The 56,871-nt window shown below is 48.2% G+C and carries 58 protein-coding genes, 1 tRNA gene, 2 rRNA genes, 1 riboswitch and 1 other annotated feature (2 of these 63 cut by a window edge); of the genes, 39 read left to right on the top strand and 22 right to left on the bottom strand.

Features of this window, described 5'->3' with window-relative positions; translation table 11 throughout:
* The 7 genes from trpB to ACXADP_RS16345 form a co-directional block, all read left to right on the top strand.
* Window positions 1-1,018, top strand: partial view of a tryptophan synthase subunit beta gene (gene trpB, locus ACXADP_RS16375; RefSeq protein WP_474971939.1) — the 3' portion only. 176 nt of this gene lie to the left of the window's left edge; only the last 1,018 of its 1,194 coding nucleotides appear in the window; its start codon lies off the left edge, out of view; the stop codon is at window positions 1,016-1,018.
* A gap of 1 nt (window position 1,019) precedes the next feature.
* Window positions 1,020-1,823 (top strand): tryptophan synthase subunit alpha, encoded by an 804-nt coding sequence (gene trpA / locus ACXADP_RS16370; protein ID WP_474967643.1) that lies wholly within the window; start codon window positions 1,020-1,022, stop codon window positions 1,821-1,823.
* A gap of 30 nt (window positions 1,824-1,853) precedes the next feature.
* Window positions 1,854-2,435, top strand: coding sequence for an anthranilate synthase component II (locus ACXADP_RS16365; protein ID WP_474971938.1), 582 nt, complete (start codon window positions 1,854-1,856; stop codon window positions 2,433-2,435).
* Window positions 2,436-2,795: 360 nt separating this feature from the next.
* On the top strand, window positions 2,796-4,208 hold the full coding sequence (locus tag ACXADP_RS16360; protein WP_474971937.1) for a sodium:solute symporter family protein: 1,413 nt from the start codon (window positions 2,796-2,798) through the stop codon (window positions 4,206-4,208).
* A 340-nt stretch (window positions 4,209-4,548) separates the two neighbouring features.
* Window positions 4,549-4,621: transfer RNA gene (locus ACXADP_RS16355), tRNA-Ala, on the top strand.
* A gap of 125 nt (window positions 4,622-4,746) precedes the next feature.
* Window positions 4,747-5,991 (top strand): L-lactate MFS transporter, encoded by a 1,245-nt coding sequence (locus ACXADP_RS16350; protein WP_474967646.1) that lies wholly within the window; start codon window positions 4,747-4,749, stop codon window positions 5,989-5,991.
* 98 nt (window positions 5,992-6,089) lie between these two features.
* Entirely contained in the window at window positions 6,090-7,043 is a 954-nt protein-coding gene (locus tag ACXADP_RS16345; RefSeq protein ID WP_474971936.1) for a bile acid:sodium symporter family protein, read from the top strand.
* Window positions 7,044-7,556: 513 nt separating this feature from the next.
* Here the strand turns inward: ACXADP_RS16345 and queE are convergent.
* The 3 genes from queE to queC are packed head-to-tail and all read right to left on the bottom strand — an operon-like array spanning window position 7,557 to window position 9,410.
* Complete coding sequence (queE, locus tag ACXADP_RS16340) at window positions 7,557-8,285, bottom strand: 7-carboxy-7-deazaguanine synthase QueE (protein ID WP_474971935.1); 729 nt, start codon at window positions 8,283-8,285, stop codon at window positions 7,557-7,559.
* The gene (queD, locus tag ACXADP_RS16335) at window positions 8,278-8,745 is read right to left on the bottom strand and encodes a 6-carboxytetrahydropterin synthase QueD (protein ID WP_474967649.1); all 468 of its coding nucleotides are present in this window, start codon (window positions 8,743-8,745) and stop codon (window positions 8,278-8,280) included. Before queD ends, queE begins: the two co-directional genes overlap by 8 nt.
* Window positions 8,746-8,747: 2 nt before the next feature.
* Window positions 8,748-9,410 (bottom strand): 7-cyano-7-deazaguanine synthase QueC, encoded by a 663-nt coding sequence (gene queC / locus ACXADP_RS16330; protein ID WP_474967650.1) that lies wholly within the window; start codon window positions 9,408-9,410, stop codon window positions 8,748-8,750.
* A gap of 85 nt (window positions 9,411-9,495) precedes the next feature.
* A riboswitch (PreQ1 riboswitch) is annotated at window positions 9,496-9,540 on the bottom strand.
* A 174-nt stretch (window positions 9,541-9,714) separates the two neighbouring features.
* Between queC and ACXADP_RS16325 the strand changes: the two genes are divergently transcribed.
* The 4 genes from ACXADP_RS16325 to ACXADP_RS16310 all read left to right on the top strand — a co-directional run bounded on the left by ACXADP_RS16325 (window position 9,715) and on the right by ACXADP_RS16310 (window position 15,164).
* Window positions 9,715-11,367 (top strand): L-lactate permease, encoded by a 1,653-nt coding sequence (locus ACXADP_RS16325; protein WP_474972322.1) that lies wholly within the window; start codon window positions 9,715-9,717, stop codon window positions 11,365-11,367.
* Window positions 11,368-11,497: 130 nt separating this feature from the next.
* Window positions 11,498-11,718 (top strand) — a binding site (T-box leader).
* A 54-nt stretch (window positions 11,719-11,772) separates the two neighbouring features.
* Window positions 11,773-13,005, top strand: coding sequence for an argininosuccinate synthase (locus ACXADP_RS16320; RefSeq protein ID WP_474971934.1), 1,233 nt, complete (start codon window positions 11,773-11,775; stop codon window positions 13,003-13,005).
* On the top strand, window positions 12,998-14,374 hold the full coding sequence (gene argH, locus ACXADP_RS16315) for an argininosuccinate lyase (RefSeq protein ID WP_474971933.1): 1,377 nt from the start codon (window positions 12,998-13,000) through the stop codon (window positions 14,372-14,374). Before ACXADP_RS16320 ends, argH begins: the two co-directional genes overlap by 8 nt.
* A 442-nt stretch (window positions 14,375-14,816) precedes the next feature.
* Complete coding sequence (locus tag ACXADP_RS16310) at window positions 14,817-15,164, top strand: hypothetical protein (protein WP_474971932.1); 348 nt, start codon at window positions 14,817-14,819, stop codon at window positions 15,162-15,164.
* Window positions 15,165-15,196: 32 nt separating this feature from the next.
* Here the strand turns inward: ACXADP_RS16310 and ACXADP_RS16305 are convergent, their stop codons facing one another.
* Both ACXADP_RS16305 and ACXADP_RS16300 read right to left on the bottom strand, forming a co-directional pair.
* Entirely contained in the window at window positions 15,197-16,384 is a 1,188-nt protein-coding gene (locus ACXADP_RS16305) for a M14 family metallopeptidase (protein WP_474971931.1), read from the bottom strand.
* 113 nt (window positions 16,385-16,497) lie between these two features.
* Complete coding sequence (locus ACXADP_RS16300; RefSeq protein ID WP_474971930.1) at window positions 16,498-17,160, bottom strand: peroxiredoxin; 663 nt, start codon at window positions 17,158-17,160, stop codon at window positions 16,498-16,500.
* 223 nt (window positions 17,161-17,383) lie between these two features.
* Between ACXADP_RS16300 and ACXADP_RS16295 the strand changes: the two genes are divergently transcribed.
* The 6 genes from ACXADP_RS16295 (at window position 17,384) to ACXADP_RS16270 (ending at window position 23,012) form a co-directional block, all read left to right on the top strand.
* Window positions 17,384-18,523: a DEAD/DEAH box helicase gene (locus ACXADP_RS16295; RefSeq protein WP_474971929.1), complete on the top strand. Its 1,140-nt coding sequence runs from the start codon at window positions 17,384-17,386 to the stop codon at window positions 18,521-18,523.
* A 211-nt stretch (window positions 18,524-18,734) separates the two neighbouring features.
* The gene (locus ACXADP_RS16290) at window positions 18,735-19,394 is read left to right on the top strand and encodes a class I SAM-dependent DNA methyltransferase (protein WP_474971928.1); all 660 of its coding nucleotides are present in this window, start codon (window positions 18,735-18,737) and stop codon (window positions 19,392-19,394) included.
* Window positions 19,395-19,398: 4 nt separating this feature from the next.
* Entirely contained in the window at window positions 19,399-19,854 is a 456-nt protein-coding gene (locus ACXADP_RS16285) for an S-ribosylhomocysteine lyase (protein ID WP_474967657.1), read from the top strand.
* 21 nt (window positions 19,855-19,875) lie between these two features.
* Window positions 19,876-20,793, top strand: a complete 918-nt coding sequence (locus tag ACXADP_RS16280; RefSeq protein WP_474971927.1) for a PLP-dependent cysteine synthase family protein — start codon at window positions 19,876-19,878, stop codon at window positions 20,791-20,793.
* A gap of 4 nt (window positions 20,794-20,797) precedes the next feature.
* Window positions 20,798-21,934, top strand: a complete 1,137-nt coding sequence (locus ACXADP_RS16275) for a bifunctional cystathionine gamma-lyase/homocysteine desulfhydrase (protein ID WP_474971926.1) — start codon at window positions 20,798-20,800, stop codon at window positions 21,932-21,934.
* 403 nt (window positions 21,935-22,337) lie between these two features.
* Entirely contained in the window at window positions 22,338-23,012 is a 675-nt protein-coding gene (locus ACXADP_RS16270; RefSeq protein WP_474971925.1) for a TraR/DksA C4-type zinc finger protein, read from the top strand.
* Between the two features lie 433 nt (window positions 23,013-23,445).
* On the opposite strand, the gene ACXADP_RS16265 is transcribed toward ACXADP_RS16270, so the two are convergent.
* Window positions 23,446-23,805: a Lin0512 family protein gene (locus tag ACXADP_RS16265; RefSeq protein WP_474967661.1), complete on the bottom strand. Its 360-nt coding sequence runs from the start codon at window positions 23,803-23,805 to the stop codon at window positions 23,446-23,448.
* Window positions 23,806-23,953: 148 nt separating this feature from the next.
* On the opposite strand from ACXADP_RS16265, the gene ACXADP_RS16260 reads away from it, so the two are divergent.
* A complete protein-coding gene (locus tag ACXADP_RS16260) occupies window positions 23,954-24,619 on the top strand; it encodes an RsiV family protein (RefSeq protein ID WP_474967662.1) in 666 nt (221 codons plus the stop codon).
* Window positions 24,620-24,772: 153 nt separating this feature from the next.
* Here the strand turns inward: ACXADP_RS16260 and ACXADP_RS16255 are convergent, their stop codons facing one another.
* From ACXADP_RS16255 to ACXADP_RS16240, 4 genes are all read right to left on the bottom strand, one after another.
* Complete coding sequence (locus ACXADP_RS16255) at window positions 24,773-25,321, bottom strand: GNAT family N-acetyltransferase (RefSeq protein WP_206934279.1); 549 nt, start codon at window positions 25,319-25,321, stop codon at window positions 24,773-24,775.
* A 338-nt stretch (window positions 25,322-25,659) separates the two neighbouring features.
* Complete coding sequence (locus ACXADP_RS16250; protein ID WP_474971924.1) at window positions 25,660-26,223, bottom strand: class F sortase; 564 nt, start codon at window positions 26,221-26,223, stop codon at window positions 25,660-25,662.
* 130 nt (window positions 26,224-26,353) lie between these two features.
* Window positions 26,354-27,148, bottom strand: coding sequence for a DUF4397 domain-containing protein (locus ACXADP_RS16245; protein ID WP_474971923.1), 795 nt, complete (start codon window positions 27,146-27,148; stop codon window positions 26,354-26,356).
* Window positions 27,149-27,364: 216 nt separating this feature from the next.
* Window positions 27,365-27,739, bottom strand: a complete 375-nt coding sequence (locus ACXADP_RS16240) for a winged helix-turn-helix transcriptional regulator (protein WP_027956076.1) — start codon at window positions 27,737-27,739, stop codon at window positions 27,365-27,367.
* 176 nt (window positions 27,740-27,915) lie between these two features.
* Here ACXADP_RS16240 and hxlA point away from each other — a divergent pair, with 176 nt between their 5' ends.
* Both hxlA and hxlB read left to right on the top strand, forming a co-directional pair.
* A complete protein-coding gene (hxlA, locus tag ACXADP_RS16235; protein ID WP_474971922.1) occupies window positions 27,916-28,548 on the top strand; it encodes a 3-hexulose-6-phosphate synthase in 633 nt (210 codons plus the stop codon).
* Window positions 28,549-28,556: 8 nt separating this feature from the next.
* A complete protein-coding gene (gene hxlB, locus ACXADP_RS16230) occupies window positions 28,557-29,114 on the top strand; it encodes a 6-phospho-3-hexuloisomerase (protein WP_474967666.1) in 558 nt (185 codons plus the stop codon).
* Window positions 29,115-29,157: 43 nt separating this feature from the next.
* Here hxlB and ACXADP_RS16225 read toward each other — a convergent pair whose 3' ends face one another.
* On the bottom strand, window positions 29,158-30,279 hold the full coding sequence (locus ACXADP_RS16225) for an amidohydrolase (RefSeq protein ID WP_474967667.1): 1,122 nt from the start codon (window positions 30,277-30,279) through the stop codon (window positions 29,158-29,160).
* A 102-nt stretch (window positions 30,280-30,381) separates the two neighbouring features.
* Window positions 30,382-31,287 (bottom strand): TIGR01777 family oxidoreductase, encoded by a 906-nt coding sequence (locus tag ACXADP_RS16220; protein WP_474971921.1) that lies wholly within the window; start codon window positions 31,285-31,287, stop codon window positions 30,382-30,384.
* Window positions 31,288-31,383: 96 nt separating this feature from the next.
* Between ACXADP_RS16220 and recX the strand changes: the two genes are divergently transcribed.
* Window positions 31,384-32,199: a recombination regulator RecX gene (gene recX, locus ACXADP_RS16215; protein ID WP_474971920.1), complete on the top strand. Its 816-nt coding sequence runs from the start codon at window positions 31,384-31,386 to the stop codon at window positions 32,197-32,199.
* A gap of 25 nt (window positions 32,200-32,224) precedes the next feature.
* On the opposite strand, the gene ACXADP_RS16210 is transcribed toward recX, so the two are convergent.
* On the bottom strand, window positions 32,225-33,043 hold the full coding sequence (locus ACXADP_RS16210; protein ID WP_474967670.1) for an HAD family hydrolase: 819 nt from the start codon (window positions 33,041-33,043) through the stop codon (window positions 32,225-32,227).
* Window positions 33,044-33,227: 184 nt separating this feature from the next.
* Between ACXADP_RS16210 and glcT the strand changes: the two genes are divergently transcribed.
* From glcT to ACXADP_RS16195, 3 genes are all read left to right on the top strand, one after another.
* Entirely contained in the window at window positions 33,228-34,070 is an 843-nt protein-coding gene (gene glcT / locus ACXADP_RS16205; protein ID WP_474967671.1) for a glucose PTS transporter transcription antiterminator GlcT, read from the top strand.
* A 234-nt stretch (window positions 34,071-34,304) separates the two neighbouring features.
* The gene (ptsG, locus tag ACXADP_RS16200) at window positions 34,305-36,341 is read left to right on the top strand and encodes a glucose-specific PTS transporter subunit IIBC (protein ID WP_474967672.1); all 2,037 of its coding nucleotides are present in this window, start codon (window positions 34,305-34,307) and stop codon (window positions 36,339-36,341) included.
* 15 nt (window positions 36,342-36,356) lie between these two features.
* Complete coding sequence (locus ACXADP_RS16195; RefSeq protein WP_474967673.1) at window positions 36,357-36,623, top strand: phosphocarrier protein HPr; 267 nt, start codon at window positions 36,357-36,359, stop codon at window positions 36,621-36,623.
* Between the two features lie 305 nt (window positions 36,624-36,928).
* On the opposite strand, the gene ACXADP_RS16190 is transcribed toward ACXADP_RS16195, so the two are convergent.
* The gene (locus ACXADP_RS16190; RefSeq protein WP_474967674.1) at window positions 36,929-37,588 is read right to left on the bottom strand and encodes an SDR family NAD(P)-dependent oxidoreductase; all 660 of its coding nucleotides are present in this window, start codon (window positions 37,586-37,588) and stop codon (window positions 36,929-36,931) included.
* An 86-nt stretch (window positions 37,589-37,674) separates the two neighbouring features.
* On the opposite strand from ACXADP_RS16190, the gene ACXADP_RS16185 reads away from it, so the two are divergent.
* Complete coding sequence (locus ACXADP_RS16185; protein WP_474967675.1) at window positions 37,675-38,010, top strand: YfhH family protein; 336 nt, start codon at window positions 37,675-37,677, stop codon at window positions 38,008-38,010.
* A gap of 326 nt (window positions 38,011-38,336) precedes the next feature.
* On the opposite strand, the gene ACXADP_RS16180 is transcribed toward ACXADP_RS16185, so the two are convergent.
* The gene (locus ACXADP_RS16180; protein WP_160838703.1) at window positions 38,337-38,477 is read right to left on the bottom strand and encodes a YpzG family protein; all 141 of its coding nucleotides are present in this window, start codon (window positions 38,475-38,477) and stop codon (window positions 38,337-38,339) included.
* Window positions 38,470-38,643, bottom strand: coding sequence for a small acid-soluble spore protein K (sspK, locus tag ACXADP_RS16175; protein WP_084163184.1), 174 nt, complete (start codon window positions 38,641-38,643; stop codon window positions 38,470-38,472). The genes ACXADP_RS16180 and sspK overlap by 8 nt, the downstream gene beginning before the upstream one ends.
* Before the next feature lie 107 nt (window positions 38,644-38,750).
* Between sspK and ACXADP_RS16170 the strand changes: the two genes are divergently transcribed.
* The gene (locus ACXADP_RS16170) at window positions 38,751-39,017 is read left to right on the top strand and encodes a YfhJ family protein (protein WP_474967676.1); all 267 of its coding nucleotides are present in this window, start codon (window positions 38,751-38,753) and stop codon (window positions 39,015-39,017) included.
* A gap of 412 nt (window positions 39,018-39,429) precedes the next feature.
* Here the strand turns inward: ACXADP_RS16170 and ACXADP_RS16165 are convergent, their stop codons facing one another.
* Entirely contained in the window at window positions 39,430-40,431 is a 1,002-nt protein-coding gene (locus ACXADP_RS16165; RefSeq protein WP_474971919.1) for a metal-dependent hydrolase, read from the bottom strand.
* 54 nt (window positions 40,432-40,485) lie between these two features.
* On the opposite strand from ACXADP_RS16165, the gene mutY reads away from it, so the two are divergent.
* Window positions 40,486-41,574 (top strand): A/G-specific adenine glycosylase, encoded by a 1,089-nt coding sequence (gene mutY / locus ACXADP_RS16160; protein WP_474967678.1) that lies wholly within the window; start codon window positions 40,486-40,488, stop codon window positions 41,572-41,574.
* Here the strand turns inward: mutY and ACXADP_RS16155 are convergent.
* A complete protein-coding gene (locus ACXADP_RS16155; RefSeq protein ID WP_224872917.1) occupies window positions 41,564-41,788 on the bottom strand; it encodes a cytosolic protein in 225 nt (74 codons plus the stop codon). The two genes, mutY and ACXADP_RS16155, sit on opposite strands and share 11 nt — an antisense overlap.
* Before the next feature lie 266 nt (window positions 41,789-42,054).
* Here ACXADP_RS16155 and ACXADP_RS16150 point away from each other — a divergent pair, with 266 nt between their 5' ends.
* The 4 genes from ACXADP_RS16150 to ACXADP_RS16135 all read left to right on the top strand — a co-directional run bounded on the left by ACXADP_RS16150 (window position 42,055) and on the right by ACXADP_RS16135 (window position 46,040).
* A complete protein-coding gene (locus tag ACXADP_RS16150; protein ID WP_474971918.1) occupies window positions 42,055-43,119 on the top strand; it encodes a C40 family peptidase in 1,065 nt (354 codons plus the stop codon).
* A 120-nt stretch (window positions 43,120-43,239) separates the two neighbouring features.
* The gene (locus tag ACXADP_RS16145; protein WP_474967680.1) at window positions 43,240-43,416 is read left to right on the top strand and encodes a gamma-type small acid-soluble spore protein; all 177 of its coding nucleotides are present in this window, start codon (window positions 43,240-43,242) and stop codon (window positions 43,414-43,416) included.
* A 258-nt stretch (window positions 43,417-43,674) separates the two neighbouring features.
* Window positions 43,675-44,202 (top strand): nucleoside tri-diphosphate phosphatase, encoded by a 528-nt coding sequence (ntdP, locus tag ACXADP_RS16140; protein ID WP_027956058.1) that lies wholly within the window; start codon window positions 43,675-43,677, stop codon window positions 44,200-44,202.
* 68 nt (window positions 44,203-44,270) lie between these two features.
* Entirely contained in the window at window positions 44,271-46,040 is a 1,770-nt protein-coding gene (locus tag ACXADP_RS16135; protein ID WP_474971917.1) for an ABC transporter ATP-binding protein, read from the top strand.
* Between the two features lie 220 nt (window positions 46,041-46,260).
* Here ACXADP_RS16135 and ACXADP_RS16130 read toward each other — a convergent pair whose 3' ends face one another.
* The 3 genes from ACXADP_RS16130 to ACXADP_RS16120 all read right to left on the bottom strand — a co-directional run bounded on the left by ACXADP_RS16130 (window position 46,261) and on the right by ACXADP_RS16120 (window position 49,196).
* The gene (locus ACXADP_RS16130; RefSeq protein WP_474967682.1) at window positions 46,261-47,328 is read right to left on the bottom strand and encodes an FUSC family protein; all 1,068 of its coding nucleotides are present in this window, start codon (window positions 47,326-47,328) and stop codon (window positions 46,261-46,263) included.
* A gap of 294 nt (window positions 47,329-47,622) precedes the next feature.
* On the bottom strand, window positions 47,623-48,918 hold the full coding sequence (locus tag ACXADP_RS16125) for a glutamate-1-semialdehyde 2,1-aminomutase (RefSeq protein ID WP_474971916.1): 1,296 nt from the start codon (window positions 48,916-48,918) through the stop codon (window positions 47,623-47,625).
* Between the two features lie 191 nt (window positions 48,919-49,109).
* Entirely contained in the window at window positions 49,110-49,196 is an 87-nt protein-coding gene (locus ACXADP_RS16120) for a YjcZ family sporulation protein (protein WP_079478425.1), read from the bottom strand.
* Between the two features lie 181 nt (window positions 49,197-49,377).
* Between ACXADP_RS16120 and ACXADP_RS16115 the strand changes: the two genes are divergently transcribed.
* The 5 genes from ACXADP_RS16115 to perR all read left to right on the top strand — a co-directional run bounded on the left by ACXADP_RS16115 (window position 49,378) and on the right by perR (window position 52,481).
* Complete coding sequence (locus ACXADP_RS16115) at window positions 49,378-49,788, top strand: potassium channel family protein (RefSeq protein WP_474967684.1); 411 nt, start codon at window positions 49,378-49,380, stop codon at window positions 49,786-49,788.
* Window positions 49,789-49,852: 64 nt separating this feature from the next.
* On the top strand, window positions 49,853-50,323 hold the full coding sequence (gene bcp, locus ACXADP_RS16110; RefSeq protein WP_027956053.1) for a thioredoxin-dependent thiol peroxidase: 471 nt from the start codon (window positions 49,853-49,855) through the stop codon (window positions 50,321-50,323).
* Between the two features lie 82 nt (window positions 50,324-50,405).
* Entirely contained in the window at window positions 50,406-51,359 is a 954-nt protein-coding gene (locus tag ACXADP_RS16105; protein ID WP_474967685.1) for a D-2-hydroxyacid dehydrogenase, read from the top strand.
* 1 nt (window position 51,360) lies between these two features.
* The gene (locus tag ACXADP_RS16100) at window positions 51,361-51,918 is read left to right on the top strand and encodes a cob(I)yrinic acid a,c-diamide adenosyltransferase (RefSeq protein WP_474971915.1); all 558 of its coding nucleotides are present in this window, start codon (window positions 51,361-51,363) and stop codon (window positions 51,916-51,918) included.
* A 119-nt stretch (window positions 51,919-52,037) separates the two neighbouring features.
* Window positions 52,038-52,481, top strand: a complete 444-nt coding sequence (perR, locus tag ACXADP_RS16095) for a peroxide-responsive transcriptional repressor PerR (RefSeq protein ID WP_035532548.1) — start codon at window positions 52,038-52,040, stop codon at window positions 52,479-52,481.
* A gap of 88 nt (window positions 52,482-52,569) precedes the next feature.
* On the opposite strand, the gene ACXADP_RS16090 is transcribed toward perR, so the two are convergent.
* Window positions 52,570-52,947: a YgzB family protein gene (locus tag ACXADP_RS16090; protein WP_027956049.1), complete on the bottom strand. Its 378-nt coding sequence runs from the start codon at window positions 52,945-52,947 to the stop codon at window positions 52,570-52,572.
* A 134-nt stretch (window positions 52,948-53,081) separates the two neighbouring features.
* On the opposite strand from ACXADP_RS16090, the gene ACXADP_RS16085 reads away from it, so the two are divergent.
* From ACXADP_RS16085 to ACXADP_RS16075, 3 genes are all read left to right on the top strand, one after another.
* Window positions 53,082-53,966, top strand: coding sequence for a nucleotidyltransferase-like protein (locus ACXADP_RS16085; protein ID WP_474971914.1), 885 nt, complete (start codon window positions 53,082-53,084; stop codon window positions 53,964-53,966).
* Between the two features lie 509 nt (window positions 53,967-54,475).
* Window positions 54,476-56,040: ribosomal RNA gene (locus ACXADP_RS16080) — 16S ribosomal RNA — on the top strand.
* Between the two features lie 170 nt (window positions 56,041-56,210).
* Window positions 56,211-56,871: ribosomal RNA gene (locus ACXADP_RS16075) — 23S ribosomal RNA — on the top strand; it runs 2,256 nt beyond the window's last position.
* The 16S and 23S rRNA genes sit together here, the layout of an rRNA operon.

Below are 56,871 nucleotides of genomic sequence, written 5' to 3'. Positions count from 1 at the left end.
GACTTCTTTGACGTATGCCGATAAAATCTCCGAGCACCTCGGCGGAGCGAAAATCTATTTGAAGCGTGAGGATTTGAACCATACCGGCGCCCACAAACTGAACAATGCGATTGGACAGGCACTTCTGGCTAAGCGGATGGGCAAGGAAAAGATCATCGCTGAAACCGGAGCCGGTCAGCACGGTGTCGCTTCTGCCACGGTCGCTGCCAAATTCGGTCTGGAATGTATCGTATTTATGGGTGAGGAGGATATCCGCAGGCAGGAGCTGAACGTTTTCCGTATGAAGCTGCTCGGTGCTGAAGTCGTATCTGTTTCCAGTGGGAACGGAACACTGAAGGATGCAACGAACGAAGCGATCCGCTACTGGGTCGCGAATTGTGAAGATCACTTCTACCTGATCGGTTCTGTCGTCGGACCGCACCCGTACCCTCGGATGGTCCGCGATTTCCAACGCATCATCGGAGACGAATCAAGACGTCAGTTCCTTGCGGTTGAAGAAACTCTTCCGGACCGCATATATGCCTGTGTCGGCGGCGGAAGTAATGCAATGGGCATGTTCTACCCATTCCTACAGGACGACAGTGCCCTTGTTGGGGTGGAGGCAGCAGGAAAAGGCATTGATACACCGGAACATGCCGCCACGCTTTCTAAAGGAACGCCAGGTGTCATTCACGGATCGCTGACATACTTGATGCAGGATGATAACGGACAGATTACCGAGCCGTATTCCATCTCGGCAGGCCTTGATTATCCGGGCATCGGCCCTGAACATGCCCATCTTTTCCAGACAAAGCAGGTCCGCTATGAAGCTGTGACGGATCAGGAGGCCCTGGACGCGCTGAAGCTTCTTACGCAGACAGAAGGCATTATCCCGGCCATTGAAAGTGCCCACGCTCTTGCTCAGGCTTTCAAGGAAGCCGGAAACATGGAAGCGGATGAGACGATTCTCATCAACCTGTCCGGACGCGGGGATAAGGATATGGCAACACTGATGGAACATTTCCAGGAGGAGGTTTAACATGCTGACGAAAACATCGTTTCAAGGGAAGCTTAACAAAACCGAGAACCTGTTCATCCCGTTCGTCGTAGCAGGAGATCCTTCTCCGGAATATACGATTGAATTTGCGCTGAGGCTGCAGGAGCAGGGAGCGGATGTTCTGGAACTCGGTGTTCCCTACTCCGACCCGCTTGCTGATGGACCGACGATCCAGCGCGCGGCCAAACGGGCGTTGAACGCCGGCATGTCTCTGAGAAAAGCGATCCAGCTTGTTCCGGAACTCCGCAGGCACGGAGTGGAGATTCCTGTTGTGATCTTCACGTACTACAACCCTGTGCTGCAGATCGGCCATCAGGACTTCTTCAACCTGCTTGAAGAAAACGGCGTGGAAGGCGTTTTGATTCCAGACCTTCCTTTTGAAGAGAGTGAAGAAGTGCGGAGCATGGCTGTTGAGAAGGATGTCGAATTCATCTCCCTCGTCGCGCCGAATTCAGATACACGTATCCAGCAGATCGCAGAACATGCCCGCGGGTTCCTGTATTGTGTATCCTCCCTTGGTGTGACCGGCGGAAGCAGCGGAATGTCCGCAGAAGCGTTAACCTTCATTAAAAAAGTGAAGGAGCACAGCCAGGTCCCTGTGGCAGTCGGATTTGGAATTTCTACGAATGAGGATGTGAAGCTTGTTCGTGAACATGCCGACGGTGTCATTATCGGCAGTAAGATCATCCGGCTTATCGAAGCGGAGCTTGAAGTTATAGAAAAAGGGCAGAAGGAAGAAGCCCTGGACAGCTTTACGAAAGGCATTCAGGAACTCGTCAGAGATTGAGATAGATCGAGCAGAGAGGAGATGAGCAGAGTGATTTATATGATTGACCACTATGATTCATTCACGTATAACCTCGTTCAGTACCTGGGCGAGCTAGGTAAAGAGGTCGTCGTCCGCAGAAACGACGAAGCATCAGTTGAAGAAATTGAACAGCTGGATCCGGAGCTGATATTCCTGTCACCCGGACCGTGCTCTCCGGATGAGACGGGGGTCACGCTTGAAGTCATCGATCATTTTAAAACGAAGACACCGATTTTCGGCGTCTGCCTGGGCCATCAGTCGATTGCCCAGGTATTTGGTGGCAACGTCATCCGGGCGGAACGCCTGATGCACGGCAAGTCCTCCCGCGTCTTTCATGATGGCCGCGGTATTTATGAGGGCTTGAATAATCCAATAGAAGCGATGCGTTATCACTCCCTGATTGTCGAACTGGATTCCCTTCCTGATTGTTTCGAAATCAGCTCCACCACCGTTGAAGGAGAAATCATGGGGATCCGCCATCTGGAATATCCGGTGGAAGGCGTGCAGTTCCACCCGGAATCCATCGGTACAAATGATGGTATGCAGCTTCTTAAAAATGTCATCGAACAACGGATGAAAGCTTTATTATAATAAAGAAGAAGACCGGTATGCCCATTCATACCGGTCTTCTTTTTTTAGGACTATAGAACTAATTTTACTACAAAATTCTGTCGCTCTTTTCCTTTTTTAACTGAACTTTCATAACAAAAAGACAACTTTTTGAGATGGTGCCCTTAACCTGCTTATCGAAGATTGTGAAAGATGAAACAAGCCCCAAAACGCCTGGAACTAACGCTTTTTTCCCAAGGTGTAATGCGTTTTCACAAATGCTGAAACTGTGTTAGGTTATAAAGTGTTGTGTTAGACGGGCAGTCACCGGCCGGTGGATAGATATTCATGTGCTCTAGGAAATCCAGCAGTAAAAAAACATCAGGAGATGATTTAGTCAGTATGGAATTGCAACAAGATCCAACTTTACTATGGTTTATTGCTATCTACGGGATTGTAATGATCGGCATCGGTGTAGTCATGTCGAAGAAAGTATCCGGAAGTGAGGACTTTGTCCTTGCCGGTAAAAGTCTCGGACCTTTTGTGCTTATGGGGACCCTCCTTGCTACGTGGACAGGAAGTGGAAGTATTTCCGGTGGGGAGACGTCGATGGCGTTCTCTTACGGTATTCTGCCTTCCTTGATGATGATGCTCCCAACGTTGGTCGGAATTATTATTCTTTATGTCGTCGCTCCTAAAATCCGGGCCTACGGGAAATTTACCGTCTCAGGAATTTTGGAAGCGAAATATGGACGAACGTCCCGAAACCTTGCGAGTGTTATTATCATCCTGGCCTATGTAGGGATTGTATCCTATCAGATGAAAGGCTTCGGCTTTATCTTGAATTTGACAACAGGGATGACCGTTCAGGCAGGAACAATCATCGGTGCAGGAATGATCATTTTCCTTGCGATGATCGGCGGACTTCGTTCGGTTTCCCAGACAGACGCCATCAGCGGCTTTTTGATGGTAGGTGGTTTAATCGTCACAGTTCCTACGATTATCATGGTCGCAGGCGGATGGAGTGAGATCGTCGCCAATGTGCCGGAAAGTCATATGACCTCTACAGGCGGACTGACAACCGTACAGATGATCGGTTATCTGCTGCCTTCCTTGTTCCTTCTGCTTGGTGACCAGAACATGTACCAGCGGCTTGCCTCATCCAAAGGGGACAAGTCAGCCAAACGAGCTCAAATCGGCTGGTTGATTGCGATGCTGATCATTTCACCATCTATTTCTATCATAGCCTTTGCCTCCCGTTCCTTATTCCCGGACATTGATCCCGGAATGGCCCTTATGGCTACAACCGTAGCTATGCCTATGGCCATCGGTGGCGTTCTTCTGGCAGCTGCCGCGTCCTTTATCATTACGACCGGAAATTCGTATCTTTTGTCGGCAGCGACCAACTTAACCTACGACTTGTACGGCAAGTATGTGAATAAAGACGCTTCCGATAAGAAGCTGCTCACGATGACGCGGATCTTTATCGTAGCCCTTGGATTGTTTGCTTTTATCATTATCAGCTATTTCCCAACCGTGCTGAGTGTGCAGATGTACGCTTATACCGTCTACGGTGCCGGATTGACGCCGGCCGTTCTCGCCGTTTTCTTCTGGAAACGCGTAAACGCAGCAGGTGGTGTATCTTCCATGGTTGCTGGTGTTGTCACAACGCTTGTATGGGAGATCGTCCTGCAGAAGCCGTTTGACGTCAATAGTGTCGTCATCGCGGTCCCTGTAGCCGTTCTCGTCCTCATTATTGTTACCCTTGTAACGTCTAATAAAGGAGAGGCTGCCGCAGACGTGCGTGCATCCTAATTCAAGAAGACCTTCTGATTGTAATCAGAAGGTCTTCTTGCTGTAGAAAAAAGTACAGCTTTTCGTAGGTCACGTGGTCACGTTCCGCTTATCGGTGGATGCCTGCCGCGGGCACGGCCTCAGCTAACTTGGGCAGGGAGATCACCTGCCCAAGTGGATCTTCGGCTCGCGCTGTTCCCGCAGGCGTCACCACCGAACGCTCCTCAAACCAACTATAGGCCATATGCGAACGGAAAGACCTTCTGATCTTAATCAGAAGGTCTTTTTTGAATTTTTTTGTCAAAAAGTATTGATAAAGAAATACGGACATGCTATTATCATACTTGTCTTCAATAAATACGGGGCATTAGCTCAGCTGGGAGAGCGCTACACTGGCAGTGTAGAGGTCAGCGGTTCGAGCCCGCTATGCTCCACTTATAAGGTACGATTAAAACCCTTCTTACTCAAAGTAAGAGGGGTTTTTTTGTTTGAAAATGTAGAATTTAGGAAAAAGACCTTTAATCTAACAAATTGGGGTGACAGCATGGGGAAAAGGAAAGTGAAAAACAGATGGCTCATCGCTTTATGTGCCGTCGGCATCCATATTTCCATCGGATCGGTGTATGCGTGGAGTAACTTTACAGGGCCGTTGAGTGAGGAATTCGGCTGGTCGGCCAGCCAGGTGCAGTTTACGTTCAGTGTCGCAATTTTATTTTTAGGTTTATCTGCTGCTTTTCTTGGCTGGTTTGTAGAAAAATACGGTCCGCGGGTGGCCGGTATAACGGCAGCGATTTTCTTCGGAATCGGTGTCGCGGGATCAGGGATTGCGGTACAGGCCGGATCGCTCTGGCTGCTGTACTTTTTTTATGGGGTTCTTGGTGGGATCGGTCTTGGAGTGGGCTATATCGCACCGGTATCCACGCTTGTTAAATGGTTCCCGGACCGTCGTGGACTGGCGACCGGCATGGCGATTATGGGCTTTGGCTTCGCCGCTGCCATTGCTAGTCCGCTGATGAACTTTTTTATCAATCAGACAGGTATTGCCGCAACTTTCTACATTCTCGGAATCTCCTACTTTGTCGTTATGATTGGTTCTTCCCTGTATCTGTCCCGACCGCCGGAGGACTGGGTTCCGGAGGGCTACGACCCGAAGGAACAGGAGTCTTCGGATAAACAGGACCTCGCTAATATGCGGGCGAAGGAAGCGGTCAAGACGAAGCGTTTTTATTACTTATGGGTAATGCTCTTCATCAATGTGACGTGCGGGATCGCCGTCATCTCCGCCGCCAAGCCGCTGCTTGAGGAAAGTGTCGGTGTAGCAGCTGGGACAGCGGCGACACTTGTGGGCGTGATGGGGATCTTTAACGGTCTCGGCCGGATTGGCTGGGCGAGTGCGTCCGACTATATCGGCCGTGGAAATACGTATTTAGCATTTTTCGTTCTGCAGATTGGTCTTTTCCTGATTGTGCCTTATACATCCATTACATGGGTGTTCGTCGTGGCGTTTTCGGTCATTTACACTTGCTACGGTGGAGGATTTGCAGCGATGCCGGCCTTTATCGGCGACTTGTTCGGAACGAAGGAGCTTGGTGCCATTCACGGGTACATTTTGACCGCATGGGCAGCTGCGGGACTTGCCGGTCCTGTGTTTGCAGCATGGATGAAAGATACGACAGGCAGTTATGAGAACAGCTTGATCTACTTTGCCGGGTTGTTTGTGATCGCCCTCGTCGTTTCCATCCTAACGAAGCGTGACGAAAAACAGAAACGCCAAGCGCTGAAGGAAGAATCGCGCACAGCGTAATAGAGAGGAAACCCGGGTCTCATTCTCTGGGTTTCCTTTTTTTAGTGGGAGGCGTAGAATGGGATTCATATATAGATAGATAAGGGGAGGAGAGCGGGATGATTCAAAGGTTGAACCGGCTGCTGCAGAAGCTGATGCCCTACCTCACACCTGCAGCTGTCGTTTTGGGTGTGATCTTCGCCAGGTGGCTTGAACCGCTTGTTTTTCTTGTACCATGGATCTTTGCTGTTATGACCTTTGCCGGCAGCCTTGGTTCCAATTTTACTGATTTGAAAAACGTGCTGCGTCATCCGTTCGGGTTAATCATCTGTCTTCTCGTTTTACATATACTCATGCCGGTCATCGCCCTTGGAACAGGAGCGTTATTTTTCAGCGGGGATGTGAACACAACCATCGGGCTTGTTTTATCCTTTGTCATTCCAACCGGGATAACGTCGCTGATCTGGGTATCGATCTATAAAGGAAACGTCGTGCTGACGCTGTCGATTATTCTGGTGGACACGATGCTTGCTCCGTTTATCGTTCCGGTCGTTATGAAGCTCCTCGTCGGAAATGCGGTGGAAATGGATGCGCTGTCGATTATGATGGGGCTGCTCTGGATGATTGTGATCCCGTCCATAGCCGGGATGTGTGTGAACCAGTGGGGAAAAAGGGAATGGACGGAGCGTTTGGAGAGGAACCTGGCTCCCACAACCAAACTTGGCATTGCTTCTGTCGTGATGATCAACAGTTCAGCGGTCGCTCCTTACTTGAAGGAAATGAACGGGAAGCTGGCAGCGACAGCGCTGACGGTGTTCCTTCTGGCTGTCCTGGCTTACACGCTCGGCTTCTGGTCAGCAAAGCTTGCGAAGCTTGAGAACGAGAGTATCCTATCGCTCACGTTCAACAGCGGTATGCGCAACATAAGTGGAGGAGCCGTTATCGCGATTACCTATTTTCCCGCAGCGGCCGCTGTGCCAGTCATCGTCGGAATGCTGTTTCAGCAGGTGCTCGCTTCGTTTGCCGGGAAATTTTTCGAAAAGCGGGCGGTACGGGTGAAAGAGGCCGGTTAATCGATATCATGCAGATTTGGCTGATATATCCGGAAAAATGTTGATATCTCACCAATATGGATCGATCTATTCAAGAAACGACCGATATATCGATCTGATTGACCTGGGAACACGAAAAAAGCTACCGCTTCGTCAGGAGACTACTGAAAAACTCCTTCCTATCAAGAGAAGGGGGTAAAGGTGGTTATTGCTTCTCACGAATCGCTTGTCGATGGATGTTTGCCGCGGGCACGGCCTCAGCTGACTTGGTCAAGAAGATCATTGGACCAAGTGGATCTTCGGCTCGCGCTGTTTCCGCAGGCGTCACCATCGAACGCTCATCGTGGAATCAACGGTGTCCCACCTAAAAAGAGTGATTTTCTTTAATTTATAAATCAAAGAAAATCACTCTTTTTTCTTATACGATGAAAAGAATACATGAAAGTGAGGGATTCCATGTTAGATCGTCAATCATCCATACCTTTCACAAATCCTCAGTTTTTCAGTGGCCTTCTTCGTTAGCGGACGCTTGTTTTATACACCACGTTTGTTTCCCCAGACGAGGGCGTGCACCTGTGGCAGCACGCGTACATGATTCAAGTTTTTCGAGGCCGTCACCTTGTCAATCAGCCATTCATACTGGTCAAGCAGGTGAGAGGCAAGGCTGCCTGGTTTCTCTTCTACAAGGTCATCATTGCCGACTTGTAAAAAGAAAGGAACGTCCGGGTAACGCTGATGCACGGTTTCCGCATACGTCAGATCCTCATCGTTAAAAATAACGACCTTCAGACTGACATGCGAGGAGCGCCCCTGCTCATGAAGCCTCTGGATGATGTCATCGAGCACGTCCCAGTTTGTCGTCATCAGCGAGCTCGGCGGTTTTGGTGAAATCGTTAAATCATCAATGTCCACAAACCAGTCCTGCCACCGGCTTCCCTGCGTTTCTAGGGCCACTTCAATGCCGCGTTCATGCAGCGGCTGAATAAGCTCATGCAGGTTTTTCAAAAGGGCGGGGTTTCCACCGGAGATGGTGACGTGATCGAATCGGTCGCCGCCTTCTTCTACCAGTCTGTCGATGATGTTATCGGCTGTCAGGCGTTCGATATCCTCTTTGGCACTGCCATCCCACGTGAAGGCGGAGTCGCACCAGGCGCAGCTGTAATCACAGCCGGCTGTCCGGACGAACATCGTTTTCCGGCCGACGACCATTCCTTCGCCTTGTATGGTCGGTCCGAATATTTCGAGTACAGGGAACTTATGCATCGTTCATCCACTCCCGTCGGGCTTCCGCGTAGCTTGTCGGTGTTTCATACAGCTTTACAAATTCAACGCGGTAATCATTGGGGTAGGAACGAAGCGACTCCTGCATTTGTTCATAAATCCAGACGACCATGTTCTCTGCCGTTGTATTCATCTGCGGAAGCGTATCGTTCAAGTACCTGTGATCGAGGTGGACTTCAATTTCGTCCTTCCAGATTTTCTTGATATCACCGAAGTCGATCACAAGGCCGATCTCATCGGTATAGCCACTGATGCCGAAGATAACTTTGTACGTATGTCCATGCAGGTTTTTGCACTTGCCTTCATAACAGTGGAGGTGGTGGGCGGCGTCAAAGGTGAATTCCTTGCTCACCATCACCCGTTTCTGGTGGTATTTCAACTCATGCCGCTTAATATCTTCATCGATTTTCTGCAGGTTTTCCACGATCGTAAATCCGTACATCGTTACGCCTCCTTCCGCTCAGATAAATAGTTTTCCAAACCCTGTCTGCGCAGGTCGCAGGCGGGACATTCTCCACAACCGTCTCCGCGTACACCGTTATAGCAGGTGAGGGTTTTTTCGCGTACGTAGGAAAAGGCGTTCAGGTCATCGGCCATTTTCCACGTCTGCGCTTTATCCAGCCACATGAGCGGGGTATGGATGACGAATTCATCGTCCATCGACAGGTTCAGGGAAACGTTCAGTGATTTAACGAACACATCGCGGCAGTCGGGATACCCGCTGAAGTCCGTTTCGCATACACCAGTAATAATGTGCTTGGCACCAATCTGACGAGCGAGAATCGTAGCGAAAGATAGGAATAGAAGGTTTCTTCCTGGGACGAATGTGGAAGGAAGCTCTCCGTCTTCTCCGTCTTTAACGTCGATATCGTCCCGGGTCAGCGCGTTTGGGGCAAGCTGATTCAACAGCGACATGTCGAGGACGTGCTGACGGACACCCAGGTCTCCGGCGATCTCCTCTGCCACTTCGATTTCCTGTTTATGACGCTGATTATAGTCAAAAGTGACCACTTCCACGTGATCAAACTGTTCTAAAGCCCAGAAAAGGCAGGTCGTGCTGTCTTGTCCGCCGCTGAACACGACGACGGCTTTCTTGTTTTTTTCCATAAAAAAATTCTCCTTTCAATCATGAAAAAGAGAATTCTACACACCCAAAACCATAAAAAAACCGCACCTAAGGCAAGGTACAGTTCCATCCTTAGTTTTTTATAGAGGGTGTCGCTAGAACCTCTCCTGCTTATTCAGCAGATTTTATGAAACTATCTGCCATTGTATCACATCTCTACGAAGGGAAACAGAAATTTCTGAGATTCCTAATGAGTATATTGTGAAATGTTTCACAAAGTGGTCACTCTCTTTTCCATCCTTTTCCGATATAATGAAAGTATCAAGAGGTAAGGGTGTGGGTAGGATGACATTTCTTCAACTAATCACGGCACTGATGCCGGTGGCTGCCGTCTTTATTCTATTGGTCTTATTCCGTTTTCCGGCGGTGCGTGCCATGCCGGTCAGTCTCCTTGTCGTTGCTTTATCCGCCGTCTTCATTTGGAAGGTGCCTTTGATCAGGGCGGCTGCGGCCTCCCTTGAAGGCATCATGATTGCCGTGTCTATATTATGGATTGTATTTGGCGCGGTGCTTCTTTTGAATACTTTGAAAAACAGTGGCGCACTCGGAGTGATTCGTACCGGTTTTTCCGGGATTACGAGTGACCGCAGGGTTCAGCTGATTATCATCGCCTGGCTGTTCGGGTCCTTCATTGAAGGGGCGGCCGGATTTGGAACGCCTGCCGCGATTGCTGCGCCTTTACTCCTGACACTCGGATTTCCGGCGCTCGCTGCCGTCTCTCTTGCTTTGATCGCGGACAGCAGTGCAGTATCCTTTGGAGCTGTGGGGACACCGTTGATTGTAGGAGTGGACCAGGGATTGAGACAGGGGGAAGCGGTGGCCGAACCCGTCCGGCAGGCCCTTGGGAGTCAGACATTAACACAATTTGTATATGAGGTCGCTCAATCTGCCGTTCTGATGGACTTGTTTATCGGCAGCTTTATCCCCCTTGTGCTCGTATTGATTCTTACGAAGCTCTTTGGTGAAAACCGCTCCTTAAGAGAAGGTCTTGAAATCTGGAAATTTGCCCTTTTTGCCGGGGTAAGCTTTACGCTTCCCGCTTTACTTGTCGTTCATCTGCTTGGACCGGAATTTCCGTCCATCATCGGCGGCCTTGTCGGCTTGGCACTCGTCGTTCCGGCAGCTAAAAAAGGGTTCCTTCTTCCGGATGAACCCTGGGATTTCGGAAAAAGGGAGGAAGATGAAGCGGTGGAGGAAATCAGCGCCAACGCTGTCACCATGCCTTTATACAAAGCATGGGTTCCTTATATCGTTGTTGCTGTCCTGCTCGTTCTGACCCGGGTGAATGTTCTTCCTCTGAAAAGCTGGCTGACCTCTGTGTCTGTTACATGGAACGATATTTTAGGAACAGGCATCACAACTTCTTTTCAGCCCTTCTATCTGCCTGGAACGATTTTTGCCGTTGCTGTCTTGTTCACTATTTTTTATCACAGGATGAGAAGGAAAGAAGTACTGGAAACATTGAAAACGTCCGCGCATACCATGGTGGGGAGTGCTGTAGCCCTGGGCACAGCGGTTCCGATGGTGCGGATCTTCATCAATTCCGGCGTGAACGACGCAGGCCTTGCCAGTATGCCGATGGAGCTTGCCGAGATTGTTTCTGCTTCTGTTGGAGAAGCGTGGCCGCTGGCCGCTCCTGTAATCGGTGCGCTCGGTTCTTTCATATCCGGCAGTGCGACATTCAGCAATATGATGTTTTCTTTATTCCAATTCAGCGTAGCGGATCAGATCCAGGTCGCTCCGCAGCAGGTAACGGCTCTGCAAGTGCTCGGTTCCAATGCGGGTAACATGGTGTGCATCCTCAATGTTGTGGCCGCTGCCTCTGTCGTAAACCTCGTCGGTGAAGAAGGAACAATCATCCGTTTGACGATGATTCCGATGCTCCTCTATGTAGTCATGGCGGGTGTAATCGGTATGGCGGCTGTCTATCTATTTTAATCCCCATGTCGATTTGAAAACGGTCCACCAGAAGGCGGGCCGTTTTCAAAGAATAAAAGTAAAGTTTTTCAGATTTGCTTGTTGACTTCCTCTGTATATTTTGTATAATTATAAACAATAAATAATAAAAATACATTCGAAGACGAAGAAAGTACGTATGGATGCTGGTCTTACAGCGAGTCGGGGTTGGTGGAAGCCTGATGGCCATTCATAGGGAAACGCACTTCCGAGAAGTTTGGTGAACGCGAGTAGCCGGAACCGGGATCCCCCGTTATCAGTATTGAGCTGGTCTATGTTTCATAGACAATGAGAGTGGCACCGCGGATGTGAACGATAAAATCCGTCTCTTACGATTAGTAGGAGACGGGTTTTTTAATGGACAAAAATATGAAGGAGGACGTTATAATGACAAAACCAAAGGTTGTATTAGCATATTCTGGTGGATTGGATACTTCGATTTCTGTGAAATGGATCCAGGAGAAGTACGGCTATGATGTGATTGCACTCGGGCTTGATGTTGGAGAAGGGAAGGACCTTGAGGCCATCCGTCAGAAAGCGCTGGATGTCGGAGCAATTAAGGCCATCATGGTCAATGCCAAAGAAATCCTTGCTGAGGAATATTTGATGCCTGCCTTGAAAGCCAACGCCTTGTATGAAGGTAAATATCCGTTATCTTCTGCCTTGTCCCGTCCACTTATTTCCAAACTTCTCGTAGAGGTTGCAGAACAGGAAGGAGCAGTGGCAGTCGCTCACGGTTGTACAGGAAAAGGGAACGACCAGGTTCGTTTTGAAGTTTCCATCCAGGCGCTGAATCCGGAGCTTGAAGTCATTGCTCCTGTCAGAGAGTGGGGAATGACTCGTGATGAGCAGATCGTTTACGCAGAGGAAAAAGGGATTCCGATTCCTGTAAATCTGGAAAATCCGTTTTCCATCGATGCCAACATTTGGGGCCGTGCCTGCGAAGCCGGCGTCCTGGAGGATCCATGGCAGGAAGCACCGGAAGCGGCTTACGCTTGGACCAATCCGCTTGAAAAAACACCGGATACACCGGAAATCCTTGATATCGATTTCAAAGAAGGTAAGCCGGTCGCTTTGAACGGGGAAGCGATGGACATTGTGCCATTGATTGAAAAGCTGAATGATGTCGGCGGTCTGCATGGGGTCGGAAGAATCGATCATACCGAAAACCGCTTAGTCGGGATCAAATCAAGAGAAGTGTATGAAAACCCGGCCGCCATGATTTTGATCAATGCCCATAAAGAACTGGAATTCCTTACCCTGACCCGTGAAGTATCCCAGTATAAAACGAATGTGGATCAGCAGCTGTCCAAAATGATTTATGATGGTCTCTGGTATTCTCCGCTTCAGCCGGCCTTGTCCGCCTTTGTGGAAACAACCCAGCAGGTGGTCACGGGAACGGTGAAAGTGAAATTGTTTAAAGGCCATGCGATTGTCATCGGCAAGAAGTCACCGGTCAGCCTTTACAATGAAGAGTTGTCCACGTATTCCAAGGAAGATGCTTTTGATCACAACGCAGCCGTCGGTTTCATCAAGCTGTGGGGACTGCCGACAAAAGTCCACGCGGATGTGCATAAAAAGAAGCTGATCGATCAGGCAGCGGTGAAGGTCAATGAGTAAACTGTGGGGCGGACGCTTTACAAAACCAACCAATCAGCTGGTCGAAGAGTATACCTCTTCGATCGGCTTTGATCAAAAGCTGGCCCTCCAGGATATCAAAGGAAGCCTCGCTCACGTGGAGATGCTCGCCCACTGTGACATCATTTCCAATGAAGAGAAAAACCAGATCATCCGCGGGCTTCACACGATCCAGGGGAAAATCGAAAACGAGGATGTGGAATATTCCGTAGCGGATGAAGACATTCATATGAACATCGAAAAGCTATTAATAGAAGAAATCGGTCCTGTCGGGGGCAAGCTCCACACCGGAAGAAGCCGGAATGATCAAGTCGCCACGGATATGCACCTGTACCTCCGTGAGAAAACGGAGGCGATCATTGAGCTTGTGGAAAATGTCCAGACAGCGCTGCTGAAGCAGGCCGAGGGAAACGTGGAAACGATTCTTCCAGGCTATACCCATCTGCAGCGGGCCCAGCCCATTTCGTTTGCCCACCATGTGCTCGCCTACTTCTGGATGTTTGAACGTGACAAAGACCGTCTGCAGGACAGCTTGAAGCGGATCAACTGGTCTCCCCTTGGAGCTGCAGCGCTTGCCGGAACGCCTTACCCGATCGACAGACAGATGAGTGCGGATCTCCTCGGGTTTGAAAAGGTATATCCAAACTCTCTGGATGCGGTGAGCGATCGTGACTTTATTCTCGAATTTCTGTCGATTTCATCAATTATGATTACGCACATTTCCCGCCTTTCTGAAGAATTGATTTTATGGAGCAGCGAAGAATTCAACTTTGTTGAGCTTGATGATGAATTCTGTACCGGTTCAAGCATTATGCCTCAGAAGAAAAACCCGGACGTACCCGAGCTTCTCCGTGGAAAAACGGGACGTATTTATGGAAACCTGATGGGGCTGCTGACCCTTTTGAAAGGGCTGCCGCTCGCCTATAACAAAGATATGCAGGAGGATAAGGAGGGCATGTTCGACACGGTCGATACTTTGGAAGGGGCACTGGCGCTGCTTGCTCCTATGCTGGATTCAATGGAAGTGAAGGCAGGGGAAATGAAAAAAGCAGTGAAAGAGGATTACTCCAATGCCACTGACATTGCCGATTATCTGGCTGTCAAAGGCATGCCGTTCCGTCAGGCTCATGAAGTGATCGGAAAGATCGTGTTGTACGCCATTCAGGAAGGACGCTATCTTCTGGATCTTTCCATAGAGGAATACCAGCAGTTTTCCGAGTTGTTCGAAGCGGATATTTATGACAAGCTCGCTCCGGAACACGTGGTCGCTGCAAGGAACAGTGAAGGCGGCACCGGCTTTGAACAGGTTCATGTTCAAATTAAAACGGCAAAAGAGCACCTCTACGAATAAGAGGTGCTCAGCCTGTAGAGCACATTTTTGTTTTCAAAGTGTTGTACTTGTGCACATTTTGAATCCTATTGAAAAAAGCTGTCGAAGACTTTTTCGGCAGCCTTTTTTGATGGACTTCAGGGCTCCAGTTTTTTCTCCTGTGATGATGCATGATGCATAGAGGGTTTTCTGTTCATCATTCGATCAGGTTACGAAGAGTGTTCGGTGGTGACGCCTGCGGGAACAGCACGGGCTGAAGATCCACTTGGTCAAGTGATCTTTTTGACCAAGTTAGCTGAAGCCGTGCCCGCGGCAAGCATCCACCGATAAACGGCTCGTGACCATTCACAACGACATAGGGCCGCTTGTCGAGATGACAGGTGCTCTTTTTGTATGGAGGTTTGAAAGGGTTTGCTTAAGGATAATATATCCATACCAACTATATTAAGAGAGGAAGAAAACGATGTCTAAAACCGTTCAAGCTTATTTCCAGACAGAAAATGATGCCGAAAGCGCTAAAGCCGATCTGCAGTCGTTGTCCGTTCAACAGGAAATGGTGGAGGCCATTCCGGAAGATGCGGACCTGACCCCGGTTGTCCCTGTAGCAGGCTCTGCCAATACAGGCGGCGGGACATTCAATTTCACAGAGGTCATCACTCCAAAGCACGATCGTGAGGAAGCCTTATCTGACAAAAGGCATTTGACCCATGTGCTCCACTTCTCCGTGAAGGAAGAAGAATATGAACGGGCCGTTGCGGTCATTAAAGATCATAATGGACATATGAATCGAAACGATTTTGATGATGAGTAAATCCCGTGCGGGGACGTTCCCCGCCGGGATTTTTACATATAAAGACTGGCAAGGAAGATGCCGATGGATTCCTGATAAATTTCATCAAACTGTTCAAGTGGAAGAGGGTTGACCCCCTGCCCGAGCTCCACGGTGAATCCCGGCTGGCGGAAATCCTGGATGAACCAGTCTTTGTAGCCGGCATAACTGTTCACGAAACGAATCGGTTCATAGCCGCTCACCCGGCTGAATTCTTTTACTATGGTCATGGCCCGGGGAGGTTCAAGCCCTTCATATCCCCAGTAAATGACCTCTCCCTGCGTATGAAAAGCGAGCATCTTCGAAAACTTTCTCTTCCTGGCAAGCTCCGCCATTGCCACAGCTTCCGGTTCACTCAAAGGTTCATAGCCGGGAAAATCCCTGAACGCAGGTTCTTCAGGTTTACGCTCTGCTTCGACTTCCCATTTGGCAGGGAATTGATTATTGAGATCCACACCGCGGATATTCGCTTTCCATCCGGAAAAGTCCCGGCTTCCTTCATTAATAGCAAGCGCGGCTTCTCCGACCTCACCTTCAGGCGGACCGTTCAGGACAAGATCTACGCCATCCGGGTCCACCATCGGTACAATCGACAAGGTAATCCGGTTGTACAATGGCTGGACATCCATGCCGCGGATCGATTCTTTGTTGGTGAGTGCAAGTAAATAATCATTCAGAAACTGCATGATGACTCCGGTTGTAATCCACTCATTGGCATGAAAGGATCCATTCCAGTGTACGTACTCGTTCCCTCGGCCGATCCGCAGTTCCTGAAGCTCTTTTCCCATGACCGACTGTCCGATGCTGGACCGCCGGATGAACGGATAAAGGTCAAACAGGGCACGAAGGTCCTCTGATAATACAGCAGACGTGTAGGGGCGGTTTCCGTTAACAATCCGGGTCGATACACGTTCCGGGAGGAGAAGGAATCCGCCGAGCGGAAGCGCGTCGGGATCGGCGTCCGGGTTTAATAGAAACAGCGCATCTAATGAGAGACGATTTTCACCGGCCAGCTTCCATAACGTGTCCCCCTGCGCAATGGTATACGCAGTAGTACGCCAGCCGGGGATTTTAATGGTCTGACCAATTTGAAGAGCTTCAGGCGTGAGCCCGGGATTGGAATCCATGAGCAGTGGGAGAGGAATATTGAAAAGTCCGGCATAGTACCAGAGCGAATCCCCTTTTCTTACTTGTACGTCCAACACAATTCCCCCTTACCGATACATCTTTATTCTATGTATATGGATTGTCCCCGTCCGGCATGAACAAGGACGCTCTCAAGAAAAAAAGCTGCCCGGCGTGGGCAGCTTATTTCTTACGTAATGTCTTTTTTGGAAATGTACCAATCGATATAATCAATATCCTCCTGTTCAGAACGTTTGGCGGCTTCCTCCTGGGATTTTGGTGGAGAAACGACGGCCTTGTCTCCTTCCTGCCAGTTCGCAGGCGTAGAAACGCCGTGTTCATCGGTCGTCTTCAGAGCTTTAACAAGGCGTAGAATTTCCTGCATATTCCGTCCTGTCGTAAGTGGATAATAGATGATCGAGCGGATCTTCTGCTGGTCATCAATAACAAAGACAGCCCGGCTCGTCTCTACCTGACTCTCCCCAGGCATAATCATGCCGTACTTCATTGAGACTTCCTTATCCAGATCGGCAATGACAGGGAACTCGATGGACGTGTTGAAATTTTCTTCGATGCTGCGGATCCAGGCGATGTGGGAGTTTACAGAATCGACGCTTAAGCCAAGCAGCTCGGTGTTAAGCTGATGCAGTTCAGGATAAATCTCCTGAAAGCCGACAAACTCTGTCGTACAGACCGGCGTAAAATCGGAAGGGTGGGAAAACAGCACGAGCCATTTTCCTTTGTAATCCTTCAAACTGATATTTCCGTGGTTGGTGGGTGCTTCAAAATAAGGAGCACGGTCCCCGATTCTCGGCATCGTGACTTGAGAAACTTCTGTATCAAACTGAGCCATTATTTTTCCTCCTTGGTAGGAATTTCTTTTCTGTATGTCTCATTCCACAAATAAGAGCGCTTAATCTTTCTGTGGAAAGATTGAATCAAAAGTCCGCCCTGTCGAAGGAGCACAGAATTTTTATAGTTTTTCTTGAGAGAAGGAGGTGGAACGGTGTTTTTTCAGGTATACTACGGGAAGGTATGTATACAGGAAGATTTTATTGAAGGAAGAAGGATAAGTAGTGAAAAAAACTTTTGAACAACTGGGTATGTCCCGGGAAATGATTGATCGATTGAAGAAACAGGGAATTACCGTACCCACTCCTATTCAGGAGCAGGCGGTCCCTGTAATCATGGACGGGCAGGATGTCATGGGACAGGCGCAGACAGGCACGGGAAAAACGTTTGCTTTTACTGTTCCGATATTAGAAAGGATTGATCCTTCCAAGCCTCACGTGCAGGCGCTGATCATATCACCGACAAGGGAATTGGCGCTGCAGATTACGGAGGAGACGAAGCGCCTTGCCCCGGAGGGGATCCATGTTCTGCCGGTTTATGGCGGGCAGGATACGATCAAACAGCTGCATAAGCTGGAAGGGACGGTTCATATAATTGTAGCGACTCCCGGCCGGCTGCTTGATCATCTGCGCCGGGAAACCGTCGATCTTACCCAGGTGGAGTACCTTGTCATTGATGAAGCGGATCAAATGCTGGAAGCCGGGTTTTATCCAGATGTGGTGGACATCCTCGATCAAACGAATCCGGATAGACAGTCCATGCTGTTTTCTGCCACCCTGCCGTCCTCGGTGAAGAAACTCGGACGGGAAATGCTCCGGGAGCCCAGAACCATTCACGTAAAGCCCGAGAAAGAGACGATCGGCCACATTAAACAGCTGCTGTATCAAACGACAGACAGAGCCAAACAGGATGCCCTGATGACAATTATGCTCGAGCACCGGCCATTTCTTGCTGTCATTTTCTGCCGGACCAAACGCCGGGCGAAGAAGTTGAATGATGCGCTGCTTGCCAAAGGATTCCTCAGCGATGAACTTCATGGTGATCTTACCCAGGCCAAACGGCAGAAAGTCATGAAAAGGTTCCGTGAAGCGGATATCCAATATTTAGTGGCTACCGATGTAGCAGCCCGGGGATTGGATGTAGAAGGAGTCACTCATGTCTTCAACTACGACATTCCCCAGGATGCTGACAGCTACATCCACCGCATCGGCCGTACAGGAAGAGCGGGCGGCAAAGGCCTCGCCATCACCTTCGCTTCGCCGAAGGATAAGCAGATGCTGAATATTATAGAAAAACAAACCAAACAAAAACTCGAACGTCGTACACTCGATACACTATCCCCGGGCAAAAGAGAGAAAGAATAAAGCGAAGGATGCTGAAAGGCATCCTTCGCTTTTTTTCATACCGTGCCACCCCATTTTTTCAGGAAGGTTGGCACGGCAGTGAATGAAGTAAACCGGTGGATGGATAAGCAGATGCTGAAAAATGGGTCATAGACCTATACCGTTGTAGAATCTTCAGAAATATGATACATTAATAATGTAATTCCGAGTAAACGCATTGGGATTATAAATTATGGGGAGAGATGAAGCGATGGGAATGGAATTCGTCGACCTATTCAACCAATGGGCGAGTTCATATGATGATACAGTAGCAGGAAAAGATCCAGAATATAGAGAAGTCTTCGACGGTTATGAGGAAATGCTGGAGCGCTTAGCCAAGCTCTCATTATCTCCCGTATTGGAGTTCGGAGTAGGAACGGCCAACCTTACAAGAAAAATGGTCGATCAGAACAAAGTGGTGCTGGGCGTTGAGCCTTCTTCGGAAATGCGGAGAATTGCCAAAGTGAAATGTCCTGAAGCAGCAATATACGAAGGGAATTTCCTTGAATACCCTATGCTTCAGTCACCAATCCGTTCCATTGTCAGCTCGTTTGCTTTTCATCACCTGACTAGTTCAGAGAAGAAAGCAGCCATTGTCGACTTTCATCAGCGTCTCGAAGAAGATGGCCAGGTGATTTTTATTGATACCCTGTTTAAGGATAAAGATCATAAGAACACGTTGATCAAGGAAGCCGAGCAGGCGGGATTCTTGAATTTAGCACAGGATTTGCAGGAAGAATACTACCCTTATCTAGAAGAGATAAAAGAGATGTTTGTAGAAGCTGGATTTGAGGTATCGTTTGAACAAATTAACAAATATGCCTGGCTTATCCAGGCGGGAAAAGGAGTATGATCTTATGCCTATGAACGTAGAGAGCTTTAACCTTGACCATACGAAAGTCAAAGCGCCTTATGTACGCCTTGTTGGTGTGACCGAAGGGGAAAAGGGAGATAAGATCTATAAATATGATCTGCGTATCAAGCAGCCGAACCAGGAACATATGAATATGCCTGCACTTCATTCTCTTGAACATCTGATGGCAGAGAACAGCCGGAACCACCATGACCGTATCGTCGATATCGGACCGATGGGATGCCAGACAGGTTTTTATATTGCAGTACTGAATGATGACAGCTACGAAAATATCCTGAATGTGATCGAAAAAACGCTTCAGGATGTATTGGAAGCGGAAGAAGTGCCGGCCTGCAACGAAGTGCAGTGCGGTTTTGCAGCCAGCCACAGCCTGGAAGGTGCACAGGAGCTTGCCCGCGAGCTTCTGAATAAGCGTGACGAATGGACGGAAGTTTTTTAAAAAACGGGAGATGAGAATGCGATGGGGTACGTGAAGAATATCCAATCTTTGATTGGGCAGACACCTATGATTGAACTCACTCATTCAGCGATCCCGAATCAAGCCCGTATATTTGCCAAGCTTGAATTCATGAACCCAGGCGGTAGTATCAAAGACCGCCTGGGTTTAAAACTGATTGAGGATGCTTTAGCACGTGACCTGCTGAAGCCTGGCGGGACAATTGTGGAACCGACCGCGGGCAATACAGGGATCGGCGTCGCTCTTGCTGCTATTGGAAAAGGGTTCCGGGTGATTTTTGTGACACCTGAGAAATTCAGTGTTGAAAAACAGACGCTGATGAGAGCCCTTGGAGCAGAAGTGATCAACACGCCGACGGACCAGGGAATGAGAGGCGCGATTGATAAAGCGGAGGAGCTGTGTAAACAGATTCCGGACGCCTTCAGCCCTCAACAGTTTAACAATCAGGCTAACCCGGATGCTTATTATGAATCCATTGGTCCGGAAATTTATGCTGATCTTGAGGGAGACATCGATGTTTTCGTAGCAGGAGCTGGTACAGGAGGGACCTTTATGGGGACAGCACGGTACTTGAAAGAACAGAATCCTGCTGTCAAGACGGTCATCGTTGAACCGGAGGGATCGATTCTGAATGGTGGAGAAGCCGGATCGCATCGTACGGAAGGCATCGGTATGGAATTTCTACCTTTTTATATGGATACAGATTATTTTGATGCCATTCACACGATTGCCGATGAAGATGCCTTTGCCCGTGTGAGAGAACTGGCACTCAAGGAGGGGCTGCTTGTGGCGAGTTCTTCCGGAGCAGTGTTTGAAGCCGCCCTCCGGGAAGCGGAGCAGGCAGAACCCGGGGCCCGGATTGTAACTATTTTTCCCGACAGCAGTGAACGGTATTTAAGCCAAGGAATATACGAGGAGTGAAAGCATGAGGAAAAAAACGCAGTTGATTCACGGTGGTATTACAGGAGATGAAAAAACAGGAGCGGTCAGTGTGCCGATTTATCAGGTCAGCACGTATGCTCAGGATGGCGTGGGTCAGCACCGCGGATATGAATATTCGCGGACAGGCAACCCGACCCGTTTTGCCCTGGAAGAACTGATTAAAGATCTGGAAGGCGGGCACCGCGGGTTTGCCTTCGGTTCTGGGATGGCCGCTATTACGGCGGTCCTGATGACTTTCAACCACGGAGATCACATCATTTTTACCGACGATGTGTACGGCGGTACGTACCGTCTCGTGTCCAAAGTGATCAACCGTTTCGGCCTGGAAGCGAGTTTTGTAGACACGAGTGATACGGCGAATATCGAAGCGGCAGTCACGGATCGTACGAAAGCGGTCTACGTCGAAACGCCGACCAATCCACTGCTGAAAATTACCAACCTTGATCAAACGGCAGAGCTGGCGAAAAAGCATGACTTAACGTTTATCGTGGATAACACCTTCAGTACACCATACTGGCAGAATCCACTGGAGCACGGTGCGGACATCGTCCTGCACAGTGCGACGAAATATTTAGGCGGACATAGTGATGTTGTCGCCGGGCTTGTCGTTGTGAATTCAGAACAGCTCGCGGAAGATGTTCATTTTGTGTTGAATTCTTCAGGTGGAATCCTCGGACCTCAAGATTCGTGGCTGTTAATGAGAGGAATCAAGACGCTCGGTATCCGCATGGAAGAAATTGAAGAGAACACCAGGCAGTTCGTCGAGTTTCTTCAGGAACTTCCGGAAGTCACGGACATTTACTACCCAGGCCTTTCTTCGCATAATGGTCATGATGTACACACGAAACAGGCAGGCGGAAACGGTGGTATGATCAGTTTTGACGTCGGCACCGCTGAAAAAGCCGACAAGGTGCTCCGCCATGTGAACTATTTTACGCTGGCGGAAAGTCTTGGAGCTGTGGAAAGTCTCATTTCTGTACCTGCCCAAATGACCCACGCGTCCATCCCTGAAGACCGCCGGGCAGAGCTTGGCATTACGGAGGGGCTTGTCCGCGTGTCCATCGGGTTGGAAGATATTGAGGATTTGAAGGAAGATTTCCTCCAAGCCTTAAGAAAATAACCAGAAAAAGGGGAGTGCTCTTATTAGAGCACTCCCTCAGTCTGTAGAAAAAGTTCGTCCTATCCAGTTAGAGTTGTCCGCATGTCGTGTTGAGAGGGTACGTTCCGCTTATCGGCGGATGCTTGCTGCGGGCACGGCCTCAGCTAACTTGGTCAAGAAAACATTGGACCAAGTGGATCTTCGGCTCGCGCTGTTCCCGCAGGCGTCCCCACCGAGCGCTCCACGAGGCGATGCCTGTGGGAAAACAGCTTTACGCTAGGATGGATGTCCGCTCCTTTAGAGTCGCTGGACAGAAGGTTTTACTCAAAGCTGAGGGAGTGCTCTTGTTAGAGCACTCCCTTTTTGTATAGGAAAAGAAGGGAGTGTCAAACTAACAGGGACTACCAATCAGGAGTGGAATGACATGGATTATATTCAATATAAAAAGCAGTTGGAAGATCGAAAGAGGGAATTGGAACAACAGACGATGGACGATGACCAGTATGGCCTGAAGCGGGGATTTGCGAGTGATATGGCCTCGGGTGAATTGTCGCAGTACGACAATCATCCCGCGGATTCAGGGACAGAGCTGTATGAAAGGGAAAAGGATATGGCCCTGCTTGCTCATGTTAAAGAAGAATTACAGGACATTGAATATTCGCTTCAGCAGATAAAAGACGGCACGTACGGCATTTGTGAAGTGACGGGCCGGCAGATTCCTGCGGAGCGGCTGGAAGCTCTCCCGACAGCACGGACGATTGCGGATGCATCACCGAATGAGGAGGTTCCCTCTGACCCTCCGGTCGAACAGGATGTGTTGACTCATCTTGAGAATGCCTATGGAAGAGACTCGGATGATCCTGAATATAATGAACAGAATGCTTATGAGCAGGTGGCTTCCTTCAATCAAAGCAGCATGACCTATGATGATTCATCCCTTATGGACAATCAGGACGGTGTCGGCTATGCAGAAGAATTCGAGTCGTTTGTTTCCACGGATATGAATGGCTATACAGGAGCGGAGGGTGTCTCCTTCCAAAGAAATGAGCATTATGATAAATATATGGATGAAATGGATGAAAGAGAAGAGGAGCAGTAAACTCTAAAGGCCCGGGAGTATCCCGGGCCTAAGGCTGTAGAAAAATCCGTGTTATCCAGTTAGAGTTGTCCTGTCGTGATGAGGGGGCACGTTCCACTTATCGGTGGATGCTTGCCGCGGGCACGGCCTCAGCTAACTTGGTCAAGAAAACCATTGGACCAAGTGGATCTTCGGCTCGCACAGTTCCCGCAGGCGTCACCACCGAACGCTCCTCGTGCCGATGCTTGTGTGGAAACAGTTTTACCCTATGATAAAAGAGAACGTTGAGCATAGCTCCTTCGCCGTTTCAAAAGAACAGTACAGGCTGCGTTACTGCTGCTTGCGTTGGAAAAATTCTACCCGTGACCAAGAATTGATGCCCGCCCTTTGCAGTTATTAGAAAAAAGGTTTCTCTACAAGCTTAGGCCCGGGATTATCCCGGGCCTTCTGTTGATTAATAACCGACTTCAACGGCTGCGTTTACGATGTACATCAAATCATTTTTGTCTTCTTTTTCTTCAAGGAAAATGCCGCTGGTTGTAAGCATTCCACCTTCCATGACGGTGATGGTCACTTCGCCGAAAGGAATGGCTTTTTTTACTTCCTCATGATCCAGCTGATCGAAATCGCAGGGAACGGCCAGTTTGACGTTGATTTTCATATTGTCCAGAGATTGTTCTGGAAGAACGGTCCGTATGCCGGGCATGGAATTGGTGTGGATGGCATTCTTGATTGCTCGGACGGCTGCCTTTGTCACGTTCTGTCCATGTACATCTGTTCCCATTCCAGTTTGTATAAACATAAGTTGATCCATTCTTATTTCCCACCTTTCTTCTTGTATGGTATCACAGGTTCCAGACGCTCTGGAAAGGATATGGATAAAGACCAGCGGATAAAAATTTCTGTCCTGTCCATTAGTTTCGCCTATTTAGGTCAAACTAATGGTACAGGAGGGATGGACAGTGAAGCGATTATGGGTAATGGCTTTGATGATGACCCTGATCACATCAGAAGCTGTTTCAGCGGAAAGTATATATAAAATCATGCACAAAGATAAAGTGGCGGAGGATTGGGAGGTACATGCCGACTATCCTTTGTTTACGAATTTGGAAAATGAAGAACTGCAGAACATCGTCAATCACAGGATTGTTCAAAAGCTGGAGCATACGGCCGGGCGGGTGCAGAAGGGGGCAGCCGATTTCAGCGGAGTTCCCTATTTGTATTATGAGGAGTCCGCCGTTTACCAGGAAAAGCATTTCTATTCTGTTGTCATGATTTCCCACATATCAAGGGGGGACCGTTACAATTCAACGGTCACATCGGTGAATTTTGAAGACAGGACAGGCGGGGAAGTGAAGAAGCTGCAGGATCTCTTTGATATGGCCAAATTGAATAAGGAAGTGAAAAAAATATTGGATGCTGATCCGGATCTTCGTGCTGAACAGCCATTTGCGGGTGTCCGCGAGAACACAGCTTTTTACATGAAGGATGATCACCTGGTGCTTGTATTCAATAAATTTGAAGTAGCGGCGGGGGTTCACGGCACACCAGAAGTGCCCGTTCCAATGAAAGGTCTTCTGAAAACAGAAATCAATGCCCCGCAGGTTCCCATCCCATCGGTTACATGATTTGTGCACATCATCCACAGCGGTGATGTGGTTTTTGTACACAGGAATTACTGTGAGAAAGTTGCGTTTTCGCTGATTATTCAGAAAGTTATTCACATTGTGCACAACACTGTGGATTGTTTTCTCCACAAAAAAGAAGCATAAGCGCTCTGCTTATGCTTCCATCATTTCCTCATTATTCTGCTCACCATAATAGTGGAATAAATACTGGTCTTTCGTAATGACGTACAGGTCATACACGTCCTCGTTACGGTTGATCCATTCGTAGACGTCCGGGTAATCCTCGTTGGCAGAGGATACATACGGAATTTTGAGTGCGGCTTTCATGGAACGGACATTGGTACGGCGGATTTTCATAAAGACCGCCTGAACATCCAGCTGGAAGAACAACTCTTCAAAAAACGCTTCCTTGGCAGGCTTGTTGTATCCCATACCGAAATACGGGCGGCCGATCCAAGTGGCCAAAAATCCTCTTCCTTCTTGTATATCAAAAAGATTGATCGTTCCGATTGGCTGGGCCCACTCATCCAGGATCGTACGTGAAACCAATTCACCCCGATCTTCTGCTTCTATGGTCTGCTTTGTCAAAAAGTAAAACTCATCACTTGATGAAGCTTTATGGCGGACATATGGAAAAACTTCAGGGTGACTCATCAAATCAAACAAAACCGGGGCGTCATGCAGCTCACGCTTTTTCAGCATAAAAAATCCCTCCTTGGATGAGGAGGGGGGTTCGTATGCATAGGAAAGAACCATTCCTGGCTGGTTCGAACCCCCCTCGAATTTTTATCAATTGCTCACAAAAATCCGGGGTGGGAATCGAACCCACTAGAACCAGTAAAGCTACTGGTGGCGCACCATTTGCCTTCCCTAAAACAGAAACTTATAAAGAATCATCTAAACTTATAATAATCCAAAACCGTAAAAAAGTGAATAAAATAATTGTAAAGTTGCGATGAAATTTTTTCCTTGTTTCGTCACCTTCCCGCCGTTATGTAAAACATAAAAAAGGCACCCTTATCGTGAAGGCTGGGTGCCTATTAAACGTCCTCTACTTCTGTCAGTACAGTAAAGACAACGAGACGCTCGGAGTAGGTGGAGGCTTCCTGGTTGTACGATCCTGTACAGGTAATTAAGTTTAACCTCTGTTCGCTGGAAGGACCGAAAAGTTCACGGATGGGTGAATCTTGAAAAGGATAAGACGCTGTTTTTTCCACTGTGAACGTTAGGCGGGTTCCTTCATCATCGTAAAGATAAATCTCATCGCCCTCTGACAGTTCTTTTAAATCATAAAATACCGCGGGGCCGCTTCTCCCATCTACATGACCGGCAATGACGGAATTCCCCTGATTCCCTGGTTTTGTCCCAGGCTCAAACCATCCGGTGTCCGTCAAGTTAGCAGGGACCGCCATTCCACCTTCATCGGTATACCCGAGAGACTGGATAGGGGCGTCGACGTCGATGGCCGGGATTTCCAACCGATTCGGAACGATGCCCTCCTGTTTGTCAGGAGATACGGTGGCGGCAGGTGTGTAATTCTGCTGGATCGGCTCGTTTTCAAGGGCGTCCCTGGTTTCTTTTTCTCCTGCGTGTGTTTCTTTCATAAACTCATCCTGGCTGGAGGTAGAAAGAACCCCGACCTCTTTCAAGGGTTCTTCGCTAAGCAGGGAATAGCTTGCGAAGAAAACGAAGAGACCGAGGATCACAGGGGTGAAGATTCTTTTCATATTTTACTTACGCTTCAGATTTTCTGCGTGTAAGGAATACACCAGCACCTGCTGCTGCCAGACCCAGGATACCGGCATATAGAAGGGCATTGGAAGTTTGACTTGTTCCACCAAAACCAGTTTCAGGCATATCAGAAGGCATCGCGGATGAATCTTGAAGAAGGATTACTTCAGGATTATCAGCGGTCCCTACAGCGAATGCACTATAGACGTTCCCTGCTTCCAGAGTTGTTCCGGAAAGGTCAATCAGCTGTGCCCCATCTGTTGTGCGTACTTCAAGATCATACGTTCCTGCTTCAAGTTCCTTATAATCGGTTACCATCGGGAATTCGGCACCAGAGAAGACAGCGTCTCCATCAATAGGTCCTACATCAACAGCTGGTGCTTCTGGAATGAAGTGTCCAACACGGATTTTAGCCATATCTTCGCTTGCTTCCATGGAATCTTCAAGAGCTTTCAACTGCAGATTCTCCAGGTTATCAACAGCTGCTGCGGTATAAGCTTTACCAGCTTCTACCGTAACATTTGTAGAAATGACAGGATCCTGTTCACCTTTTGTACCGGCTGCATAAATTTCAACGGTATGTTCTCCTGCAGGAACTTTCATATAGTCGGTAGCTGCTTTGAACTCAGCACCTTCCACAGCGGCTTCATCATTTAAGTATACGTCAACCGCAGGCGCATCAGGTGAAGCATGGACGACACGGAGCATAGCTTCCTCGTGATGATCTGCGAAAACAGCCGGGGCGAACATTCCAAAAATCAAAACAACAGCAGCAAGACTTGATAACAACTTTTTCATTCATTCCACTCCCTTGATTTTTTATATTGATTGCCGGAGAGGCAAAAAATATCGAATTCATACAACGTTGTGTAACACTTGTACAAGTTTTGTTACAGTCTACCTATTGCCGTAAAGTTTGAATTCGAAACATTATATTTGTAATGAATGTGCAAAAAAAGCACCGGGATGAATCGGTGCCCTTTTTACTGCCTTGCTATGGATGGATGTTATACGTTATCCGCTGTGATCCCCGGCGATAGTGAAGTCATCTTTACCATCGAGCACCTCATCGACATAATTTCTTCCCCAGGCGTACATCGCTTCTAAGATCGGAAGCAGGCTTTCCCCGTGTTTGGTCAGCGAATATTCCACTTTGGGTGGAACAACCGGGTACACTTCCCGGTGAATGATATCGTGGGCTTCAAGTTCACGCAGCTGGTTGACGAGCATCCGCTGGGTAATCCCCGGCATAAGGGTCTTCAGTTCTCCGAAGCGTTTCGTTCCTTCTTTTCCTAAATGCCAGAGAATCAGCATTTTCCACTTTCCACCTATAATGGCTAAAGTTAATTCTTTTTCACAGTTGAATGATCGTTCTCCCAAATTCGGCATCATGCTCTTCCTTTCTATATAAAAGTCGAGGGGGCAGTATACTTTTTTTCACTACGTGAGAAAAAAATGCGTACTTTTTTTATTTCACTAGGCTGAGTATACTAATCCCTGTGCCACAGCGTAAAGTTTTTAACCTGGGGCTTATCCAAACTCAAAGAAGAAGGAGTCGAAGATAAATGAAATTACAACTTGCTTTAGACCTTGTAGATATTAACGGTGCCATTGAAGTGGTGAAGGAAGTGGAGAACCATGTCGATGTGGTGGAAATCGGAACGCCGGTCGTCATCAATGAAGGATTGAAGGCGGTTAGAGAAGTGAAGAAAGCCTTCCCGGATATGACGGTTCTTGCTGATCTTAAAATTATGGATGCTGCCGGTTACGAAGTCAGCCAGGCGTCTGCTTCCGGAGCAGACATCGTTACCATTCTGGGAGCTGCTGAAGATGAATCCATCAAAGGTGCCGTCGAGGAAGCGAAGAATCAGGGCAAAGAGATTCTTGCCGACATGATCGCTGTTCAGGATGTTGAAACACGTGCCGGAGAACTGGACCAGCTCGGTGTGGATTACATTTGTGTGCACACGGGTTATGATCTCCAAGCCGTTGGAAAAGATTCTTTTGCAGACCTTGCCGCAATTAAGAAAGTAGTCAAGAACGCGAAGACGGCTATTGCGGGCGGCATCAAGCTCGAAACCCTTCCAGAAGTGATCAGCCACAAGCCTGATTTAATCATTGTCGGCGGAGGAATTACTGGTCAGGAAGATCAAGCATCAGCTGCCAAGCAAATCAAAGAGCTGATCACCCAGGGCTGAGTCATCTTATGAATGCACAAGCGTATATGAAAAAGATTGTCGCTGAACTCGAAGAAAGTGTTTCTTACATTTCTAAAGAAGAAACAGAAGCACTGATTACCCAGATGCTTCAGTCCAGGAGAATTTTCGTTGCGGGCGCCGGCCGGTCCGGGTTAATGGGAAAATCTTTTGTCATGCGTCTCATGCATATAGGACTGGACGCTTATGCGGTAGGTGAGACCGTCACAGCTGGATTGGAAGAAGGGGACCTTTTGATTATCGGGACAGGCTCTGGAGAAACCGTTTCGCTTGCGGCTGTTGCAGAAAAGGCAAAGCGTTTAGGTGGAAAAGTGGCGGCTGTTACGATCAAGCCTGATTCTACAATCGGAAAAACAGCGGATTTGACGGTTCAAATGCCGGGTGCACCCAAAGACCGTGGTCAGGAAGAGTTCCGCACGATACAGCCGATGGGATCTTTATTTGAACAAACCATGCTTGTCTTATATGATGCTTTGATTTTAGGTCTGATGGAGAAAAAAGGACTGGATTCAGAGACGATGTACGGAAAGCATGCCAATCTTGAATGAATGAAAACAAGCCTCCACCCGCTTATGGTGGAGGCTTGTTTTGTTATTCCTGATAGTAAACCATTTTCCCATCAATCATTGTCCATATCGGTTTGGAGAGATACTCGAAAGGGTGGCCGCTCCATAGGACAAGGTCGGCATCTTTGCCTTTTTCGATAGATCCGACACGGTCATCCACGCCAAGGTTTTTCGCTGGAGTAATGGTAATGCCGCGGAGGGCATCCTCAATTTCCATTCCTTCTCTGGCCGCCAGGGCTGCACAGATGTTTAAGTATTGGATAGGGGTGTAGGGATGATCGGTCGTAATCGATACTTTAATGCCGTAGTCATGCAGAATTTTATACGTCTGCCACGTTTTATTGCGCAGTTCAATTTTAGACGCCCGTGTAAAGGTGGGGCCGACAGATACCTGAAGATCACGGCCGGCCAGCTCGTCTGCAATCAGGTGCCCTTCTGTACAGTGTTCGATTCTTAAATCGAGATCGAACTCATCTGCAAACCGGAGCGCTGTAACAATGTCATCCGCTCTGTGTGCGTGGATCCGGACAGGGATTTCCTTATTGAGCGCTTTGAGTATCGGCTGGACACGGAGGCCGGGGTCGGGATCTTTCATGGCAGCATAGAACGTTTCCCGAAGCGTCCCCATAATTCCAAGACGCGTAATGGACGCATTTTTGGACTGGGAGTGAATGCGTTTCGGGTTTTCACCGAGAGCCAGCTTCAGTCCGGCCGTCTGCCGTAGAATCATTTGGTTGATCGTATGGCCAACGGTCTTGATAACCGACGTCATTCCGCCGATCATGTTGGCGCTCCCCGGCATAATGTGGGCAGTCGTGACACCCGCTTTGCGCGCATTGAAGAAGGCAGGATCCAGCGGATGAGCGCCGTCGATAGCTCTTAAGTGTGGAGTAATGGCTTCGATCGTTTCGTTGGCATCACTGCCTGCCCAGCCTGTACCTTCATCATATAATCCGAGGTGGGTGTGGACGTCAATAAAGCCGGGATACAAGTCCATGCCTTTTCCATCAATGCATTCCGCTTGTTCAGGAATTTGAAGGTCCGCTCCATAATCCTGAATTTTTCCGTCGACAACGTGGACAGAGCCATTCGGAATAGAAGGGGAGGTGATCGGGTGAATATGGACATTCTTAATGACAGTCATCATAAACATACAGCCTTTCCAATAGTTATACTTTTATTATACGGTTATTCTGTCCTGTTGGCTCTAAAAAAAGGAACAAAGTCCGGGACTTTGTTCCTTTTTTTGCTAGTTTTCCAAAATAGAGGAAAGAGCCGGCTCTAGTTCGGGATACTTGAAGCTGTACCCCTCGCGTAGCGCTTTTTTCGGAATGACGGCCTGACCATCGAGCAAGAGGGTGCTCATATCTCCAAGCGCCGCCTTCAATGCGAAGGCCGGAGCCGGGAGCCAGTGCGGCCGGTTGAGAACATCCCCCAATGTCTGTCCGAAATCTTTGTTTCGCTTCGGATTGGGAGCTGTTCCATTCAACGGCCCCTCCAGGTCAGGGTGAATGAGGGCAAATTGAATGAGGCCGACAACGTCCTGGACGTGGATCCAGGACATCCACTGCTCGCCGGAGCCAAGGTTTCCACCGACCATCATTTTGTAAGGCAGGACCATTTTAGGAAGGGCGCCTTCCTCACCTAAGATAATTCCGAAGCGCACATAAACGGTCCGCACCCCTTTTTCCCTGGCTTTAGCCGCTCTTTCCTCCCATTCCACGACGACACTCGCAAGAAAATCGTTCCCTGCTTTTGTCGTTTCTTCCGTAAACGTTTTCGTTTTGGATTGTCCATAAAATCCGACAGCTGATGCGTTGACGAGTACATCCGGCTTTTCAGGAAGGGCATCAATCAAGTCAAGCACGCCCTCAGTGGCTTCGATCCGGCTCTTTAAGATGGACTGTTTCTTTTCCTCTGTCCACCGTCCGCTGTTCAACGATTCACCGGCCAGGTTTACAATGGCGTCCAGCACAGGCAGTTTCTTTTCCGGGTTGAAGGATTCCTTCAACCATCCAACAAAAGTGACCTGATCTGTGTTTTGGTGCTTTTCGGGACTCCGGGTCAGTATGTAGATGTCATGACCTTCCTCTTGTAACGATTGTACGAGTTTCTGTCCTACAAATCCTGTTCCACCAGTTACGGCAATTTTCATTTCTATTCCTCCTGTTCTATGGATAGGCTGTCCCCGGTCCTTTATCATGTATATAAGGTGGAGTCGTGGTAAAATAAACGCATTGGGGTGAAGCGAATGGCTAAACTGACAAAAATTACAACGCAGAAAAAAAATAAGGCACGGTACAATATTTTTCTGGATAAAGGCCAGGGAGAAGAATACGGATTCAGTGTTGATGAAGATGTCCTCATCAAGCACAACCTCCAGAAAAATATGGAGCTTGATGATGCCGCGGTCCAGGCACTGATTCAGAGTGATAACCTGCATAAATCCTATACCCTTGCCATCAATTATTTAAGCTATCGAATGCGGTCGGAAAAGGAAATCCGTGATTATTTGACGGACAAGGAAACCGATCCGGAGCAGATTGATGAAATCATCCAGCGGTTACAAAACGAGCGGCTGCTGAATGATCAGGAATTTGCCCGTTCCCTTGTCCGGACGAGGGTGACGACTTCCAGTAAAGGGCCGCTCATGGTGAAAAAGGAACTGATTGAAAAAGGGGTCCATGCGCAGACCGCAGCGGATGCGCTTCATCATTATTCTTTCGACGAGCAGATTGAAAAAGCCTTGAAATTTGCGGAAAAGAAAATGAGGAACGATGGCAGGAAGTCTCATAAACAGCAGGTTCAACAGGTGCAGCAGACGCTGATGCAGAAAGGCTTTACAGGAGATGTCATAAAAGAGGTGCTTACACAGCTCCCTGATGAGGAAAATGAGGATGCCGAGTGGCAGGCGGTCGTTCACCAGGGGGAGAAACTGCTCCGGAAGTATTCTTCCAAGGCAGAAGGCTATGAACTGAAGCAGAAGGTGAAAGCAGGCCTGTACCGAAAAGGGTTTGCATTCGATTCCATTGACAGGTTCATGCAGGAATATATCGAAGAAAGCTAGCATGAAAAAAGAACAAGCAGGTGACTTAAACGTCAACTACTTGTTCTTGTTTTCTGAGCAGGCCTTTTTTATCAAGGTCTTCAATGGCTTCGTGAACATGATCGACAACCGTACCGGCTTTCGCTTTCACTTCATCACGTGCTGTGGACATGACGTAGCTGTGTGGTGTCATTTCAAACATGCTTACATCATTAAAGGAATCCCCGACACAGGCGATTTCTTCAGGCGCAAGCCCGAGTCCTTCGATCAGCTTTTTCAAACCACTCTGCTTATTGATGTTTTTAGGCATCATATCCACGCAGGTTTCATGGGAGATGAAGCTGTCGATTTCTTCGCCGAAGGCGCCTGCGACTTTATCAGCAGCCTTGATGACATCGGCTTCCTGTCCGTGCAGGGTAATCTTGGACGGGGTCACTTTTGTACCGATCAGCTCATTCAGCTCCGGCTTAACGATGATGTCATGGAACATCTGCTCGGAAATGAGGTCGATCCAGTGGCTGTGCTCCTTCGTAAAGGTTTCATCAGCTGTCGATACGGTTTTAACCATCGGTTCGGCGTCAATTTCACTGACAATCCGGCGGGCAAGCTCAGGGTCGAACGTCTTTGCGAGGACCGGCTTGTTCTGATCGTCAAACACGAAAGCACCGTTCTGGCTGACGCGGTGGCCGTTGACGCCTACACGTTTCAGCACCTCGCTGATTTCATGGTCCATCCGTCCGGATGCTACGGCAAGCGGAGTCCCGTAGTCGATCATTTTTTTTAAGGCATCTACATCTTCATTCTTTATATAATGGTCCTGACCGAGCAGGGTGCCATCAAGGTCTGTCACAAACAATTTGATCATGGAAATGCTCCTTCCTTTGGCATTTATCAAGTACCTTCATGATTGTACACGACGTAATCGCTTACACACAAAGGAGAATACCTGCCCGTAGTTTAACCTCTTGTAAAAAATACAAATCAACTATAGGATAGAAGTTATGAGATGACTGAAAACGCTTTTAGTGTGATGTTAGTGGGGGACCGTTATGGAACAGCAATTAACAATAAAAAAAGTATTGAATAATAACGTCATCATTGCTGCCCACCCGTCCTACGAGGAAGTGGTGCTGATCGGAAAAGGGATCGGTTTTAACAAGTCCACAGGGGAGGACGTCTCCTTCGATAAAGCCGACAAAACCTTTCTATTGAGCAATGAACAGGAAAAGGAACAGTATGTCAATCTGCTGCCTTACATTGATGAAGCGCTGATCGATTTTATGAATGATATTCTGCATCATATTGAAGCGAGGATGGGGCAGGAGCTGAACCAGCATATCCACGTGGCTCTGACTGACCACATCGCTTTCGCCATCAACAGGGCGAAAAAGGAAATGCAGTTCACCAATCCTTTCCTGTTCGAAATCGAATCGCTTTACCCGAAGGAATACCAGGTGGCGACAGAAGTGGTGACAATGATCTACGACCAGATGGGCATTCATTTTCCGGAAGGGGAAACCGGTTTTATTGCGCTGCATATTCATAGTGCAGTCACGGATAAGACGCTCCGGGAAATCAACCGGCATAACCAGTTGATCACCCGGCTTGTAGGAATTGTGGAGGAAACCATGGACGTTGAAATCGACAAAAAAAGTGTCGATTATCACCGGCTTGTCCAGCACCTTCACAGAGCAATCGACCGTGTCTACCAGGGGGAATCGGCAGGGGATGAAATTCGTCTTGCTCAGATGTTGAAACAAGAGTACCCGGTATGCTATAATCTTGCTTGGAAGTTGATTAAAGTGATGCAGAAACAGCTGAATAAACCCGTAGATGAATCAGAAGCCGTTTATCTGACGATTCATCTGCAGCGTTTAACCCATAAATCCTAAAACGTACGTGTTACTGACACGATCAGGCATGAGTACATGCAGGGGAAGTGGTTATCATAGGGATAGGTCTATCCTTATGCCACTTTGGCCTGCTGTGCTCATGCCTTTTTTATGTCCATAAACAGATCGGCTTCAAGTCATTATTCCTACATGGTTATGATCTGTTTAAGACTGAAACCGTTTTAGTTTGATTGCTCCGGCATTTCTGCCACAAACAAAAAGGAGGAAATACTTATGTTTAAGAATGCTTTCGGCACACTGCAAAAAGTCGGTAAAGCGTTGATGACCCCTGTGGCCCTGCTGCCTGCAGCCGGTATTCTTCTAGCTTTTGGTACAAGTTTTGCACAGGACAGCTTTGTCGACAAAGTTCCATTCTTCGGTACCGAGTGGGTGCAGACACTGCTCCAGGTGATGGCTGAAGCTGGTGGAATTGTCTTTGCCAACCTGCCGCTTCTTTTCGCTGTAGGTGTTGCCATCGGTCTTGCTAAAGGCGATGGTGTTGCAGGTCTTGCTGCGATTATCGGTTACTTAATTATGAACGTTGTTATGGGCGTGCTCGGTAACGTTGATGCCGACATGGTCTCTGATCCCGCCTATGCGGAAGTCCTCGGTATACCAACGCTCCAGACCGGAGTCTTTGGAGGTATTATCGTCGGTATATTAGCAGCATCGATGTACAACCGGTATTTCAATATAGAACTGCCACAGTTCCTTGGATTCTTTGCCGGTAAACGTTTCGTTCCAATCATCACGGCGTTTACGTCCTTGATTCTAGGTGTGATTATGCTTTGGGTATGGCCGTTTGCACAAGCCGGTCTGAATGCTCTTTCCCAGCTGATGCTTGAAGGAAACCAGACCATCTCTGCTTTCTTCTTCGGCCTGATTGAGCGTTCCATGATTCCATTTGGTCTGCACCACATTTTCTATTCACCATTCTGGTTTGAGTTTGGTTCCTACACCAACGCGGCCGGTGAAATTATCCGTGGTGACCAGACAATTTTCTTCGAACAGCTGAAAGATGGGGTTGATTTTACTGCCGGTACTTTCATGGTCGGTAAATTCCCGTTCATGATGTTCGGTCTTCCCGCGGCAGCGCTTGCCATTTATCACACAGCGAAGCCGGAACGTAAAAAAGTGGTCGGAGGAATCATGGCTTCTGCTGCCCTGACTTCTTTCCTTACAGGGATTACAGAACCGATTGAATTCTCATTCTTGTTCGTAGCACCGATCCTTTTCGCTATTCACGCTGTATTTGCCGGATTCTCCTTCATGATCATGGAGATCCTCGGGGTGAAAATCGGACAGACCTTCTCCGGTGGTCTGATTGACTTTATTCTCTTTGGTGTCCTTCCCAACCGTACAGACTGGTGGTGGGTCATCATCGTTGGACTTATCTTCTCCGTCATCTACTACTTCGGGTTCCGCTGGGCGATCCTTAAGTTCAACCTGGCTACTCCAGGCCGTGAAGACGAAGCAGAAGATGAAGAAGAGGATGGAGAAGTGGGCGACCTGCCATTTGAAATTCTTGAGGCGATGGGCGGTCAGAAAAACATCGACCACCTGGATGCTTGTATCACAAGACTCCGTGTCTCTGTAAACGATAAAAATGATGTCAACAAAAACCGTCTGAAAAAACTAGGTGCTTCCGGGGTCATGGAAGTTGGAAACAACATCCAGGCTATCTTCGGCCCTGTCTCTGATACGCTGCGTGGACAAATGCAGGACATCATTGATGGTAAAACACCACGTTCCAAAGAAGACGTAGCTGAAATTATGAATGAACAGAAACAGGCAGAAGCTCCTGTTGCTGAAGGCGAGCTTTCGTTTGTCAGCCCGCTGAAAGGAAAAATCATGCCGATTACAGAGGTGCCGGATCAGGTGTTCTCTGGTAAAATGATGGGTGACGGCTTTGCCATCGAGCCGGTTGACGGAAAAGTGGTATCACCGATCAATGGTAAAGTGTTGAACGTATTCCCTACAAAACATGCGATCGGCCTTGAAGCTGATAATGGCATGGAAATCCTGCTTCATATCGGAATTGATACAGTAGGATTGAAAGGTGAAGGATTTACAGCTAAAATAGCTGAAGGAGACGAAGTGAAGCAGGGACAGGCGTTAATGGAGGTCGATCTGGACTTCGTTAAGGAAAACGCTCCGTCTATTGTGACACCGATTATCTTTACAAACCTTCAGGAAGGCAAGAGTGTCAGCCTGAAAGCTTCTGGTGAAGTGAATCATAACCAGCCGGATATTGTAGAAATCACTGAATAAAAAGGAGAATGTATCATGGCACAACAAACAATGAAAATCACATCTGCGGACGGTGTACACGCACGTCCAGCCACAGCACTTGTACAAGTAGCCGGCCGATTCGAATCTGACGTAAACCTTGAGTACAATGGCAAGTCCGTTAACATGAAATCCATCATGGGCGTCATGTCCCTTGGAATTCCAAACGGCGCTGAAGTCACGTTCTCTGCTGAAGGTGCAGACGAAGAAGAAGCAGTAAACGCTGTTGTTGCAAAAGCAAAAGAAGAAAACCTTGGTGAGTAATTCATAAAAAAGACAGCCTGCCGATCCGGCAGGCTGTCTTTTTATTTTTCAGCTTTGTTAAAATCTGTTGTTGATAGTTTAAACGATTACTAAATCGTCCCCGTCTGGAATTAGGGGTCCGGTCCGTTGTTTATTCAGAGCCTGGGATGGCAGGGAAAACCGTCCGCTTTCCTTTGAGGAGGCTCACGGCACCCCGCGGAAAGGGAGTCATTCCCAAGGCCGCCTCATACAAGTCCCATGAAAGAAAGGGGTGATCTGAGCTCACATGTTACATAACAACACCAAGCAATAACAGAGCCTGTTTTTTAACGGTCAACAAAAATTTCAGTGCGGCCGTCATCCTCTTTGTAAATTTGATCTGCTGCGATTTCCGGGCTCTTCATCTTCTCCGGATGTTGAACGTGGTCGGTATCGTTCCAGAATGGTGTATTCATCCCGCCCATATAGACAGCGGTCGCTGTGATGCTTTCTTCTTCCCATTCCTTCTGCAGACTCTCTGTGAAGCCTCTGAGAGCAAATTTACTGGCGCAGTAGATGCTTTCGTTCTTTTTCCCGCGCAGGCCGGCTGTGGAAATGATATTCAACACGCGGCCTTCAGACTGCCGCAGACGGGGAAGGGCTGCCTGTGTCATAAGGATCGTCCCCTTGACGTTGGTTCCCAGCAATTGTTCTATATCGTTCTCAGAGTAGGAAGACAGCTCTCCGAAAATGCCGGTTCCAGCGTTATTGATCAATACATCGACGTGGTCGATATTCTCTACAGCCGAAGCGATGGAGGAAGGGGTTGTAATATCGCAGACGATAACCTCTGCGCGTCCGTTATTCTGTTCAATTTCCCTCTGAACAGCCGCTAAGGGTTCGTATTTCCTGCCACTCAATACAATGTGGTTTCCTTCCCGGGCATAGGTGTGGGCGAGAGCCCTTCCCAGTCCTGTTCCGGCACCTGTTATCCAAATCTTTGCCAATGAAATCAGCCTCCTTGTCCTGACATATATCCATTGTCGCTAAAGCCTGTTAGAATGTAAAGAAAGTACAGATAAGGGGGAGAAGGATGGAACGGAGATACAGCGACTATTCAGAGAGAGAGTTAAGGGATGAAATAGCCGAGCTGACAGAAAAAGCCCAGAAGGCGGAGCAGCTTGGCATGGTCAATGAATACGCTGTCCATGAACGGAAGATCATTATGGCTAAAGCCTATATGATGAATCCGGACGATTTCTCAGCAGGGGAAACCTACGAAATGGACGGAGACTATGAGCATACCTTCTTCATCGAATATATGAACGGAATTTTTGCCTGGGGATATCGGAAGCAGAATGGTCAAAAGGTGAGTACAGAAGAAGAGGCCCTGCCGATTTCCATGCTCGGCCGTCACGTACAGGAATAGAAAGTATCGAGTACACCGCTCTGCTTATCGGTGGATGACTGCCGTGGGAACGGCCTCAGCTGATTTGGTCAAGAAGATCGCCTGACCAATTGGATCTTCGGATCGTGCTGTTCCTGCAGGCGTTACCACCGAACGCTCCCCGCCATCATGCGCAGGGAGTAGACATATTTACAAAAAGGCGCTGGTAAAGGATGCTTTTCCTTTATCAGCGCCTTTAAAATACCAGGTGAACCCACGCATTCACAGAAACGGTACAGCCTCAGTTAAAAAAGACTGTCGAGGAATTCTCGACAGTCTGAACCGGGTACATAAGGTACCTGGTTTCTTTAGTTTCTTTTTCTCATTTGAATTTCAGTGATCTGGTTCGCCTGCGTCTGCTCTGTTTCACCATTCACACGTCGGCTCATGTGCTTTGAGCTTCGGTGGGAATGAGAAGCCGGAGCGGCTTTGAAATTACGCTTACCCATGGTAATTCCTCCCTGTGTCGTTAACATCACGGTGTCTCGATCGGGCCGCGCGTTCCTGCGGCTTATTGTTGATCGTTCCGTTCGGACGCTTGTTCGAGTATTCACTCTGATCATCCGGTGCGTGGGTCATATGAACATTCGGGAAATTTTTGGCCTTGTTACGCATTCGTCACCCTCCTATGCCTCCGGGAAGAGGCAGGCTTAGTATACCCCGCCTGCTGCCTGTGATGTGTTATAATAAAGGGTAAACTATGGCAGAGACGGAGTGGTACCATGAATGAAATTTATCAGCGTCTGGCTGAAACCCTATATAAGAAGAACGAACATTTGACAATGGAAGAGGCTCTTACATGGGTCGAGCTTCTGTGGGAAGATTTCGAAACGACACGGGCGAAGGCAGGTCGTGAATACGAAGGAAAGAAAGTGACGGAACAGATTGTGACGCAGTGGATCCAAAATTACGGACCAAGGCTTCATGAGTTCGCAGCCACCAATTCGAAATACAAGAAAATGCTTGAGAAAAAAGGGGATCTGCATTAAAAAGGGAGCCCGTTCAAAGGAGGCCGCTGAAAACTCCTTCCTAATCAGGAGAAGTGGTTTAAAGTTGTTGATTCTCACGAATTGCTTGGCGATGGATGCTTGCCGCGGGCACGGCCTCAGCTAACTTGGTCAAGAAGATCACTTGACCAAGTGGGTCTTCGGCTCGCGCTGTTCCCGCAGGCGTCACCATCGAACGCTTCTCGTGAAATCAACGGTGTCCCATCTTTAAAAAGTGATTTGACTTTGATTTATAAAAGAAAATCCCTTTTTTTCTTGTACAACGAAAAGCCACATAAATATAAAAAAGCGGATGGCATGGAATATTTTATCCATACCATCCGCTTTTTTAAAACTTTAGCCTTAACAAATCCTCATTCTTTCAGTGGCCTCTCTTCAAAGAGGTTTTTTTTCATTACGACTTCGATTCCATCGGACTGAGTTTATTCTGCAGTTTTTCCTCCGTGAACACCCAGCCGGTATAGGAATTGAGAATCTTCAAGTGGTCTCCATGCTCATCATCAATCTGCGCAACAGCTACAAAAGGATAACGTCCGCGGGAGCGGTAGCGCAGATCAATGAAACGGACTTCTGTATACTCGTCAAAGTAGCTTAATTCATAGCGGTAGACGGGTGAAAAGGACAGAAAGGCTTTGATGTTCTGGTCGGTTAATGCTTTTTGAACGACCGGATCATCGTAATCAATCGGTTTATTCACGAATCTGTCCAGAATTTTCAAATGTCCGTTTTCGGCCCTTCCTACGTAATAATGTTCCGGAGTCGTAATGGCAATCCGCCATATATTCTGCTTGATGGTGGGGGAGGTGGCAATCTGAGTCACTCCGTCCACATTTTCATGAATGAGGCGGACAAGTTCCCGTTTATCGAAATACCGTTTCACGTAATAAATGGCAATGACTCCGTAAATGGTCAGCCACATCATTCCGGGTGAAGCCCCAAGGTTCCAAGCGACGATCCCGGCGATATGCAGAATGAAAATATAAGGGTCGAAGGTGTTGATGAAGCCATAAGCGACCCAGCGTTTCGTAATCGGACGGTAGGCCTGGGTCCCGTAGGCGTTGAAGATGTCTACGAATACGTGAAGAATGACCGCTAAAAAGCTCCACAGCCACAAATGCAGAAAGTTGACCTCCGGGTTAAATAAGTATATGATGCCGGGGATACTGATTCCCCATAAAAGGACCGCCGGAATGGAGTGGGTAATTCCACGGTGATGGCGGATGTAAACGGCATTGTTTTTCAGTTTCAGAACGGTGTCAATGTCCGGTGCCTGTGACCCGACGAGCGTGCCGATCAGGACAGCATTGAATAAAGCCGGATCAGAGCTTACGGCTGGGTCAAGCGTAGCGATACCGCCAAGAGCGACACCCATGACCACATGAGTACCAGTATCCAACGTACAAACCTCCTTTTTGGGTGACGAAAACGTTAAATAAGAAAGGTGTTTCCAGTGAAACCGAAAGAAAGAGTTCCCTTCCTATTGAATCATACCAATGTAAATGCTTTTAGAGATGATCTTATATCCTGGTTTAAAAAAGAGCAGAGAATCCTGCCCTGGCGGGAAAATCAGGACCCATACAGAGTCTGGGTATCAGAAATTATGCTCCAACAGACCCGTGTTGATACGGTTATTCCTTATTTTAACCATTTTATGAGCAGATTCCCAAGCCCCGAAGCCTTAGCCGAAGCCGATGAGCAGGAGGTTTTAAAGGCATGGGAGGGGTTAGGTTACTATTCCCGTGCTCGAAATTTGCAAAACGCTGTCAGGGAAGTTGTCGAATCCTATGACGGGGTAGTACCGAGTGACCCGGATGAACTTGGGAAACTGAAAGGCGTCGGCCCCTATACGAAAGGGGCGATCTTGAGTATAGCCTATGACACACCGGAGCCGGCTGTCGATGGAAATGTGATGCGGGTGCTTTCCCGTATTCTTTATGTAGAGGATGATATCAGTAAGCAGAGCACAAGAAAGCTGTTTGAAGAACTCGTCCGGCACTTGATCTCCAAAGAGGATCCATCCGCCTTCAATCAGGGTCTGATGGAGCTTGGTGCCCTTATCTGTACACCGAAGACACCGTCCTGTATGCTTTGTCCGGTGCAGGATCACTGCAGCGCCTTTGAAAAAGGAGCCGAAACCGAACTCCCTATTAAAGCGTCGAAGAAAAAACAGAAAAAAATCCCTTACCTGCTGCTTTTAATTGAAAATGACCAAGGTGAGGTATTGATTGAGCAGCGCCCCGGAGAAGGGCTTCTAGCCTCGCTGTGGCAGTATCCGATGGTTCCACTGGAAGATGTGGATCAGGAATCCGTACCGGTCTGGGTGTACGGGGAGTATGGTCTGAAGGTAGAACTCGGGGAAAAGGTGGATCATGTCCGTCATGTGTTTTCCCATTTGATCTGGGAAATGGATGTGGTCAGAGCCGTTGTGAAAAGCGGCCATCTCGATCATGAGCGGGCCAGGTTTGTCACCCGTGAAGCCATGCTTGATCATCCATTTCCCGTGTCCCATCAAAAAGCCCATCCGTATATTAGTCCGTAACTGTATGAGTGCCGCTGGTCCAGGAAGCTTCCTTTTCTTCCAGACCGCCGCGGCGCTCTATTTCTTTGTTGATTTCCCTGAGCAGCGTGACACCTTCTGCATTCAGATAGGGCGCGGCCTGCGACAGGGATGTATGAAAATACCCCAGCTCTTTTTCTTCCCAGTTTTGTTTGGGTTCCATCGTCAATCCAGCTAAATCTCTTCCAACATACATAAAAGAACAGCCTCCTTTTCCTCCTTAATGTATGTACAATTGTCCTGCTCATACAAACAAAATTCGACAAATACACATGTAACAAACCTGTAAAGTAAATGTAACGAAGCGTGGAAAACCTTGGTATCAAAGGGTTCGACTGGCTTTGTTGGTATTTGTAGAAGTTTTGGAGTATTTACAAACAATTGTCTTTTATGAATAATGGGATTTAGGTTATTTGATTGCACAATTATAACAATTCATACATAGGGGAGAGTAAAGAATACATGAATAAGAAAAAATTGGTTACGGCGGTCAGTGGAGCTTTGCTTGGGGCATCTGTTATGGGAACTTCAGTTTTTGCGGATGAATTGCACAAGGTTAAATCCGGGGATACAATCTGGGATTTGAGCAGGCAGTATGACGGATCTGTTTCAGAAATCAAATCATGGAATGGTCTGAATTCCAGCATGATTTACGTTGGTCAGAGTTTGATTGTTGAAAAAGATGCATCATCTTCACAGAAATCAACGTCGTCTTCCAATTCCGGAAGTGGATCGTACACTGTTAAAAGTGGTGATTCCCTTTGGGCGATTGCAGTAAACCACGGCATGTCGGTTTCTAAGTTGAAGAGCATGAATAATATTTCCAGTGATGTTATCCATCCTGGACAGAAGCTTTCTCTTTCTGGAAGTTCTTCCAGCTCCAGTAAGTCTACTTCTTCCAGCAGCTCAAGCTCTTCTTCATCTAAGTCAACAAGCACATATACCGTTCAGAGCGGTGATTCCCTTTCTGTTATTGCATACGAGTACGGAACATCCGTGTCCAGCCTTAAGAGCCTGAACGGCTTGTCCGGTACAACGATTTATGTAGGTCAGAAGTTGAAGGTAAGTGGTGAGGCGTCTACTTCGTCTTCTTCATCTTCCTCTTCATCCTCTAGTCATACATCTACCACGAGTTCTTCAAGTTCAAACTCTGGATTTGTAGATGGACTGGTTGCAGAAGCGAAAAAGCACATCGGTACACCATATGTATGGGCAGGAAGCACACCATCCGGTTTTGACTGCAGTGGATTCCTTAACTACGTATTCGCACAGGAAGGCGTAAGCATTCCACGTACAGTAGCTACCATTTATGCAGACAGCCGTATGCAGTCTGTCAGTGATTCCCAGCGCCAGGTTGGAGACATCGTCTTCTTTGAAACGTACAAGCCTGGAGCGTCTCACGCAGGAATCTACCTTGGAAACGGCAAGTTCATCCACACAGGTTCTACGAACGGCGTGGAAATCAGCTCCCTTTCCAGCAACTACTGGGGAAGCCGCTATATCGGTACGAAGCGTCTTGCCAACTAATCAAAGCATCAGAAAAGAGCGTCCCATCAAGGGTCGCTCTTTTTTTTGTGAAAAAATTCGATCGATGAGGAATGAAACAGAGGCTCGCTGTACACAATAATTTTTGCGGAGGTGATACACATGGCTAAGCAACCGAAACAAAACAAAACAGCAGCTGGTACGGATGTTAATCACGTAAAACAACAAAACCAACAAGCTGCTCAAGGGAATTCCCAATACGGCGCTGAGTTTGCCAAGCAGACAGATGCACAGCACGTAATCGAGCAGAACCAAAAATCTCAGGCGAAGAAAAAGTAACCTGAATCTTTGGCAGGTTGGCCGGGCTGTTTGATTAGCCTGTTGCAATCTCCCATGAGAAAGAGCCGTCCCGGCAACGGGCGGCTCTTTTTTCTTTTTCTTCCTATATAATGGCCCATCTTGAATCCCCTCCCCGTTCTCTTGAAAAAAAGAAGGGAGCGTCCGGCATACTTTTCAGAGTAATTGTTTTCATTCGCTTTCGTTTGTCGTTATAATAGACAGAAGGTGAAACGGTAAAGAATGGGAAGGGGGGATCTTATGCCCGGCCCGGAAGCAGGGAAGCGGATTGAAATTCAAAGCTATAAGCATAATGGGCATTTACACCGTGTTTGGGAAAGTACAACGATATTAAAAGGAACGAGGCATGTCATCATTGGTGCCAATGACCGGACGACCGTCACAGAAAGCGATGGCCGCCGCTGGGTGACCAGAGAGCCTGCCATCTGTTATTTCCATTCCAAGTACTGGTTCAACGTCATCGGGATGATTCGGACAGACGGCGTGTACTATTACTGTAATATCAGCTCTCCCTTCATCTATGAGGACGGAACCATCAAGTACATCGATTATGATCTCGATGTGAAGGTGTTTCCGGATATGACGTACAAGATTTTAGATGAGGACGAGTATGAAGTTCATAAGAGAAGAATGAACTATCCTCACGTGCTGGACCGTATTCTGTATAACAATGTGGATATTTTACTTAGATGGATCAGGCAGAGAAAGGGACCTTTCTCGCCGGAGTTTATTGATCAGTGGTACGAAAGATATTTAACGTATAGATAATGAGTGGATGCGCACTTCTAAGGAGTGCGCTTCTCTTGTTGTTCAGGTGAAAGGAAGCAGGTGATTTTTTGGACAGCATCAAGAGGTACTTGAAGTTTGTCAAACCGTATAAAGGAAAAATAATTTTAACTGTTCTTATTGGAATCATTAAATTCTCCATTCCACTGCTGATGCCGTTGATAACGAAATACGTCATTGATGACATCATTAATGCAGATCAGATGGCCCAGTCGGAAAAAATGGATCAGCTGCTCTGGCTGATGGGCGGAGCGCTCTTCGTTTTCCTCGTGCTGAGACCGCCGGTGGAATATATCCGCCAGTATCTCGCCCAGTGGATCGGAAGCCACATCCTCTATGATATCCGTGAAAAGCTGTTCGATCATATCCAGCGTCTTAGTCTGCGGTTTTATTCCAGGACAAAGACGGGAGAGATCATTTCTCGTGTCATTCATGACGTCGAACAGACGAAGACGTTTGTCATCACAGGCCTGATGAACATCTGGCTCGATATGATCACGATTGTTGTTGCGGTTATTATCATGCTGACGATGGACCCATGGCTCACGCTTGTAGCGATTGCTTTATTCCCGTTTTACGGGTTTGCGGTCAAATACTTTTACGCTCGTCTCCGCCAGTTGACGCGCGATCGTTCCCAGGCCCTTGCTGAAGTCCAGGGGCATCTGCATGAACGCGTGCAGGGAGTTCCGGTCACTCGGAGTTTTGCTTTGGAAGACCATGAGCAGGCCCAGTTCGGTACGAAAAACAAAAACTTCCTGGATAAGGCGATTACGCACACCAATTGGAATGCGTACACGTATACCGTGACGAACACGATTACGGATCTGGCTCCACTGCTCGTCATTACCTTTGCCGGGTACCAGGTCATTACCGGCTCGTTGACGGTCGGTACGATGGTCGCGTTCATTGGCTACATGGACCGTGTGTACAATCCGCTGAGGAGACTTGTGAACTCAGCCACTGTCCTGACCCAGTCGATTGCTTCCATGGACCGTGTCTTTGAATTTGTCGATGAGGAATATGACATTGTCGATGAACCCGGGGCCAAGAAGCTGGAGCGTGTAGAAGGTGATGTGCGCCTGGAGGGCGTTTCCTTCCGTTATGATGAAGAAGATCCGCTCGTGCTGAAGGATATCGATCTGCATATCCAAAAAGGAGAGACGATCGCCTTTGTCGGAATGAGTGGAGGTGGTAAGTCTACACTGATCAGCTTGATTCCAAGGTTTTACGACGTGACAGCAGGGAAAATCCTGTTGGATGGCACGGATATCCGAGAAGTTCAGGCTCGTTCGCTCCGTGATAAAATCGGGATGGTGTTGCAGGACAACATTTTGTTCAGTGAATCCATTGCGATGAACATCCGGATGGGAAACCCTGATGCGACAGATGAGGAAATGTTCGAAGCGGCCAAGGCAGCCAATGCTCATGACTTCATTATGGATCTTCCCAACGGGTACGACACCCTCGTCGGTGAGCGTGGAGTGAAGCTTTCCGGAGGACAGAAGCAGCGCGTCGCGATTGCGCGTGTCTTCCTGAAAAACCCACCTCTGTTAGTGCTCGATGAAGCGACGAGTGCGCTTGACCTGGAAAGTGAGCATCTCATCCAAGGGGCGCTGGAACGTCTTGCATCATCGCGGACGACATTCATCGTTGCCCACCGCTTATCAACAATCACGCATGCGGATCGGATTGTTCTCATTGAGAACGGAGAAATCGTTGAAGTCGGCCCCCACCACGAGTTAATGAGGAAGAAAGGTCATTATTATGATCTTTATCAAGTTCAGGAACTGGATGAACCAGCCACCTATTCCAATACGTAAAAGAAGGCATCCGCATGGGCGGATGCCTTTTTTGTGTCTTTAAAAAAAGTTTATGGTCTCAACTGACTGTACCCGAAGGCGTAACTTCCCAACATATGTGTCTCAGAACATCATCTTCTCTAATAAACCACTGGAGAACATCCTTTTTTAGTGAACCTGACAAAAAAAGACGGTCGGAAATCTTCCCGGCCGTCTAAAGCCCGCGTGTGCGATGCTTTTTTTATTTGTCTGATGTCTGAATGAAGTCACCCTGGTGGTGGTTCTGGTAACTTTTCAACAGTCTCTTCAACCGCTCAAGCTGATAATGGTATTCCATCAGCTGCGAGGCGAGGGGAAGGAAAACGAGCTTATCGGGATTGTTGCTTTCTTCATACACATGCATCAACCGCTCGACCAATAAAGGAATATCCGGTTCCTCGATCCGCCTGAGAGACTGCTTGTGCGTCCGTTTTATTCTTCCTTTCAAGCTCAACACCAGTTTCTCGTGGGCATTGATCAGCTTATCCAGTTCCTGAACGACGGCGTCCTGGAAATCCTCCGGGATCTGTTCGATCTTATGGTCCAGCCTGTAAAAGGCCTTCAGGACATCGAAAGATTTTTTCGTCGTCGTAATCAACTGTCGGAAGAGCACCATTTTCCTTCCTTTGGAAAATCGGCTGCCCTTGAAGTAGGTCCGTTCCTCTGAATACAGCAGGTACGTGTGATCCACCCAGCGCATGTCATCCTGAATCCTCGTAATTTCATATTTTAAAGCGGGCTCGTCCGACAACTGCCTCGTTGTCACGCGGAGCCACTGTAGAATATCATTGGTGGCGCTGTCGATTTTGGTGAACAATCGTGTTTCATACCTTGGAGGCAGGAAGACGAGGTTCACGATGAAAGCGGCCAGAATACCGAGAATCATGGATGCGAGTCGTGAGCCAGCGAAGTAAAGAAAGGTCTGGTCGGTGGCATCCATCAAGGCGATGACCGCTACGACCGCAAGAGATATCGTATTTTCGTTCATCTTCATCGTCGATGTGACTCCGATGACGAGGATAATCGCAAAGCCGACGACAAATGGGTCATTGCCAAGGGTGAATACGGCAACAATGGCAATCATGGCCCCGATGATGTTCCCCTGAAGTTGTTCAATAATCGATTGATAGGAACGGTAAATCGAAGGCTGAATGGAAAAAACAACAGCAATGGCAGCGAGTAATGGGGAGATGAATCCGATCAAGTGTCCGAAATAAAGAGCTATCCCGACCGCAAGACCTGTCTTCATCATCCGTGCGCCCAGTTTCATACAAGCATCATCCTTTTTACATGGAAACTCCTCGATTAAGGAGGACTGCCATCATTATACATGATAATAGGGCAGGAAGAACAAAAGAAAAAGGCTTATGCGTGAAAACAGCATAAGCCCAAGGGGAACCAGTCCCAAGAGCTGGTTCCTATGAAAAGGGAAAGAAATGAAACAAAGATCATAATTCGTGGGAATATTCAGAATTATAAATATATAATAGCATGGAATATCAGGATAAGCAACTCCCTTTCCATAAAAAAATCCCCTTCTTATCTAGGAAGAAGGGGATGGTGCTTATTCAGCGGCCATAATCTTGAATGTCTTCTCAACCGCTTCGAGTGTCTGATCGATATCTTCGTCCGTATGAGCGGTCGTTAAGAACCAGGCTTCATATTTAGATGGAGCAAGGTTGATGCCCTCAGCAAGCATCAATTTGAAGAAACGGGCAAACCGTTCTCCATTTGTGTTTTCCGCCTGCTCGTAGTTTTCTACCTTTTCATCTGTAAAGTAAACCGTTAAGGCTCCTTTCAGGCGGTTGATTTGAATCTGTACGCCTGCCTGTTCCGCGTGCTGGAGGATACCTTCTTCGAGTTTTTGACCGAGGCGGTCCATCTCGTCGTACACACCTTCCTGTTGAAGGATTTCCAGACAGGCGATTCCTGCTGACATGGACGCGGGGTTACCAGCCATGGTTCCTGCCTGATAAGCCGGTCCGAGCGGTGCGACCTGTTCCATGATGTCGGCCCGTCCGCCATAGGCACCGATCGGCAGCCCGCCGCCGATGATTTTACCCATCGCGGTCATGTCCGGTTCGATGTTCAACAACTGCTGGGCGCTTCCATATGTAAAGCGGAAGGCCGTGATGACTTCATCATAGATGACAAGCGCGCCTGCTTCATGGGTCAGCTCATTCACAGCTTCCAGGAAACCAGGCTTTGGCTCAACAATTCCGAAGTTGCCGACGATCGGTTCAACAAGGACACCTGCAATTTCATCGCCGTACTTGCGGAGTGCTTCCTTGAACGGTTCAATGTCGTTGAATGGAACGGTAATGACATCCTGGGCGATCGATGACGGTACTCCTGCAGAATCCGGTGTACCAAGTGTGGAAGGTCCGGATCCAGCGGCGACGAGGACAAGGTCGGAGTGACCGTGGTAGCAGCCGGCGAATTTAATGATTTTATTCCGGCCGGTGTATGCCCGCGCGACACGGATCGTCGTCATGACCGCTTCCGTTCCGGAGTTTACAAACCGGACTTTATCAAGGGAAGGGATGGCATCTTTCAACATTTTAGCAAACCGGTTTTCGAGAACCGTCGGTGTCCCGTACAGGACGCCGTTCTGTGCTGCCTTCGTGATCGCCTCCGTAATATGCGGGTGGGCATGTCCGGTGATGATCGGCCCGTAGGCACCAAGGTAATCGATGTATTCGTTGCCGTCGACATCATAGAAACGGGAGCCTTGCGCTTTGTCCATATAGACCGGTGTCCCACCCCCGACACCTTTATAGGCGCGTGAAGGAGAGTTCACCCCGCCGACGATGTGTGCTTCGGCTTCTTTATATAATTGTTCTGAACGTGGAATGTTCATGCTATACCTCCTAACAACTGTTTCACTTTCTCATTGTAGCATGTTTGTCCATGTCACAAGATAGAAAAAGACCGTCCTGACTCAGCAGGCCGGTCTTTCTCTGTGTTTCAATACGAACCTATGCAGCTGTCCGGTCGCACCCATGAGGAATATACACTGGTTTATGGTCATCCCATCAGTTGATGTTCTTCTTAGTATACGAACGCTGCACCAACGATAATTAGAAGGATGAAAAGAACAACGATCAGCGCAAAGCCTCCGCCATATCCGTAACCCATTACAATTCCCCCTTTCCACGGTTTACTGTATCTTATGCCTTTCCCTGAAAAGCGGGCTGTGCATCCGCCCGTTTTTCAGCAAATATCTTCGAGCACCGGAGGCATATCCATCTCGGAAAAGACATAAGAAAAAGTAAAGCCTGTCACCCATGTCCACCTGGATGATAAGAAGGAGCACGCTATGGTTACGATTATCGTCAGCATCCTTTTACTGCTTCTGATGGGGGCGAGTCTCCGGCAGATCTTTCACTCCCTGGAAATCGAGCATAAAATTTTTTCGAGTCAGCTGTTCATTGCTGTGATGCTTCTGTACACCATCGTGATGATTGGCTTCGGCCTCATATATACGGTGCTGATTCTGGAAGGGGTGGATGTATACCGGACAGGCATCCCTTCCAGGCGGGTATCATGGATCGAAGAATTCATACGTAGTATCTATTTCAGCGGTGTCACATTATTTACCGTCGGCTATGGAGATATGCTGCCTGTAGGGGTGGGGAAGTGGCTGGCGATTCTAGAGGCTATGATCGGTTACACGCTTCCCGCGGCTCTTGCCGCCAAAGTATGGCAGACGAACAAAAAAAGAGACTGAGATTGGAAGTTTCCTTCTGAGTAAGGTACCCTAGAGGATAGATATCTTTAAGGAGGGTGCTTATATGTCTATAGAAAAAGGAAAGCAAGTGGAAGATTTCACACTGCCGGCAAGTAATGGGGAATCCGTTTCTTTGTCTGATTACAAAGGAAAGAACGTCGTCCTGTACTTTTATCCGAAAGATATGACGCCGGGGTGCACGACAGAAGCCTGTGACTTCCGTGATCATCATGAAAGTTTCGAAGATCTGGACGCTGTCATTCTTGGTGTCAGCCCGGACCCGGTTGATTCTCATGAGAAATTCATTAACAAGCATGACCTTCCGTTTATGCTTCTTGCAGATGAAGACCACAAGGTTTCCGAGGAGTTTGGCGTATGGAAGCTGAAGAAAAACTTCGGCAAGGAGTATTACGGCATCGAGCGCTCCACTTTCATCATTGATAAAGAGGGGAACCTTGCTGAGGAGTTCCGCAAAGTGAAAGTAGAGGGCCACGTGGAAGCGGCTCTTCAATACATCCGTGAAAACCTTCAATAAGAACAGCTTGAAACCATAGTCCATAGGTGACTATGGTTTCTTTATAAGCTAAGATAAAGAAAAAGAGGATGGAGGGGACACGATGAAGATTGTTTCAGCTATTAAAAGGGTTCCGGAATCAATCCGGATTCATTTGAGCCGTCGTTTTGACGAGGTGGATTTCGTTTTCTGTCACGGGATGCATGAGGCGCAGCATTATTTAGCAGAAGCCGATGTGTTCATTACATACGGGGAGGATCTGGATGAAGAGAAAATCCAGGTGGCCAAGAAATTGAAATGGATCATGGTCTTGTCAGCAGGTATGGACCGGATGCCTTTTGACGAAATCAAAAAGCGCGGCATTCTTGTGACCAACGTCCGCGGCATTCATGCCAAGCCGATGGCGGAGTATGCGATATCCATGCTGCTGCAGGTGGCAAGAAAAGCCAAGACGCTGATGAAGCAGGAACAGAAGCGGGAATGGAGCCGGAGAGCTGAGATGAATGAAATCAGTGAACGCACGATGGTGCTGCTCGGCACAGGGGCCATCGCTCAGGAAACGGCCCGCCTTGCCGGAGCTTTCGGGATGACAACGATCGGCCTGTCCAAGTCCGGACGGCCGAAGGTGCATTTTGACCAGGTGTACCCGATTTCCGACATCCACCTGATCCTGCCGAAAGCTGATTTTATGGTTGCTGTCCTGCCGAGCACCGAAGAGACAAGGGGCATGCTGACTCACGCCCATTTTGCTGCCATGCCTGATCATGCGGTCTTTTTGAACATGGGAAGAGGGGATCTTGTTCCGGCTGACGTCATTATGGATGCTGTCACCACCGATGAAATCGCCCATGCCGTACTTGATGTGTTTGAAGAAGAGCCGCTTCCGGAGGCTCATCCATTCTGGGGAGAGGAAAATGTGACGGTCACGCCGCATATCTCAGGCATTTCTCCTCATTATGTGCCGCGCGGCTTTGCCATTTTTGAAGAAAACCTTGAGGTGTTCCTGAACGGAGACGGTGAGTTGAGAAATATTATTGATCCAGAACGGGGGTATTGAGATGCGTATTTATACAAGATCCGGTGATAAGGGGCAGACTTCCTTGATTTACGGCCAGCGTGTCGCAAAGAATGATGTAAGAGTGGAGGCCTACGGAACGTGTGATGAGGCTAATTCAACCATAGGCGTTGCGCTCAGTCATCTAAGGAAGGAAAACTGGACGGATAAGGCAGCTTTCATGCAGACGATGGAGAAAATCCAGACGATTCTCTTTCATGTAGGGGCGGAGCTTGCTACACCCAAGGGGAAGGAAGTCACTTGGAAGCTGAAGCAGGAGCATATTGAAGACCTTGAACAGCAGATTGATACGTGGGACCAGGAACTTGACCCGTTGAAGAATTTCATACTACCATCAGGGCATGAAGCGTCAGCCGCCCTCCATCTGTCCCGTACGGTTGTGCGCAGAGCAGAACGACTCGCCGTTACGCTGGAGGATGAACTGAACAACCCGCTAGTTGTGTCCTATCTGAACCGCTTATCGGATTTCCTGTTTGTTGCGGCCAGATATGTGAATAAGAAGCTGAGCGGAAAGGAAACACCCCTCCATCCCGATGTGTAATCCAACGTGGAATACGGGCTTCCATATTGACAACCGGTTTACGGAAAGGTTACACTAATTGTAAGCATTCTAATGTAATAATTTTATAAATCAAGAATCATTTTATGAAAGCGAGGTGCATGACCGTGTCTGATCATCGACTCCAGGATGCGATTGATACATTGAAATCATCCGGCGTCCGAATCACTCCACAGCGTCATGCGGTGCTTGAATTCCTGCTTAATGCAATGACCCACCCTACAGCTGATGAAATATACAAAGCGCTGGAAAGTAAATTCCCAAACATGAGTGTGGCCACTGTTTATAACAACCTGCGCGTGTTCAAGGATATCGGATTGGTCCGGGAGCTTACTTATGGAGACTCCTCAAGCCGGTTCGACTGTAATACGAGTGACCACTACCATGCGATCTGCAACAACTGCGGAAAAATCGTGGATTTCCACTATCCAAGCCTTAACGAAGTTGAATCATTAGCTGAACAGGTGACGGGATTTGACGTAAGCCATCATCGTATGGAAGTCTATGGAACGTGTTCCAAATGTCAATCAGAAATGGCCCACTAAACTGAAAGCCCTGCGCTTTCAGTTTTTTTATGGCATTTTTTATGAATGGATACAAAAAAAAGACCCGTGGATAACGGGTCCGGACGGCTCAGGACTGTGTAGGAGCCTTTTCGTTTCGGTATTTCTTCTTATTGTACTTCTCATCGAAATCTTTACCTTCCAGGGACTTGTCCATCGTCAGCGGCTGGTCACAATGCATGCAGGCGTCGACCCGTCCGAGCATCTTGGTCGGTTTCTCGCATGAAGGACAGATGATCTGGATGGTCCTGGTGGAGAGCATGCCGATCCAGAAGTAAACGACGGTGCTTAGTCCGACAAAGCCCATCCCTAAAATCATGAACGTTGCCATAAGCCAGACGATGTCCTTGAACAACAGGCCGATGTACATGACTCCGATACCGAGAAAAATCAGCCAGAAAGCAAAAGAACGGATCTTGTTGATTTTACTGCTGTATTTTAACGCCACTAAGGCTCCCTCCTTACTTATCTACCACGTAGTATAGCATATTTTTCTAGGAACAAATACAATACGGAAAAAGGATTTTGGCGCATCGTAGCGAATTAACACAGGAAAGGGAAATTGAATATGGGGGAAAGACAATGGAAGATTTATTACGCCCGATTTATCAGGAAAGAGCCAGCCAGAGCAGTACCCTGGGGATCCTGATCCTGGAAAAGAACAAACCAATCAGTCCGGTCACGGATAACTTTGATGTGATTCTCTTCATTATCGTACGGGATGCAGAAGAACTGTGGTATGTGAAGCACTATGAATTTGAGAACAAATCAGCAGCAATGCATATTGTGGATGAAACCCTCCTCCATCACTGGATTGACACCAGCTCCTACCGGCGGGCGGTGGAATGGGTGATTAATGGAAGCATCATCTTTGAAAGAAATGAATATGTGACTTTAATGAAAGAGCACCTTCGAGAGTTTCCTCAAAAAAACCGCAGCCTGAAGAAAGCGATAGAATTCGCCAAACTGATACGCAGTTACAGTGAATCCAAGGATCTTTATGATTCTGAACAATATTTGGATTCCTACAGCAGAATGGTGAGCTCGCTCCATTATTTGGCCCGGTTGTCCATTATAGAGAAAGGTTTTCATCCGGAAGTCACCGTATGGAATCAGGTGAAACGGATTGAGCCTGAAATCTATAAACTCTATCAGGAGTTAATTGAGAGTGGGGAGCCGACGGAAAAACGGATCCAGCTAATGGTCCTGGCCGTTGAACATTCCATCAGCAAGCGAGCCCGTTCCAGCGCCCGGCATTTGCTGGACTTGATGAACGACAGAGAAGAGCCGTGGTCATTCGGCGAATTGAAAGTCCATCCGGAAATCCAGGAATATATACTGGATCTATCCTCGATGATCGAGTATCTCGTTGAGCACGGAGCCATCGAGGTGATCCCCCAGGAAACGAAGGGACCGCAGATTTTCCACCGCACCTATAAGCCTGTAGAACAACCCAACCATTTATAGTTGAAAGTCCTCTTCCATCGATTTATTAAAGGAAGAGGACTTTTTTAATAAAAACCATTGACCGTTCTAAAACAAGCGTGCTATATTATTAAACGTCGCATTAAGAGCGGCTGAGCGGAACGAGAGACTCCGTGAAAGAACAGCAAAAAAGTTATTGACTTCAATAACGTTGCGTGATAAATTATTACTTGTCGCTTTAAGAGAGCGGCATGGTGCTGAGAAGCACTAAAACAAATCACAAAAAAAGTTGTTGACACTAACAGCTTACCGTGATAATCTAGTAAATGTCGCTAAAAACGACAGCGAAACACTTTCTCAACTTAATGAAAAAAAGTTGTTGACACGAAAAAGCAACACATGTTAAGATGATTGAGTCGCTGTTTTAAACGGCCGACAACATTTGATCTTTGAAAACTGAACGAACCAACCAGTACGTCAAAACATTTCTTCTTTAATGAAGGAATTTGAAACAAGCACATTCGGTGTGCAGATGAGCAAGTCAAACTACTTTTATGGAGAGTTTGATCCTGGCTCAGGACGAACGCTGGCGGCGTGCCTAATACATGCAAGTCGAGCGCGGGAAGCGAGCGGATCCCTTCGGGGTGAAGCTCGTGGAACGAGCGGCGGACGGGTGAGTAACACGTGGGCAACCTGCCTGTAAGATCGGAATAACCCCGGGAAACCGGGGCTAATGCCGGGTAATACTTTTCTTCGCATGAAGATGAGTTGAAAGATGGCTTCTCGCTATCACTTACAGATGGGCCCGCGGCGCATTAGCTAGTTGGTGAGGTAACGGCTCACCAAGGCAACGATGCGTAGCCGACCTGAGAGGGTGATCGGCCACACTGGGACTGAGACACGGCCCAGACTCCTACGGGAGGCAGCAGTAGGGAATCTTCCGCAATGGACGAAAGTCTGACGGAGCAACGCCGCGTGAACGATGAAGGTCTTCGGATCGTAAAGTTCTGTTGTCAGGGAAGAACAAGTACCGTGCGAATAGAGCGGTACCTTGACGGTACCTGACGAGGAAGCCCCGGCTAACTACGTGCCAGCAGCCGCGGTAATACGTAGGGGGCAAGCGTTGTCCGGAATTATTGGGCGTAAAGCGCGCGCAGGCGGTTCCTTAAGTCTGATGTGAAAGCCCACGGCTCAACCGTGGAGGGTCATTGGAAACTGGGGAACTTGAGGACAGAAGAGGAGAGTGGAATTCCACGTGTAGCGGTGAAATGCGTAGATATGTGGAGGAACACCAGTGGCGAAGGCGACTCTCTGGTCTGTTTCTGACGCTGAGGTGCGAAAGCGTGGGTAGCAAACAGGATTAGATACCCTGGTAGTCCACGCCGTAAACGATGAGTGCTAGGTGTTAGGGGGCTTCCACCCCTTAGTGCTGAAGTTAACGCATTAAGCACTCCGCCTGGGGAGTACGGCCGCAAGGCTGAAACTCAAAGGAATTGACGGGGGCCCGCACAAGCGGTGGAGCATGTGGTTTAATTCGAAGCAACGCGAAGAACCTTACCAGGTCTTGACATCCTTGGACCTCCCTAGAGATAGGGATTTCCCTTCGGGGACCAAGTGACAGGTGGTGCATGGTTGTCGTCAGCTCGTGTCGTGAGATGTTGGGTTAAGTCCCGCAACGAGCGCAACCCCTAATCTTAGTTGCCAGCATTCAGTTGGGCACTCTAAGGTGACTGCCGGTGACAAACCGGAGGAAGGCGGGGATGACGTCAAATCATCATGCCCCTTATGACCTGGGCTACACACGTGCTACAATGGATGGTACAAAGGGCAGCGAAGCCGCGAGGTGTAGCAAATCCCATAAAACCATTCTCAGTTCGGATTGCAGGCTGCAACTCGCCTGCATGAAGCCGGAATCGCTAGTAATCGCGGATCAGCATGCCGCGGTGAATACGTTCCCGGGCCTTGTACACACCGCCCGTCACACCACGAGAGTTGGCAACACCCGAAGTCGGTGAGGTAACCTTTTTGGAGCCAGCCGCCGAAGGTGGGGCCAATGATTGGGGTGAAGTCGTAACAAGGTAGCCGTATCGGAAGGTGCGGCTGGATCACCTCCTTTCTAAGGATATTACGGAAACGTACTGTGTTGGTTGTTCAGTTTTGAGAGATCAAAGCATCTTTCAAATTTGTGAACCTTGAAAACTGGATAAGGAATTATGACTCATCTAGCGATGAGATCATGATGACAAGACATCTAATTGATTTATATAAACGTCTTTTCACGAAGATAGTTAAGTGAATAAGGGCGCACGGTGGATGCCTTGGTACTAGGAGCCGATGAAGGACGGGACTAACACCGATATGCTCCGGCGAGCCGTAAGCAGGCTTTGACCCGGAGATTTCCGAATGGGGAAACCCACTGTTCGTAATGGGACAGTATCCTATACTGAATACATAGGTATAGGAAGGCAGACCCGGGGAACTGAAACATCTAAGTACCCGGAGGAAGAGAAAGCAAACGCGATTTCCCAAGTAGCGGCGAGCGAAACGGAATCAGCCCAAACCAGAAAGCTTGCTTTCTGGGGTTGTAGGACACTCCTTTGGAGTTATCAAGGAGGAAGATAGACGAATCGATCTGGAAAGATCAGCCGAAGAGGGTAACAGCCCTGTAGTCGAAATCTTCCTCTCTCCGGAGTGGATCCTGAGTACGGCGGAACACGAGGAATTCCGTCGGAATCCGGGAGGACCATCTCCCAAGGCTAAATACTCCCTAGTAACCGATAGTGAACCAGTACCGTGAGGGAAAGGTGAAAAGCACCCCGGAAGGGGAGTGAAATAGAACCTGAAACCGTGTGCCTACAAGTAGTCGGAGCCCGTTAATGGGTGACGGCGTGCCTTTTGTAGAATGAACCGGCGAGTTACGACCGTATGCGAGGTTAAGCAGCAGAAG

Source organism: Halobacillus sp. AWH4_228, from assembly GCF_056158365.1.
This window is presented reverse-complemented; position numbering and strand designations above follow the sequence as displayed.

Bases quoted from the DNA above. Each gene is read 5' to 3' on its own strand.
- trpA (WP_474967643.1), top strand. From the start codon at position 1,020: ATGCTGACGAAAACATCGTTTCAAGGGAAGCTTAACAAAACCGAGAAC.
- ACXADP_RS16360 (WP_474971937.1), top strand. From the start codon at position 2,796: ATGGAATTGCAACAAGATCCAACTTTACTATGGTTTATTGCTATCTAC.
- ACXADP_RS16345 (WP_474971936.1), top strand. From the start codon at position 6,090: ATGATTCAAAGGTTGAACCGGCTGCTGCAGAAGCTGATGCCCTACCTC.
- queE (WP_474971935.1), bottom strand. From the start codon at position 8,285: ATGCATAAGTTCCCTGTACTCGAAATATTCGGACCGACCATACAAGGC.
- queD (WP_474967649.1), bottom strand. From the start codon at position 8,745: ATGTACGGATTTACGATCGTGGAAAACCTGCAGAAAATCGATGAAGAT.
- queC (WP_474967650.1), bottom strand. From the start codon at position 9,410: ATGGAAAAAAACAAGAAAGCCGTCGTCGTGTTCAGCGGCGGACAAGAC.
- ACXADP_RS16325 (WP_474972322.1), top strand. From the start codon at position 9,715: ATGACATTTCTTCAACTAATCACGGCACTGATGCCGGTGGCTGCCGTC.
- ACXADP_RS16320 (WP_474971934.1), top strand. From the start codon at position 11,773: ATGACAAAACCAAAGGTTGTATTAGCATATTCTGGTGGATTGGATACT.
- argH (WP_474971933.1), top strand. From the start codon at position 12,998: ATGAGTAAACTGTGGGGCGGACGCTTTACAAAACCAACCAATCAGCTG.
- ACXADP_RS16310 (WP_474971932.1), top strand. From the start codon at position 14,817: ATGTCTAAAACCGTTCAAGCTTATTTCCAGACAGAAAATGATGCCGAA.
- ACXADP_RS16300 (WP_474971930.1), bottom strand. From the start codon at position 17,160: ATGGCTCAGTTTGATACAGAAGTTTCTCAAGTCACGATGCCGAGAATC.
- ACXADP_RS16290 (WP_474971928.1), top strand. From the start codon at position 18,735: ATGGGGAGAGATGAAGCGATGGGAATGGAATTCGTCGACCTATTCAAC.
- ACXADP_RS16285 (WP_474967657.1), top strand. From the start codon at position 19,399: ATGCCTATGAACGTAGAGAGCTTTAACCTTGACCATACGAAAGTCAAA.
- ACXADP_RS16280 (WP_474971927.1), top strand. From the start codon at position 19,876: ATGGGGTACGTGAAGAATATCCAATCTTTGATTGGGCAGACACCTATG.
- ACXADP_RS16275 (WP_474971926.1), top strand. From the start codon at position 20,798: ATGAGGAAAAAAACGCAGTTGATTCACGGTGGTATTACAGGAGATGAA.
- ACXADP_RS16270 (WP_474971925.1), top strand. From the start codon at position 22,338: ATGGATTATATTCAATATAAAAAGCAGTTGGAAGATCGAAAGAGGGAA.
- ACXADP_RS16265 (WP_474967661.1), bottom strand. From the start codon at position 23,805: ATGGATCAACTTATGTTTATACAAACTGGAATGGGAACAGATGTACAT.
- ACXADP_RS16255 (WP_206934279.1), bottom strand. From the start codon at position 25,321: ATGCTGAAAAAGCGTGAGCTGCATGACGCCCCGGTTTTGTTTGATTTG.
- ACXADP_RS16250 (WP_474971924.1), bottom strand. From the start codon at position 26,223: ATGAAAGAAACACACGCAGGAGAAAAAGAAACCAGGGACGCCCTTGAA.
- ACXADP_RS16245 (WP_474971923.1), bottom strand. From the start codon at position 27,148: ATGAAAAAGTTGTTATCAAGTCTTGCTGCTGTTGTTTTGATTTTTGGA.
- ACXADP_RS16240 (WP_027956076.1), bottom strand. From the start codon at position 27,739: ATGCCGAATTTGGGAGAACGATCATTCAACTGTGAAAAAGAATTAACT.
- hxlA (WP_474971922.1), top strand. From the start codon at position 27,916: ATGAAATTACAACTTGCTTTAGACCTTGTAGATATTAACGGTGCCATT.
- hxlB (WP_474967666.1), top strand. From the start codon at position 28,557: ATGAATGCACAAGCGTATATGAAAAAGATTGTCGCTGAACTCGAAGAA.
- ACXADP_RS16225 (WP_474967667.1), bottom strand. From the start codon at position 30,279: ATGATGACTGTCATTAAGAATGTCCATATTCACCCGATCACCTCCCCT.
- ACXADP_RS16220 (WP_474971921.1), bottom strand. From the start codon at position 31,287: ATGAAAATTGCCGTAACTGGTGGAACAGGATTTGTAGGACAGAAACTC.
- recX (WP_474971920.1), top strand. From the start codon at position 31,384: ATGGCTAAACTGACAAAAATTACAACGCAGAAAAAAAATAAGGCACGG.
- ACXADP_RS16210 (WP_474967670.1), bottom strand. From the start codon at position 33,043: ATGATCAAATTGTTTGTGACAGACCTTGATGGCACCCTGCTCGGTCAG.
- glcT (WP_474967671.1), top strand. From the start codon at position 33,228: ATGGAACAGCAATTAACAATAAAAAAAGTATTGAATAATAACGTCATC.
- ptsG (WP_474967672.1), top strand. From the start codon at position 34,305: ATGTTTAAGAATGCTTTCGGCACACTGCAAAAAGTCGGTAAAGCGTTG.
- ACXADP_RS16195 (WP_474967673.1), top strand. From the start codon at position 36,357: ATGGCACAACAAACAATGAAAATCACATCTGCGGACGGTGTACACGCA.
- ACXADP_RS16185 (WP_474967675.1), top strand. From the start codon at position 37,675: ATGGAACGGAGATACAGCGACTATTCAGAGAGAGAGTTAAGGGATGAA.
- ACXADP_RS16180 (WP_160838703.1), bottom strand. From the start codon at position 38,477: ATGGGTAAGCGTAATTTCAAAGCCGCTCCGGCTTCTCATTCCCACCGA.
- sspK (WP_084163184.1), bottom strand. From the start codon at position 38,643: ATGCGTAACAAGGCCAAAAATTTCCCGAATGTTCATATGACCCACGCA.
- ACXADP_RS16170 (WP_474967676.1), top strand. From the start codon at position 38,751: ATGAATGAAATTTATCAGCGTCTGGCTGAAACCCTATATAAGAAGAAC.
- ACXADP_RS16155 (WP_224872917.1), bottom strand. From the start codon at position 41,788: ATGTATGTTGGAAGAGATTTAGCTGGATTGACGATGGAACCCAAACAA.
- ACXADP_RS16150 (WP_474971918.1), top strand. From the start codon at position 42,055: ATGAATAAGAAAAAATTGGTTACGGCGGTCAGTGGAGCTTTGCTTGGG.
- ACXADP_RS16145 (WP_474967680.1), top strand. From the start codon at position 43,240: ATGGCTAAGCAACCGAAACAAAACAAAACAGCAGCTGGTACGGATGTT.
- ntdP (WP_027956058.1), top strand. From the start codon at position 43,675: ATGCCCGGCCCGGAAGCAGGGAAGCGGATTGAAATTCAAAGCTATAAG.
- ACXADP_RS16130 (WP_474967682.1), bottom strand. From the start codon at position 47,328: ATGAAACTGGGCGCACGGATGATGAAGACAGGTCTTGCGGTCGGGATA.
- ACXADP_RS16125 (WP_474971916.1), bottom strand. From the start codon at position 48,918: ATGAACATTCCACGTTCAGAACAATTATATAAAGAAGCCGAAGCACAC.
- ACXADP_RS16120 (WP_079478425.1), bottom strand. From the start codon at position 49,196: ATGGGTTACGGATATGGCGGAGGCTTTGCGCTGATCGTTGTTCTTTTC.
- ACXADP_RS16115 (WP_474967684.1), top strand. From the start codon at position 49,378: ATGGTTACGATTATCGTCAGCATCCTTTTACTGCTTCTGATGGGGGCG.
- bcp (WP_027956053.1), top strand. From the start codon at position 49,853: ATGTCTATAGAAAAAGGAAAGCAAGTGGAAGATTTCACACTGCCGGCA.
- ACXADP_RS16105 (WP_474967685.1), top strand. From the start codon at position 50,406: ATGAAGATTGTTTCAGCTATTAAAAGGGTTCCGGAATCAATCCGGATT.
- ACXADP_RS16100 (WP_474971915.1), top strand. From the start codon at position 51,361: ATGCGTATTTATACAAGATCCGGTGATAAGGGGCAGACTTCCTTGATT.
- perR (WP_035532548.1), top strand. From the start codon at position 52,038: ATGACCGTGTCTGATCATCGACTCCAGGATGCGATTGATACATTGAAA.
- ACXADP_RS16085 (WP_474971914.1), top strand. From the start codon at position 53,082: ATGGAAGATTTATTACGCCCGATTTATCAGGAAAGAGCCAGCCAGAGC.